Source organism: Secundilactobacillus sp. MJ173, assembly GCF_059704265.1.
Genome location: NZ_BAAKGN010000066.1, coordinates 1 through 51,570 on the forward strand (window position 1 = coordinate 1; position 51,570 = coordinate 51,570).

The window sequence follows — 51,570 nt, forward strand, 5'->3', positions numbered from 1 at the left end:
TGGGATGACGTTTCTTTATGTTTAATTGGGAACTACTGAGTTGTGTTAAACGTTTAGTCTTTTTGGGTTTTCAAGTAGCCGCTTTTTTCCAGCAGATCTTTTGATCGTTGCGTAGCCGGTTTAAAGCCACGATTGAACAAGTGACGGAAATACATCAGATTGTACAAGTAGCCCCAAACGAAACTCAATGCGAATTGAAGAACGCTGGTAACCGTACTAAAGGTCTGCATAGAAGAAAAGTGAATGGAATAAAGTCCTAAGACAATCCCAAGGTTCACACCGATCATACACAGGAAATTATACCAATCTCCTCGAAAGATGGGAACGAGGAAGGAAAAGAGAAAGGTCGTATACGAGAAACCGACTTTGCCGATACGGATATCGCCATTCCCTTCTTTTACAACGGTAGCATAGTTAGGCGGCACTGGAATACCGTTTGGGCCTTCGTTATTGTCGCCGTTATCGCCGTTTCCAAATGGATTTTGCATTTAAACCCTCTTTTCTACACTGAATCTTTTAAAAGTCAAACTTGGTCAAACAGTTTATTTCACTATGATAAGCCTAAATGCAATTTTTGGCTACCGTTAAGCCCGAGTAAATTTCACAACGGCTTCACAACGAGCGGTTTGCGGCATCATATCAACTGATTGAATGTAGTCTACGTGGTACTGATTGGTTAATTTTACTAAATCACGTGCCAGAGTAGAGGGGTTGCAGGAAATGTAGACAAATTTTTTCGGTTTGGCACTTAAAATGGCATTGATTAAACCATCATCTAAGCCAGTACGGGGTGGATCAACGATGAGTGCATCTGGTCGGAAGCCTTCATTGAGCCATTTGGGAATGACTGTTTCAGCCGTGCCGGTTTCGTAATGCACGTTATCAATGTTGTTGATTCGGGCGTTTTCGTTGGCGTCGTCAACGGCGTCAGCAATCACATCCATTCCGCGCACTTCTTTAGCGGCGTGGGCAATAGATAAACCAATGGTACCCACACCAGAATAGGCATCGATTACGGTTTCGTTATCGGACAAGGCTAGTGCTTTTAACGCTTCATCGTAAAGTCGCACGGTTTGGTAAGGATTCAACTGTAAGAAGGCCCGTGCGGATAAGTTGAACTGTAGGCCATTGAGGATCTCGCGAATTTGCGGTTTGCCAGCAAGTAACGTGGTTTTTTCACCCCAAATAAGCGAAGTTTTATCATTATTGATATTTTGCATGATGGAAACGACTTCGGGGAACTTGGTTAGCAGTTGATCGACCATCTCGGCTTCTTGTGGGAAAGGTGCTTTGGCAGTGACGAAGACCACTTGGACTTCATCAGTTCCCTTAGCGACCCGAACAACCACCGTCCGAACTAGGCCAGTGCCACGTTTTTCATCGTAGGTGCTGACGTCTAATTCTTCCATTAAAGCCACGACGCCACGGATGACACGCATGGTCGCTGGCATTTGAACAGAACAGGTCTTTAGATCAACTAGGTCATGACTACGTTCCCGGTAAAGACCAGCAATCACATGGCCGTCTTCGTCCCGACGAACTTGGAACTGAGCCTTGTTGCGGTATTCATAGGGGTTATCCATGCCAATGGTGGGCTTTAACTCAAAATTTCGGTAACCCTTAGGCTGAAATTTTTCCAGTGACTGTAGTACCACATCACGTTTAAAGTCTAATTGCGCTGGGTAAGCTAGATGCTCCAGCTCAAAGCCACCGACTTCTGCGGCATAGTCGTCACGTGGTTTCACTCGATCTGGACTAGGAGTCTTCAGCCGGTGAATCTTAGCCGTTAGAAATGAGGGTTTGATGCCAGTGACTTCAGCTACGATAACTTCGTTTGGTAAGGCGCCTTTAACGAAGACCAGCTTGCGTTTGAAGTAGCCGATGCCTTCGCCGTTGATACCTAAGCGTTTGATGGTCAGTGGAAAACGCTGACCAAGGGTGACCTGGACGCCAGTTTGCTGGTGCGGTCGCGGTTGATGGTTATTTGAATGATGGTAACGATGTTGCGGTTGATTTGTATTCAATGGTTTATTCCTATCTATATTGTGTTGTGAGTCTCACGTCTTCCGTATTGTAGCGTAAAAGAGCGGTTCAGCACAAGCTGAACCGCTCTTTTCATGTTCAAAAATGAAGATTATTCTTCATAATAATGGTATTTGATCGTGTAAGACTTCAAGTCGCCTGGGTGCAAAGTGATGTCGCCAAAACCGTCATGGTTAGGGGCATCTGGCAACGTTTGAGCTTCAGTAGCCAAGGCATTGTATGGTTGACCGCCTTCGGGAAGGTTAGCGGTGTAAACCACCAGTGCGTTACGGTCTGAGTAGATGGCGACGTGACGATTGCTTGATTTATCGCTTAAAACAGCGATTGGATCAGTATCACTTGGAGTTACTTCATAAACGTCATCGATTTCGTCCTTATCGTACTGTGACTTGATGTCTGCCAGCGCGCTAGGAATATCACGAGGTGTAGAGAAGTCGTAGCCGGTACCAGTGAGTTTAGCGAACTTACCAGTTGGCACCTTATCTGAGGCTAATTCCAAACGACGAGTACTGTTGACCTTAAATAATTGATCATCCAAAGTCTTTTGACCCTCAGTCAAGTTCCAGTAGATGTGGCAAGTTGGGTTAAACAGTGTTGCTGCCGTTGAAGCTGCACTGAAGTTGATTGAGACGTCGTTATCATCGTTGAAGGTGTAAGTGATGCGAACGTCTAAATCGCCAGGGAAATTGTCTTCTGAGCTAGCGATGTTGCGTGAGAAAGTGACGCTTGCGTCGTGTTCACGAACAGACTGTTCAGCCTTCCAAACGAAGCTGTCAAAGCCATGAGGGCCACCATGTAAGGTGTTGCCGTTTTCATTGGCATCAAAGTGGTATTCTTTACCATCGATTGGTGCTTGGGCCTTGGTGATTCGGCCGGCTACCCGTCCGATAGCCATCCCTAGACAGGATGCAGCGGGGTCTTCATAATCAGAAAGTTTATCGAAATGAACAATCAGTGGATGATTGTTAACGTTGTAGTTCGTCCAAGTTGCGCCAAGTTCACTTACTTGGATGAAGTTACCAGCAGCATTGGTGATTGTGTAACGGTTAATGTTTTGGCCGTCGTGTTGACCAAAAATATCGGATGTAATTTGCATCAAAAAATCCTCCTTGTGTAAACGCTTTATCATCTATTATTATACGCTTTCTAGCCGGAAAATTTTAGTAAATATTTTTTGAAAATAAATGAAAGTGACGTCTTAACCATTTCCCAACAATTTCTTCACAGTTTCGAGATATTTGGTTGGTATTCTTAATATTGTAATATCAAGGATGCTATTTTCGAAAGGATTGATAGAAATGTTACTTGATAATTCAGAAATTGAGACCATTGCCGTTCAGCTAGTTGACGTCAATGAGTCTCAAATGACCGCAAAAACCGAAAATAATGATTTAATTCAAATTAAACCCAGTGGTGTGACAAAAGAAGATAAGTCCTTCTGGCAGAGCATGAAAGATATCGCCAAGGCAAAGATCTGGTTGCCAGTCACAAAAGGCACGCACCAGTTGCTACAATATGATTGGCTTAGTGCAACACCAAGTATTTAAATCTAAAATTTAGAGGTAAAATCCATTTCCAAGCAGATTATGCTTGAAAATGGATTTTTTATTTTTATTAAAGGCTTAAATTCTAAATAGTTTGAAAAGAATGTAAATTTAACCCAATATTTCATCACTTGTAGAGCAAGATAAAAATCTAAAATAATGATTATTAAGAGCGCAATCCCTTGCTAGAGTAGTGGACGTCATATGCTCAATTATTTACATGCTTCTAATTTTTTGTAAGTGTTAAATTTTATAATTAATGGCATAACTACCATGTGAAATGCTTTTAAGATAAGAAAAGCATTAGCATAATATTATTAAACTTCTATTGACTATTTTTATAAATGAGACTAGGTTGAAGACATGTGTCTATTTGGGGATACAAATGACGTATGTCTGATTCGGTTTGTTTGATTTAAAGGAGAGCTTAATTTATATGATTAATTTAAAAAAGTTTAGTACGGTACTTATGAGTACGGGGGCTTTGTTAGGTGTTTTGGCAGTGCCTGTTGTGGGGCATGCGGATACAACAAAAACTTCGACTGCAACTGTCAATGTAACACCCAGTCCAACTGGTGATGGAACGCTAAGCCTGGATCAAGTCCCTAATTTTACGTTTGGTGCTGGTATTACGACCGCAGGAAAAACTTTGAACGGGGGACTGCCAATCAAGATTTGATTGTTAACGATGAGACTGGAACTGCTTCTGGTTGGAATGTAACTGCAAGCCTTGGTTCTTTTAGTGTTGCAGGCAGTAATGATACAGCAACGAATGCTTTCCCTAATTCATATATGGCCGTGAAGACTCCAAGCGCATCTCCAGCAGGTACTAAAGTTGGTGATGCACTAGATAGTTCAGATGCAACTGCAACATTAAATGTTAATGGTATTGCTGATAACATTATAACTGCTAAAAGTGGTCAAGGTGTTGGTAAGTGGAATATGGCTTTCTCTGATATCACATTACACGTTTTGAGTGTTCCTATGGCCAAGGCTAGTTATAACGCCAACATTACTTGGACGGTAACGTCTGGTCCAACTTCAAGCACTACAGCTACTCCAAGTAAGTAATATGAAAAAAATCTTAAAAGTTTGCTTAATTATTTTGGTGTTCGTTACAGGAATATTCAGTATCAGTGATGTTAAGGCACAGGCTAAAAAATCAGTAAATGACTTTCAAGTAAAACCGGTTTTGACCGCAAATAATAATCCTCAAGCCAGTTATTTTGATTTAAAAGTAAAACCCGGTACTAATCAGATCTTGCGTTTACAAATTATTAACAGTAGCAGTAAACGTCAGCAATTTAACATCCTACCAAATAATGCAACAACTAATGAAAACGGGATTATTGATTATTCTGTGCATGCCAAAAAAGATGCTTCAGCTACAACGTCGTTTACGGACATGTTGGGGAATCAAACTGGAAAACAGATTTGGGTCGCGGGTAAAAGCCGTTCAGTAGTTTCCTTTAAATTGGCAGTACCGAAACAGTCTTTTGAAGGGACAGTTTTAGGTGGCTTTGTAGTTTATTCAGCAAGCGCTGCAAATCAGGCAAAAAAGAGTGGTCAAATTAATAATTTGGCTCATTATGCTGTTGCCACGCGGTTAATCGAATCAACACAAAAAGTAACTCCCGATTTACTGTATAGGGGGACTAAATACGTTGGAAATAACGGATTGCCAAGAATTCAAGTTAATTTACAAAATAATCAACCGACAATTATTGGAACAGTTTACCTTAAAGCGACTGTTACTGGTGAAGGTGATAAGACCGTTGCCAAAGTTAACCAAAAGATGTTGAACTTTGCGCCTAATTCCAGTTTTGGATACCAGATGCCAACTTTGGATGGTAAAGTACTCAAATCAGGACAATACCGGTTGAAAATGACTGTGAAAGCAGACAATGGGTCTTGGAAATTTGACCGATTATTTACGGTAACTGACAAAGATGGCAAAGCAGCTAAGATTGCCAAACCTGGCATTAACTGGAAACAGATGATCATGTGGATTATTGAAGGTCTAGCAGTTCTCATCGTGCTGGGCTACATCATTAATAAATTCCGTAAGTGGATGAAGAAAGATTAACCAGGTTGCGTAAGCCTAATCACTTGCGTCAAACTTCAAAAAAACGGTAAACTCAAAGTTGTTAAGACTTGAGTTTACCGTTTTTTAATCATAAAGGAGGACTTGGTATGGCTCTCACAGATACTTATACACTCAGCAACGGGACTAAGATTCCGGTTATTGGACTTGGCACTTGGCAGACGCCAGATGGCGATGTTGCTTACCAGTCAGTATTAGATGCCTTGAAAGCGGGCTACCGTCACATTGATACGGCTGCTGCTTATGGGAATGAAGAAAGCGTTGGTCGAGCAATCCACGATTCTGGTGTGAAACGCGAAGATTTATTCGTGACCACGAAATTATGGAATGCTGATCACGGCTATGAAAAAGCGAAGCAAGCCATTGGGACCTCTCTATCCAAATTAGGTTTGGAATACGTTGATCTTTACTTGATTCACTGGCCAAATCCAGTTGCTTTTCGTGATAACTGGGAAGAAGCTAATGCTGAGACTTGGAAAGCTATGGAAGAAGCTTATGAGGAAGGTTTAGTGAAGGCTATCGGGGTTTCAAACTTCCGGCCTAAACATTTGGATGCCTTGCTGAAGACCGCTAAGATTGCGCCAATGGTTAACCAGATTTTCTTGAATCCATCCGATCTGCAGCCAAGCGTTGTGGAATATAATAACGCACACGATATTTTATCAGAGGCATACAGTCCATTTGGAACTGGTAAGATTTTCCAGATTGATGGACTGAAAGAGATTGCTGAGAAATACAATAAGTCTGTACCACAATTAGTCCTACGCTGGCACTTACAGCACGGCTTCTTGCCACTGCCAAAGTCTGTGCACGCTGAATATATTAAGTCGAATGCTGACATCTTTGACTTTGAAATTAGTGAAGATGACATGAAGAAGATTGACGGGTTCCAGGGTGCTGCTGGGTCAGCGATGGATCCGGATGCGGTGTCGTTTTAGAATTTATGTTTGGAAGAGTTCAACCTTTTGGGGCTGGGCTCTTTTCTTTTATGTAGAGTAGTTGGGTTACAGCAAGCAGAGACTTACGTCTAAGTCACTTCCGGCATAAATCCAAGCCCAGGATTTTTGCCGAAAGCGTCTTAGTTTTCAGTCTCTAGTCGCTTGCTTCCACACCCTGATTTAGTCGGGTTACAGCAAGCAGAGAGCTGCATGTAAGTGACAGCCACCTAAAATCCAAGTTCGGGATTTTTGGCGCCCGTCCCTTACACTCCGCTCTCTAAGCGCTTGCTTCCACACCCTTTTTCTTTTACAATTAAGCCAAACAACACGAGGGGTGTCCCACTTTTTTCTGGGGCTGAGATGTGCTCGCACTATCCCTTTGAACCTGTAAGTTCAGACTTGCGAAGGAACGTGTTCAATTCGGACCAGTTTTACTGGTGAAGAGTCGAGCTAACGTTTTGATTAGCTCGACTTTTTTTAGTATCTGACTGTTGTTTGTACTAAAATTTTGGGAGGATTTTTCATGAAAATCGATTTGCTGAATCAGATTCGCGAGACCAATCCCGTTGTCCTTAACATTTCAAACTTTGTCACCGTTCAAGATGTGGCTAATGGCATTAACGCCATTGGTGCGTCACCCATTATGTCCGAAGAAATTGCTGAAACCGATGAAATGGTGGGTATCAGTAATGCCGTTGCTTTGAACCTTGGAGCTTTTTCTAAGCCGCAAGTAGACCATATTTTAGCTATGGGCAAAGCTGCTAACGCACAGCACAAACCGTTAGTTATTGATCCAGTGGCGGTTGGTGCCATTAGTTACCGTAAGAAAGTTGCCCTTGATTTGATGAGCCAGTTCCAAGTGGACGTTATTCGTGGGAACGCTGGTGAAATCGCCGCTTTGGCAGATGTTGCCTGGGACGCGAAGGGCATCGATGCTGGTTCCGGCAATCAAGACGTGGTGGAAATCGCTAAAGCTGCTGCTAAGAAACAGAATTGTGTCGTTATTCTTAGTGGTGCCACGGATGTCATTACCGATGGTGAACACGTTGCCCGAGTATTTAACGGCACGCCGCTGTTCCAGTTACACGTTGGTTCTGGCGATATGCTCAGCAGTATTGTGGGTGCCTTTTGTGCGGTCAGTGATGGTGACTACTTTGAAGCTGCTCAAACAGCTTGCTTGGTCTTTGCTTCAATCGGCCAGATCGTTGCTGATCAGCTGAAAGAGGAACGGCCAGGTACTTTCTCTGCTCGCTTAATGGACGAATTGCATTTAGCATCCGTTGCTGATATTGAAAAGATTGCCCAATTTGACTGAAAGGTGTGACATTTAAGATGGCTGAGGAAGTTAATTCATTTCCACAAACACTCACGATTGCTGGGACTGATTCCGGTGGTGGTGCTGGCGTTATGGCCGATATCAAGACCATGCAGGAACGTCACGTATTTAGTGCTGCAGTGATTGTAGCTGTAACCGCACAGAATACCATTGGTGTGCAAGATTTTGCTGCATTATCTAAGAAATTAATCGATGAACAGTTTGCGTCAGTGGCGGGTGATTTGAAAATTAAAGCCTGCAAGACGGGGATGCTGGCGGATGCAGAACACGTGGAAATCGTCGTTGAGAATCTGAAGAAATATGACTTGGGACCGCTGATCGTGGATCCCGTTATGATTGCTAAGGGCGGTGCGCCGTTACTGGCTGATGATGCGATTGACACCGTTAAGCGTGATTTATTGCCGCTAGCGACCGTTGTCACACCTAATTTACCAGAGGCGGAACGGCTAACTGATATGACTATCAAGACACCCGAAGACATGCAGGCGGCTGCTAAGCAGATCCGTGCAACTGGTGTTAAGAACGTTATGATCAAGGGTGGTCACGGCGATACCGATAAAGTGACCGATTATGTTTTGCTGGAAAATGGTAAAGAATTCTGGCTCAGCGCGCCTCGAGTTGACACCGTTCGAACTCATGGTACTGGCGATACGCTGTCTAGTGCTATGACTGCGGAGATTGCCAAGGGCAAAGACATTGAATCGGCTATTCGGGTGGCGAAGGACTTCGTTGAAGCTGCTATTCGCAATACTATCCAAGTTGGTCATGGTCATGGGCCACTGAACCATTGGGCTTACGGAGAGGAGCATTCGGGCAAATGAAATTCAAACCAGAAATGTTGAAAGCTTACTTTGTCTGCGGTTCTCAAGATGTGCCTGAAGGTCAGTTCGAAACCATCATTGAGCAGGCCATTAAAGCGGGTATCACAGCTTTTCAATTTCGTGATAAGGGCAATGCTTCAACCTTGTCACCGATTGATCGCGCAGCAATGGCCATGAAATTACGTGGCCGTTGCGCCGAAGCGGGGATTCCGTTTATCGTGGATGATAACGTCGAGTTGGCAAAACAAGTTAACGCTGACGGGATTCACGTGGGGCAATCTGATGAAAAGATTCAGCAGGTTGTTACAGAAGTTGGCGACCAGATGATTGTCGGTTTATCTTGCTCGAATGCTGAAGAGGTTGAAGCCGCTAATGTCATTGAGGGTATCGATTACTATGGTAGTGGCCCGATTCATCCAACTGGGTCGAAGGCGGATGCTGACCCCGTGATTGGTTTCGATGGGTTAAAGCAATTAGTCAGTCTGACTGATCGGCCAATCGTTGCCATTGGTGGGATTACCGTTGATGATTTGAGCGATGTGATCAACACAGGTGCAGCGGGTTCAGCTGTGATTTCCATGATCGCACAAAGTGAGGATATTGACGGTGTTGTGAAAGCAATGCTGGAAGCTTAATACTGATATTTAAGCGCTTATGAACCGGTTTTAGAATTAAAAAGCGCTCGTCTCCACTGACGAACGCCGTACATATAGGAATAACGGCAATAAGTGTATCGGTTGAAAGCAACTTTCATTTTTATACTTATAGACCTATAATCGAGTCGTGTTTTCGTAACTATTACTTGAGGAGGTCATTTTTGATGACTAGGAATGTTTGGAAAAAGACTGTAACAGTCGTATTAGGGGCAACATTAGTTGGTGGCGTGTTTACGCAGATTCCTAACGTGTTGACAACGACACAGGCACAAGCATCAACAAAAATTTTATACGTACAATATCAAAGTGATATCAGTGGTGTGAAGGGTGCGTTGGGGAAGGCGTCGACGGATGTCCAAAGTGATGTCACCGATGATTTTCCAGATCCTAACGACAAGCAAGCGTATGAAGAGAACGGAAGTTTTGATGATTATTTGTACAATCTTGGACTTGCTGCATATGAAGACACTGATACCAAAGAACAAGCAGTTGAAAATCTAAGTGCGCTTGAAGCAACGTATAATGTGTTCAAAAGTCGGCTTACTTCTGGTGAACAGAGTCAGTTAGATTCAATGGGCAACAAAATTAATGGAGAAATCGCCATTTCCAATGTTGACGATGGTTATAGTGATATCGACAATGATTTAAGCGGCTATGCTGATGCATTAGACAGCGCCGTTCTGAACTACGGTAACAACTTTGATGGTGTTGCCTCAAAGCCAAAAACTTATATTAGAAAGACAACCACCAAAAAAGCACCTGCCAAAAAGAGCTACATCTCCAAACTATCCGTTAAAAAAGTCTCAAAGAAGTACGTCAAAGTCACTGGTTCAGTTAAACTTTACAAGTCGGCTAAGTACGTTCGCGTCAACACCTACAAAGGAAACAAATATGCTAAGTTGAGCAGTAAGCGCAACTTTAACAAGTCAGTGTACGCGCCAAAAGCTAAAACGGTTAAGGTCACTGTCGGCAATTACAGCCATGGTCATTTTAGTTCAGTGACTAGTACCAAAACAGTGCATGTTAAGTAATTTAAAATGAATATGAGTTAGCTCAATCAAATTTGGATGAGCACATTAAGAAGGGGGACTTGAAAAGTCGTCCTTTTTGGGTTGCACAATTTCAATTGGCAATACACTTTGGTTGAACTGATGATTGACAACATAGTGCGTTGGTCTTAAGCTATCTCCAATAAAATGAGTGAGGGGTGTCGACATGGCAAAACCAATTATTGGTATTCCGGCTGAACGTCGGTTAGTGGGTGATTCGTACCGCAACACTGTTAATCAAAATGAGGTGGCCGCAATTGTGAAAGCTGGCGGCGTGCCTGTAATGATTCCAACTCGGGAACCAGATTTGGCAGCTGAATATAGTGAACTGATTGATGGACTATTGTTGCCAGGCGGCCCGGATGTGGCACCACGTTTCTTTGGTGAAGAGCCGATACCGCAGATGGATGAAGCTGACGATCTTTTGGATGCGACTGAAATAACACTGACTAATTTGGCAGTTGCTGCCGAGAAGCCAATTTTAGGTATCTGCCGTGGCGCGCAGGTTGTTAACATCGCACTGGGTGGTGACATCTATCAGGATATTGCCACGCAAATTGACCATCAGACCTATCAGCACCAGCAAAAGGCGCCGTCTGATCAGGGGTCGCACTATGTTGATATCGCGGAAGGGTCGATGTTGCAGACCATTTTCCACGGCCAGCCGCGTGTGCTAGTAAATAGTTTCCACCACCAATCGGTTCGGAAGTTAGCACCACAGCTTAAGGTCACTGCCACAGCTGGTGATGGTGTGATTGAAGCCGTGGAAAGCAAGGATAACGATTTAATTTTAGCGGTTCAATGGCATCCGGAACTGTTGTATAAGGTAAATGCGGATGAATTCACAATTATTGAAGCTTTTGTTAATCGGTCAAAAACAGTATCAGAGTAGTGAAGCAGCTTGGGATTGATTCCAGGCTGTTTTTAATTTTCCGCACATTAAAAATATCTAATCGTTATATCGTTTCACAAAATTGCACTTTATGCCGTTTTGGTAGATAATGAAAGCGGTAACAAAAATACAGGAGGCCTTGATTATGAGTAAAGTCTATTTATCAGCTCAATTACCAGAAGTGGCAACTCAACAACTGAAAAGCGCTGGGTTGGATGTCAGTGTTTACGAAGGCGATGGTTTGATCTCTCACGACGAACTACTGAAAAACGTCAGTGATATCGATTTCTTGATCACACCATTGTCGACAAAAGTAGATAAAGAAATCATTGATGCCGCACCAAAGCTGAAGTTAATCGCTAACTTTGGGGCAGGTTTCAATAACATTGATACTGCTTATGCTAAGGAGAAGGGTATTCCAGTGACGAACACACCAGCGGTTTCCACAAACGCCGTTGCCGAAGTCACTATTGGCCTGATGTTAGCACTGAGCCACCGAGTTGTTGAAGGTGATCAAAAGATGCGTAATGAAGGCTTCCCTGGCTGGGCACCACTGTACTTCTTGGGCCATGAAATTGCTGGCAAAACACTGGGTATCTTCGGACTTGGTAACATTGGGAGCGATGTTGCACGGAAGGCTAACGCACTGGGCATGAACGTTCAGTACTACAAGCCAAACCGTCTTTCAGATCCAGAAGAGCGTTCCATGAAGGTAACGTACAAGCCTTTGGATGAATTGATCAAAACCAGTGACTTTATCACCATTAACGCACCTCAAACACCTGATACCCTGCACAAATTTGATGCAGCTGCTTTCAAAGCAATGAAGAGGACAGCTTACATCGTTAACGTTGGTCGTGGGCCAATCGTTGACGAAGCAGCTTTGCTAGATGCTTTGAAGTCCGGTGAAATCGCTGGTGCTGCTTTGGATGTTTACGAAAAAGAGCCAAACGTTGACGATGGCTTCAAGTCATTGAAGAACGTTATCCTGACACCTCACGTTGGGAACGCTACTGTAGAAGCACGTGATGCCATGGCTAACATTGTTGCTGGCAACGTTGTGCTGGTCGACGGTGGTAAAGACGCTAAATTCGTTGTAAATAAATAAATTTCCCCAATACTCCTCGCTTGAACGCGCTTGCTAAGAAAAAAGCCTTGTATTTTAATAAAATTAAAGTACAATGAGAATATAATAATACTTCACAGAGAGCTGGGGAAGGCTGAAAACCAGCAGTGTTAATATGGCAGAAACACTTGGTTGCGCAACCAATATCAGCGATTAGAGGCAGTTCAATAGGAACTGTGAACTTGGGTGGAACAGCGTTACGACGCCCCTTGGTACTCAGATAGTGAGTGCTAAGGGGCGTCGTTTTTGCGTTCAGAAGAGGAGTTTGTTATGAAAAATAAGGATCAAAAGTTATCACGCTCGTTGCAGAGCAGGCATATTCAAATGATTGCCATTGGTGGTGCCATCGGAACCGGACTGTTTCTGGGATCAGGCAGTGCCATTCATACATCAGGTCCGTCAATTATTCTGGCGTATTTGATTGTCGGCCTCTTCTGTTTCTTTATGATGCGAGCCATCGGTGAACTGTTATTGTCCGACACAAGCAAACATTCCTTCTTGGACTTTGTTAGTCAGTATTTAGGTGATCGAATGGAATTCGTGACTGGCTGGCTGTACTGGTTCTGCTGGATCAGTCTGGCCATGGCGGATTTGACCGCTACCGGGATCTACATTAAGTTCTGGTTTCCATCGGTACCGCAATGGATAGCACCATTTGTGATTCTTATCTTCCTGTACTTCACCAACCGAATCAACGTGAAGGCTTTTGGGGAAATGGAATCGTGGTTCTCCATGATCAAAGTGGCTGCTATTATTGTGTTGGTCGTTGTGGGGTTCGCACTAGCCATCCTGCACACCAAAGTGGACGGTCAGACGGCTTCATTCAGTAACTTAGTCAGTCACGGAGGATTCTTCCCAACGGGTGGTTACGGTTTTTTGATGGCATTCCAAATGGTTGTCTTCGCTTTTGTTGGGATTGAAATGGTAGGGCTGACCGCTGGTGAAACCAATGATCCAGTGGCGAACTTGCCGAAAGCCATTAACAGTCTGCCCATCAGAATTGGGTTGTTCTATGTAGGGTCTATGATTGCTATTATGAGTGTTTATCCTTGGAACAGAATTACAACGACCGCTAGCCCCTTCGTGCAAGTGTTCTCTGGTATCGGTATTGCCGGTGCAGCCGGTATTTTGAACTTCGTGGTGCTGACCGCAGCTTTATCAGCTACCAACAGTTGTTTATTTAGTACCAGCCGTACGCTGCACGCCCTTAGTTGGGGTGGTAACGCGCCAAAAGAGCTGGCAAAGCTCAACAAGAGCGGCGTGCCAACAAATTCGCTGAACTTTTCAGCATTGGTATTGTTAATTATTGTCGTTCTAAACTATTTGATGCCTGCCAGCGTATTTACCATGATCTCTGGAGTTTCCACCATTAACTTTGTGCTGGTTTGGGTGATCTTGATCTGGTGTCACATCCGCTATCGGCGCGTTCACCCAGAAGGTGCACAAACCTTCCGGATGCCAGGTTATCCGTTCACAGATTGGATGAGTCTCGTGTTCTTTGTCGGCGTCCTGATCTTCTTATTGATAAACGGTTCGACGCGAATTTCCATGATCATTTCCATGGCAGTTTTCTTAGTGATGTTAGGTGTCTACGAGCTGATTTACCGGCCAAAACGCCAGGCTCACGCTTCCAAGTAGTTGCAAAAATCCTTCAGAAATGACACTATGTTAAAGTGATTCAGTCAGGACTTAATGGCATAAGTGATAATGAAGGAGAATTGATTTTGATTAAACATATTTTTTCCGATATGGACGGTACATTGCTTAACCGGCACGGCAAAGTTTCTGCTGGTAATGAAGCGGCCATTCAACAGGCGGGTATTCCGTTTACGTTAGTTTCGGCCCGCTCACCCAGACAGATGATGGCCGCCATTAAAACGTTGCAACTAACTGCACCACAGATTGGTTTTAACGGTGGCCTGATTTACCGGGTGAAGGATGGCGAACTACAGGTCATTGAAGACGCACCAGTGGATTTTCAGGTGGCTAAACGAGTCGTGGATTTAGTCGAAGCTAAGTTTCCGGGTACTGGTATCAGTCTGTTTGGTTTAACGGACTGGCAAGTGACCCACATGGATGACGGTGTGGCTTTCTTCCAAGAAGATATGCCGCAAAAGCCAACGGTGCTTGATCCTGAAACCTTTTGGGAGCAGCCGAAACCAATTTATAAAATGACTTTTTGTGTCTTGAAGCATGACGTCATGGATGGCATTGTGAACATCTTGCAGGAAGCTGATTTGCCAGGAGTGGCGATGCAGAAATCCAGCGACATTTATTTAGACATTACGGCAATCACTGCCAAAAAGTCGCGTGGGGTAAACTACATTGCTAAACGTGAAAAGCTAGATTTAAGCGAAACAGCGGCCTTTGGTGATGGTCCCAACGATATTCCGATGTTGAAATTAGTAGGTATGCCAATCGTCATGGCGAACGGACTACCGGATGTGAAGCAAGTTGCCCGGTTCTTAACCACTGATAATGATCATGATGGTGTGGGGCAAGGAATTGAGAAATTTATCTTGGAAAATTAAAATGATTGTATGCAAAAACACGGTCGATTGCCAGTTGGTAGTGACCGTGTTTTTTGATGGCTTGAATTAATCTTCTGGAACTCGTTTAGTAATTAGTACAATTCGATCCGTTGCGGGACCTGATCGCAAAGACCTACGATAACGTCTTTGTTAGCGTGATTGCAGGAACGCCATCTTCTTCGTAGGGTTCTGACGATACTTGATAGCCTTGACGCTCATAGAAGCCCTTAGCTGTCATTTCGCTGTGAATGACTGATTTGGTATAACCACGGGCTGAACCATATTCTTCCAATGCTTTGATAATCTGAGCACCAAGCTGTTGCCCACGGTAGTCCTTTAGAGTAGCAATTCGGGCTAGACGCATGGTGGTGTCATCAATAGTTTGAAAACGCCCGGTAGCTACTGGCTGACCTTCATCAGTGTAGGCGACGACGTAAACGCGGTCTGATTCATCGTTGTCATCAAATTCGTCTTCCATGGCGATGGTGCGTTCCAAAACGAACACGTTCATGCGAACGTAAAGTGCGGCGGCGTGGTTCCAAGGTTCTGATCCGGTGTGAAATTTCATAATTTTTTACTCCTTGTGGGTATTAGTGTCTCCTAGTATACCCTTATTTAAGCTATGGTTTAAGCGTCATTTCGTTCCGTGAAACCGGCAACTCGTAGTGGGGTCGCTCCGGAACTATTTTTTCGGAAAATCGCCGAAAAAAGGATTTCCTTCGTCTCCCGTAGTGCTAAGTGAGCATAAAACGCTCACTAACCACTACTTTCACCACGATTTGCCGGTTTCACGCCACTGCATTTTATTTTCTGCTTTATCGGCGACAGCACGGTGATGTTGCTAACGCAAATTCTGCAGTCAAACTGGAGTCACAACACTGAAATATAGCACGTAGAAAGTAGCGAAGCTGGGCGGGCAGGTCGTGGTGTCGATGTCACTTGACTACCGTTCTTTGGTAGTTTAGTGACATGGGAGATGGTGGAGATCCGCCCCCAGCGAAGCGCAGGTGCTAGCTTCACCACGACCCACTTCGACCTGTCCGCCCGGCGTAGCAAAATGGTGCCTGCAAAGTATTTTAAACAAATAAAAACCCGCAGCTCTAAAGTCTGCGGGTAATTTACGTAACGACAGGGGATGTACGTTACGTCGTTGTTGTCCTTTGCTATTTGGGAGAATAGGTAGAAGGATTTAGAAATGTTTCAGGTCGCAGGGGATGTAACCTGAAACGAGGGGAATGTAACTGTCGCAAGGGAATGTGACAGCTACTGCTTTCAAAAGAAAGTGTTTTTTAGGGAAAATGGAACGATCAGGGGAGATCGTTTCAGTGGTACAAGGATTAATATACTGTGATGAGCTTAAACGTAACTTAAAAATGGATTTTAGTTAAACAATTTTCCCTCGGCTTAGAAATTTCTTACGATTTGCGTATTTAATACCATAACGACCTGTAATTCGTTAAACTTAGTATTGGGTTGGCGATTGAAACGGGTAGCACACTTGCCCCGACCCCTTAAACTATGATTAAATACCAGTAAACCACTATTAGTATGGAGGCAAAGATGAGCAGTATTTTATCCGTGCAGAATTTAAATAAAAGTTTTGGCAATAAGCACGTACTGCACGATGTTTCGTTTGACTTGAAACCGGGACACATCGTGGGGCTTGTTGGTCCAAACGGTGCCGGGAAATCGACCCTGATGAAAACCATGCTGGGCCTGTTTAATTATGACTCTGGCAGTATCAAGATTGCAGGAGAGACGGTAACACCGCAGAAACATGAATCGCTTTCTAAGGTTGGTGCACTGATCGAATATCCTGGAATTTATCCTTTCTTAACAGGTTGGGATCACCTTCAGTTATTTGCGGATGGTGATCATCAATTGATTCACATTCAAAAAATTATTTCTCAATTGAATATGGATAGTTTTATTAAACGGAAGGCTAAAGGGTATTCGTTAGGCATGAAGCAGAAATTAGGCATTGCGCTGGCGTTGGTTAATTTCCCCGAATTAGTCATTCTTGACGAACCCATGAATGGTTTGGATCCAGAAGCGACCAAGGAATTACGTGATTTGATTATTTCTGAATCTCAACATGGCACAACCTTTCTGATTTCATCGCATATTTTGAGTGAACTGCAGCGGTTGGCCCAAGATCTGTTAATTATTGATGAAGGGCGAATCGTGCAACAGACGACCATGCATGAACTATTAGCTTCGCAGGGCAAACAGACCATTATGTTGATGACCAGCGATGATAAGAAAGCCCGTCAGTTGCTGAAGAAGGCTAGGTTTAAAACCACGCCTGATCCACGAGTGGAAGTGGTGGCTACGGATGATAACACGATGCCGGAAGTGCTGCGGCTGCTTGTTGAAGGTGGCGTAGATATTCTAGATGTGACTCGCCTTGAAGGAAACCTCGAAAGTTCCTTGCTGGAAGTTTTGAAACAGAGTCGAATCCAGAAAAGATTAGCCGAAGAAGAGGCAGAATAGGGGGTGCGAGAACAGTGTGGACTTTAGTCAGACAGGAAAGTTTTAAATTAACCAGAAGAGTTAGTACTTGGATCAGTACGGGATTCTTAGTTGGTATTGAGATTGTATTTGCCTTTTTATCCCGGATATACCCGCAGACCTTTGTTCCGGCCAATATGTTTGAGTCGCTTTATTTTTCGCGGCCAATCATTAACTTTTATATGATTGCAGCAACGGCGACAATCATCACTATGGAGTTTCAATACGGAACGATGAAACAAGTGCTTTATCGGCGTTACTCCAGAGGACAGGTTCTGGTTAGTAAATGGCTAGCAGTTTTTCTTTATACCCTTTACTGGTACGTGATGAGTACCGGGGTTGCGCTACTGATGAAAGCATTACTTTTCCGGCATACGCTGAGTATTCATCAGGGTGCTGGTGATGGGATGTCCATCTTTACCCGGGGGCTGGCAATTTCTGCAGCTAGTTTTGTGAGTTTATGGCTATTATTGAGTGTTGTCTTCTTGTTAGCAAACTTATTTAGAAACTCTGCAGCAGCTGTGTCAATCGGGATTATTGGTTACTTTGCTTCTAACATTGTGACCCAACTGTTGACGATTTTGATTCAAAAGTGGGATTGGGCCAAGTGGAATCCGGTGACCATGACCTTGTATCCAAGCATGCTGTCACACCCTGGTTATTACCAGCCACTGTTGAGAATGCAGGGTTGGCAAATGTTACTAGGAAATGTCATTTATATCGCGATTTTCTTGGGTATTGGCTATTACGTGTTTAATAAGCGAAATGTTTAGAGACGTTAAAGTGTAGTGTGTTCACGTGTGGTGAATGGGGGTCCTGAATTTGAATGAAAACGAATTAGATTCTAATTTAAGCGCCGAAGAGATCGAAGATATTCATAGTTTCATCAATCAATTTCGACCGCTGTTACTGCAACTGAAGAACCGCTAATATTGTTTTAAGCATAATAAAACCTCACAACCAGCAGAGTTATTGTTTGCTGGTTGTGAGGTTTTTTGTATTTCAATAGCGAAAACGTGCTCCAGCAGGCAGAGAGCTGCATGTAAGTCACTTCTGGCACAAATCCAAGTTCGGGATTTATACTCTCTGGTTTTGCGCTTTGTTTTTCAATAGTCGAAACGTGTTTCAGCAGGCAGGGACTTGCATCTAAGTCACAGCCAACAGAAATCCAAACCCGGGATTTCCGTCGCCTGCACCTTAGATTTCAGTCCCTAAACGCCTGCTTCCACACTCTACAATCTTGACTTCTCCATATCACTTTCCATCCGATAGACCAACTTTTCGAACAGTCGCCTCAACGGCATGATGAGCGTGAAGAACAAGATGAAGAAGAACAAGAACAGCAGATCATGGCCAATTACACCCCAATTTGGCGTGGTCATAACCTCCCTAAAGAGTTGCATGGCATACGTGAACGGCATGAACGGCCCCAACGCCGCCAAATCTTTTGGCACGACCTCCAGGGGATACATGCCGCCAGTTCCGAACAGCTGAATCAGCATCATTAGGACGATCACCACCTTGCCGGCATTCCCCAGCATAAAGACCAGGTTGAACATGATAATGGCGAAGGTAAAGCTGGCAACGTAGAACGCCAGTAGGAACAAGAACCAGTGTACTGGTCTGACTCCCAGGATGATTTCACCCATCCAAGCGAAGGTGGCTTGCGCGAAGCCCATTCCTAGATACAGCGGTAATTTGCCAAGGTAAGATTGTAAATGATTTGGTCGCTGCAGACCATTCTTGCTCTCTGGCAAGATATACTCCCATGCTAGGATAGTGGACATTAGGAGCATGCCCACCCATAGTGCCAAGACGGTGTAGAACGGAGTAACCTGCCAGCCGAAGTTCTTCATCGGATAAACTTCTTTGGTTTGCAGCTTAATCGGTGACGAGAGGATTGATGAGAGACTTGGATCCGTGCCTAACAGCTTGATTAAGGTGTCCAGGTTCTTTCCATTTAAAAAGCTCATCTGTTTATCCAGCGTCTGCAAGGTGCCCTTGATTTTATCTAAACGGGAGTTGATGTCACTGGTTTGAGAAGCAGTGATGGACCCGGCATCAGCCATTGCTCGAAGTTCGGGGATCACTGAACGCATGGACTGAACAACTTGGCTGTTGCCGTTTAAATTATCATTAAGCGAGTTGTTCAAACTGTTTAACGCAGGACTAGTAGTGGCATTGAAGTTCGTATAAGCGGTATCCAACGCAGTGTTTAACGTATTGGAGGCCGCCTGCAGTTCTTTGATCAGCGACTGTTGTTTCGAAGTGGAATGCGTGTTTCGAAGCTGACTAACCAGGGATTTTTGATGGTCAACACTTTGCTTCGCTTTCGCAACGGAGCTAATCAGCGCGTTAGTCCGGTTATTAGGCACGAAGTTATTGACGATGTCCAAGATACGCAAGGTGTCGCTCAAACTATCATTAATCCCATTTAATAGAGAAGTAGCAGAACTCGTTGTGCTCTTTAACGTGGTTGAAGAAAGATGACCAGATGGTAGGCCGTTAAAGTTGTTCTGCAGCCGGGTACCTTGAGTTTGTAGACTATTGATACCACTGCCTAAATTGGATTGCAGAGACTGGTTTAACTGCTGAGTGGCGTTGTTGATAGCTTTAGTGTTATTAACTACGGACTGCAGGTCGTCAATTTGCGAGGAAATCTTTGGTAAGTCCGACTTCATGGTTTGCAGTGCAGCCCGGGTCTTCTGGTTGGTCTGGTTGACATCGTTAAGTGTCTTTTCCGTCTTATTGATCGTGCTAATAGCATCGGTCAAAGATGAGCTGATCTGCAGGATCTCCGGCTTTTTAGTGGCAAGGGTTGCGCCGGCTTTATTGGCAGTTTGAAGGGCTTCCTTACTGGCCGTTTTGATGAAGCTCTGACGGATGTTATCGGTCAAACTGTTTTCCGCTTGTCCAATAATCTTGGTGGCTGCGGGATTTAACTTTTCGTTTGATTTATAAATGATGGCTGGTTTTTGCGGGTTAGACGTGACAAAGGTGGTTAATTTAGATGAAAAGTCGTCAGGAATTTCGATCATAGCGTAGTATTTACCATTTTCCAGACCGTTATTAGCCGACCAGTCGTTGGTGAATACCCAGTGAATATCGTGGTTTTTGTGCAGTTGCTTGATCACTTGGTTACCAACATTGAACGGTTTACTCTTCAGCGAAGCGCCCTCATCGTTGTTCACCACCGCAATTTTCAACCGGCTGGTGTTCTCCGGCGAGTACGGGTTCCACGACACCTGAATGTTGAGGACCGCGTACAGCATTGGAATAAGGGCAAATGCCAGTAAGGTCACCCAAATCGACCGAGTATGAAAGATGTTATAAAAGTCTTTTTTAATCAGGTTGAAAACGTTACGCATATTGTCCTCCGGTAGTTAGTGTGATAAATACAAGTTCTTAGTCGTACGCCTCGCTGAAATCCGGCAAAGCGCATAAGGAGACCCTGATAAAATCCTTTAATAGGACCACATCAGAGTCTCTTTTTGGTTCACTATCCTTTGATTTGAGGCAGCAAGCCGTTAATGAATGTTGTTAAAGCTGTGTTTGCATTATGCAAAATTTGCGTGGTGTTGTATAAGTTGTTGATGCCGTTAGAAACATCACTTTGAATCAGTGTGATGATCTGACCGAGTTTAGCAATATCCGAGCTGTTGTTAAGGCTGTTCTGTAAGTTGGTTAATTGATTGATCAAAGTTGGCAGCGTGGTATTGTTGTTGACCGCGTTCAGCAGTGAAACAATCTGGTCGTGGGTCTTAGTGGATGTAGAATCAATCAAATCGACTAGTTCGTTTAGCTGACTCAACTGTTTTTGAGTATCGACAACGCGAACTAGGTGACCACGCCAAATCCAGCCCTTAACCTTACCGTTACCGTTTTTAACGTAGTAGTAAACGGCTTTATTGCCATTGGCTTTCCGCACAGTGTCAGATTTATAGGTATAGAACAGAGTGAAAGGATAGTTGTCGGCGTTGTGAGCCTTTTTCGTCAGACTGGTGCTGGTATAAAGGTAGCCGCTAACAGCGTGATAGGGTTTCTTTGAAATAGATCGTGATGAGATCACCTTGGCACCTTTGCTCTTGGCAGCTGCCGGTGTGCTAACACCGAAAGCAGTAAACAAACCAGCAAATAATGCGATGATCAAAAAAGGTTTCTTCATTTTAAGTGGACTCCTTATATAAATATAATTAATACCGGTTTATAACCGTTTAAACGACTTATCTGACAGTTGTCAGCAAACGTTTAATTTGAAAATAGTATAACATCAAATCGGCTAAAATCCTGTAAACGAAATGAAACAACTACTTGAAAAGTCAAAAAGGTAAAAAACGAATCCGTTCACCTGTCGCTTATTCTCCTATATTTTAGTACAATTTAAGGTAGAATGTATTGTTTCTTAAAACTGTAGGGGTGTTCAGTATCATTCTACCAGTGCTTGAAATCAGCCAGTTTGTCCCCTAAAATTAGTAACAGTATGCCAAGTTCCATTTGGCCGAAGCGTAGTCAACAGAAGGATGGTTTAAATGGAAAACATCAAAGCAATCTATCAGCGTGATTTGAAGGCCATGATCTCATCGCCACTTGTAATGGTTACAATATTGGCGCTGTGCATCATGCCCAGTCTTTACACACTGATCAACGTCCGGGCCGTCTGGAACCCGTATGACGTTTCTGAAATTAAAAATATTCCGGTGGCCGTTGTTAACCACGATACTGGTGCTAATATGGCGGGACAGAAGCTGAACGTTGGCGACACCGTGGTGCAGACACTGAAAAATGATCATCAGCTGAACTGGCAGTTTGCCTCGGCCAAAAAAGCTGATACCAAGCTCAAAGAGGGCAGCTACTACGCGGAAATTATCATTCCAAGTAATTTCTCGAAGTCGTTGTCCAGTATCGCAGGGGATGACCCACACCGGGCAAAGCTGATTTATAAGGCGAATAGCCGAGATGCGCCCATGGGTGGCAAGATTACTGAAACGGCCGCTAAAACGCTGGTCAATCAAGTTCAGACTAATTTTCTGCAAACTGTCAACACGACCCTATTTTCTAAACTAAACGTGCTGGGAGACAAGGCTAAGAGTCAGCAGGGACAGATTTTGGAACTGAAGGATTGGATCATCGCGTTAAGCGACTCCATGGATCTTGCCACTGGCGCGCTGGGAGAAGTGAACCATACGTCCACTAATATGGAAGCAATTTTGACGGGGTTGAAACCCGTGATGACCGCTTCACAAAACGTGGATGTGCTCCAGCAGAGTAACTCAGCGACGATGTCATCTCTGCACAGCGTCCAAGGGTCTGTCGATAAGGCCTTCAACAGCCTGGACACTAACCTCAATAGTGCATCGGCAAGTGCTAACCGTTTGAATAGTATTGTGAAACAGTTAAATCGGTCAGCCAGTTCCACCAACAAAAGTGCCGTCAATGATATGCTGAACCGTGCCATTTCTCAGGTCAATCTGTTAAAGGGACAGGTGACACCGTTGCAGTCATTCCTTAAGAGCATTAATGGGCAATCTCATTTGTCGGCCATTAGCGGATTGGACGATAGCCTGGGCAATGTAGTGTCCTTGCTGAACACTGAAAAGTCTCAGCTGCAGTCACTGAAGTCCACGTTGGCTAGTCAAGGGCGGCTGACTTCGGGTGAAATCGCTAGTGCAGCCGACAATACTCACCGGATCACAGTGGGGATGAACTCAGCGCTTGGTCAGTATAACCGCTCCGTCAAAACACATTTAGACAGCATTAGCGGTAGCCTCATCTCAGCGGTCTCGAAGTCGCAGTCGATTCTTAGCGAACTGAAACAGGCTAAGGGGATCAATGAAGATTACCTGAATAATGCGATTGAGGGTAACCAGCTGATTGCACAAAGCAGCTCTAATCTGGAAAGCAAATTGACCACGTATCAAGATGATATTCAAAACATCGCTAACCAGTTAAAACTGACCAGCAATGATGATATTGTCAGCATCATCACGGTCTTACAGAATAACCCCAAGACCATGGGCAATACGTTAGTGTCCTTATTCAACGTTAAGGATCAAAGTATTTACCGCGTGGGAACCTTTGGGGCAGCCTTCTTACCGACTTACATTACCTTGTCGATCTGGATTGGTTGTACCATGCTGGTGATGATTCTGCACACTACGATTCCCCGTGAAAAGCGGCGGTTCCATAACATGACCGTTCACGAAGAGTTCTGTGGCAAGATGCTGACCTTTGGGACGTTATCAATGATTCAGACCATGATCATCATTTTCAGTTCGATTATTTTACTCCGCGTTCAAGTAGAAAGCGTCTTTATCATGCTGCTTTTCGGGGTGCTTTCGTCGCTACTGTTCACAGGGATCGTCTACGGGCTAGCCGCGACGTTTGGCAATCTCGGGAAGGCCATCGTCATCTTCTTGGTGGCGGTTCAACTGGCTGGTTCTGGGGCGTTGTACCCCGTCCAGCTTGATCCAGCGTTCTATCGCTTTGCTTACCGCTTCGCACCGTTTGCTTACAGTGTTGGCGGTTTCCGTGAAGCGGTTGGGGGACCAAACATGCAGACGGTCTTCATTGACGCCATCGTGTTGATTCTGATGTTTATCGGGGTCTTCATGCTAGGATTTTTCCTGAAAATTAAAGCGCAAAACTTTACGCGTCGTATCCTGTCAGACTTTAGTCGGACAGGGATTGGCCAATAGAATATTGATTGTGAGTCTTAGGATAGCTTTCCTAAGGCTCTTTTTGATGTGTGCGATATTTATGTCGCCTTCGGCTGCTGGTGGATTCATTGCTGCAGGGACCGGTGAAAGCCTGAGAAGCGGTCTTTCACCTCGCACCCAAGCCACGCCCAAACCGCGCGTCTCGGATGTCGTCCGATGCTGTAAGGGCATCCGCCCTAACAGCACCGTCACAGCAGATGAATCCACCAGCGTCCTTCGGCTACGATGAGAATCTCGCGTCATACTCCCAAAAAGGAACTTAATTTCGAATCAAAACTCAATTCAAGGCGAAACATCTAGCAAATTACTGCATACGCATTTTAATGCAAAAAAGTTATTGAAATGCATATTATCATATAGTAGTATTTAAGCTTGAGATGAAACAAATCCCATTAAATAGGCTTTTTAGTGAGAGAATCGTTAGAGAAAATTAATATTGGTAATGAATAATGCATATTTAATACGCATTTTCGCCACTAAAATGAGAGCGCTTTTATCTAGCTCTAATTAAATTATCGGGGCTTTACTTGATATTATCAGGCTTTATTAGAAATATAACATATAAGTTTGGTAAGTTCTGGTAAAACTCATTAATTTTTTATCTCACTATTTTCGTCACTTACGTTCAGGGGATTTGGAAATTTATCTCGTTGTTTCTGGGTAATTTGTTGGCATTTGAGTGAGGGGCAGGTGGTGGTAAATGAAGCAATGGCGGTTACTGATGCTAAGTTGCTTGATGTTGTTAATAACAGGTTTTGGGCTAACGGTCGGTCAACCGCGGACTGGTTTTGCGGCGGTATCGGTGAGAGTCCAGCTACCTGAAGATGTTCGGGCAACTGATCAACGGGTAACGTTGAAGGTTTATCAGCTTGGTAGTCAGGTTCGGCGTACATCTGATTGGCACGCATTACAGCAACAACTAGCTGGAAAGCCGCCCATGGCGATGAATCAATATGTCAGGCAGAATCATCTGAAGGCATTGACATCCGTTAGCGGACAGGCGGAGGTTAAGTTTAGGGGACGGGCTGGACAAGCTTATTTGCTGGTACAGAGCACCAAGCTGCAGCCGTTTATATCGCAGAGCTGGGTTCAACCGCTAGCACTAAAAGTGACGGATCAGATGGGCATATTGGAGGCAAAAGGGACCACTGTTACTGAGAAACCCTATTTTTACAAGTATGGGACCAAAAATAATGGGGCGACACCTCCCTTAGCTGGCGCGCGATTTGTCTTGACCCAGCAGGTTGCCGGGCAGTCGCTGTACCTAACTCAACATGGTGGTTGGAGCAGTGTTAGGAATGATCCGACTATCCAGCAGTTTACGTCGGATAAAGAGGGGCTGGTCCGCTATGATGGATCGGTACTGTCGCCTGGGGATTATGAATTCCGTGAGATAGCGGCGCCAAAGGGGTACGAAATTAGTCAGGCAGCAGAACACGTTAGCGTGCATATCCCGACTAGTGGAAAGATTCTGGTGCAGGGGACTGTCCTTGAGCCGTTAGTAGCTGGTCACGTACCGGAAACGGTTGCCACACAAAAGTCGCTTCGAGTCTACAATCCACAACAGTTGACCACTGGCAGCTCTGAAACGGGTGGTCAAGGCGTCACTGATGGGACTAATAACGGGAAAGCTATTATTTCGAAGCACGATAAACGAGCGCGGTCATCGAAACGGCACCAACCGTTTTGGCTGCCGCAAACGAATGAAGAACGAACAATGTTTGCTGTTGTGGGCGGGTTGATTATTCTGGCCGCAACAGGGTTGCTACGTCACTACAGGCACACATACACTTCCAAGAAGGAGCGTTAGAGTAAGATGAATAAATTAAAACATATTTTTGTGGCACTATTATTGGTATTACCATTGGCGTTTACTGGGTTAAGTACGCCCAGCGCTAAGGCCGCTAGCAATGAAACGGCATATATTCGACTACACAAGTTGGTTTTTGGTTCAGATAAGACACTACCAGATTTACCAGGTAGCGGTGATTTATTAGGTAAAGAATTATCTGGTGATCAACTTCAGGGTGGGAAACCATTAAACGGGGTTGAGTTTACCGTTTATGACGTCACCAACAGTTATCAGCACCTATCGGGTCCTTCAACTGAACGTCAAAAGTTGATTCAGGATAATGCTGTTAAGGCTGCAGCTGCTGGGTATCAACTCGGTGATTCTCAAATCACTAACGTTAAGGGAATAGCTGACTTTGCGTTACCAGTGAAAAGTACCCATGCAACTGGTAAGAATGCGGTGTACTTGATTCGCGAAACCAAATCGATTTCCGAAGAGACCAATACTAACCAGTCAGTTGTGAAGACCGCTGACCCAATCGTTTTGGTGATGCCATTGAATCAAGCAAGCACCAAAGACAACCCGTTGCACATCTATCCTAAAAACCAGACTAAAAAGATGTTGACTAAGGATTTAAATGATCTCGATAGTCTCGACAAGATTACTGATAAAAAGGATTCTAGCGTGACGGATGCTGTTTTAGGGTATGGGGATAAAGTAAGTTACACGGTAAGTATCGTCGTACCAGCAGATATTACGTCCTTGGATAAATTCGCGGTTACTGATACTCCGGATGACGGTTTGAAAATTGATACCGGTAGTATTTTGATTCATGGCGAGCAGTCTGATGAAACTGTGCCAGGTTGGAAGTTTACGCCAGCTCCTGCTGGTTCGTCGAAGTTTACGATTCATTTTGATCCATCCAAACTCGCTGACTATGCGGGTAAAACAATCTTGATCACTTATAACGCAACGGTTAATAAAATCCTGACACCAGAGACAGCCATTAACAACCATATTGCCCTAAATAACCAGCCTCAAGTCAATGGGACTACTCCAATCACAACGGGTGGTGCTAAGTTCGAAAAGACGGATGCTGATACTGGTAATGGGTTAAAGGGTGCAGAGTTCTTAGTCACTAGCAAAGATGGCAAAAAATACCTGACGGATACGGGTGAGGGCTACGAATGGAAAGAGCTGCCAGCTAATTTCGATGCTGAAAGCTATGATCCTGCAGCGCTAGAGAAGACCGCAGTTGTGCTTACTTCAGGTGAAAACGGTGATTTCGAAGTTACAGGACTAGGCTTCGGCGACTATTCATTGACCGAAGTAAAAGCGCCAAAGGGCCATGCGCTATTAACTGAGCCACAAACATTTAAGGTGGACAAGGATTCTTACGATGACAGTCACGTTATCAAGATCGCCAATGCTGCGGAGGGTGTTTTACCGCACACCGGTGGCATGGGAATCTACGTGATCATGCTCGTTGGTGCAGTTATCATTGCTGCAGGGATCTTCTTCCTTAAACGTAGCAAACGTCACGAAGAAATTTAAACAGTCACTTTAGTTAAAAGGGGGGAGAATAGCTGTGCCTAAATCAAAGCCGCGGAAATCACGGTTTACTGTGACACACCTCATTGGCAGTTTACTGCTGATGGTGGGTGTGGCCGTTGCACTGTACCCCTTTTACATTGGGTCACTGAACGATTTGCTGGATCAGCAGCGGGTGGCAAAAGTTCAACGTGAAAATGAGGGTAATGCTGAGCAGCGCCTAGCTGATTTGAAGCGTGACAATGCTGGTGAAACTAGTGGTACCAACAGCGATCCGTTCGCTGGTTTAAGTCAGAAAACGACCCTTAATTTAAAACATGATATGTTAGGTACAGTAACGGTTCCTAAACTGGCACTGACTGTACCGGTGTTTAAAACGTTGAATGATGCCTCTTTAGAAGTCGGGTCTGCTGTAGTGCCGGGGTCATCTATGCCAACGGGTGGGCGAGGCACCCATACGGTGGTTGCCGGACACCGTGGGTTAGTGGATAGACGGCTATTCTCTGATTTGAACCGTGTCAAAGAAGGCGACCTTTTCGTTTTTAAAATCTACGGAAAGCATCTAGCCTATCGCGTGTTTCAGATACAAGTGGTTGAACCAACTGAAACGAGTACCCTAAAAATTAAGCCTGGTCAAGATATCGCGACGCTGTTGACTTGTACGCCATACATGATTAACTCACACCGGTTGCTGATTACGGGTAAACGGGTTGCCTATACGTCAGCGGTGGCTAAGGATGTTAGTCATGCTAAACGGGCTGAGCGATGGCAGCAACTGGCCATTTTGATTGGCTGTATGTTTGCCATTCTTGCTGTGCTTTGGCTGATTGTGCGTCAAATTTACCGTTCAATGCTGAAACGGCGAATCTTTCGGCTTCAATTTCAGTGTGTCGATGTGGCTGGTCAGCCGGTTGCGGGGCAAATTTTTGGCTTGCGTAAGCGTAATGGCAAGATGCTGTATCGTGATGGTCAGCCATTGACGGTGACTTCTGATGGCAACGGTAACTGTTTGATTGAAAACTTGCCGGGCGCGCTTTATCGCTTAGTTGGAAATGATCAAGCAGCGAGTTATTTTCGAGTTGGTGTTAAGCGACTTAAACAATCTGAAATGGCGTTTTATCCATCTAAACGGCAAGTCCAGTTCGTTAACCAGCAAGAGGGTCAATGGCAAATTTTAGTTGATCGTTAAATTAGTATTTGAAGGATTTCGAGGGATAGTTCTCTTGAAATCCTTTTTTGTTTGGAAATGATTGCCGCTTTCGGTCGCCAGCCAGTTCATTGCTGTGGGGACCGGTGAAAGCCTGAGAAGCGGTCTTTCACCTCGCATCCAAGCCACGCCAAAGCCCCGCGTGCCTCGGATGTCGTCCCGTGCTGTAAACAGCACCTTCACAGCAGATGAACTGGCTGGCAACCTGCAGCTAAGCTTGAGAAAGTGAATCTAAAAAGACTTCAGCCCATCTAAAGGTCGAAGTCTTGATCTGCATCCTTAATATTCTGTTCATTTAAGCCTGTCAATTCATTCTGTATTGTTTTTGGAAGCGTCAAAGTCTCACCTTCTCTATGATCTAGTAAGCTACTTAAACTGTACTGAATGTAAGAGGCAAAAGCAATTTATAATGATGTTGAGAGAAAACAGTGAGACACAACAAAAAGAGCCTAAAGTAAGATGATTATCTTACTCTAGACTCCAAGTTAATTAGTATGTTTAAACTTCTTGCTTAACGTTAGGCAATGTTTCAAACTTTTCACGGATGAAGCCGGCTGATTCAGCTAACTTTTGTTCTTCCTCATCAGTGATTGGCAGGCGTAATGCTTCTACGACACCGTTTTTGCCGATGATGGCAGGGTGACCAACGTAGGTATTGTACTTGTCACTGTAGCATGAGCAAGGGCAAGCCAAGTTAGCATCATCCAAAACGGCACGGCTTAATTTAACGGCGCAGGTTGCAATGGCATAGCTGGTATAACCTTTGCCTGAGTGAACAGCCCAGCCACCGCCACGTGCTTGGGTTTCAAGGTCTTCAAGGTCAAGGCCCTTTTCTTCGGCTAATTCTTCAATTGGCAAGCCGTTAACTGAAACGGTAGACCAAGCGACGAATTGAGATTCTCCATGTTCGCCTAAAGTGTAGCCAGTAACATTTTTGGCATCAACGTTGAAGTTTTCGCCAACGACTTTTTGCATCCGAGCGGTATCCAAGAAGGTCCCGGTACCAAGAACCCGGTTAGCTGGTAAGCCGGTAGCCTGTTGCAGGTAGTAGGTGATACAGTCACAAGGATTCATCACGTCGATTAAAACACCGTTAAAGCCGGATGCTTTGATCTTAGGTGCGATATCTTGCACAATTTCACGGGTGTATTCGAACTCAGCCCAACGGTTGCCACTAGCATGATCCAAGGCATGAATATTACCAGAAGTAACGAATAAAATATCAGTATCAGCTAATTCTGAATAATCGTTGATTTTGATTGTGGTGTGAGAATCGAGACGAGCTTGCGAATCCTGTAAGTCTAATTGCTCAGCACGTGCCTTTTTTTCATTTTTATCGATTAAGATTAATTCATCAGCAATTCCCTGACACACCAGCGTATAAGCGACTGTTGCTCCAACGTGTCCGACCCCGATAATTGCGTATTTTCTCATATGTATTGCCTTCTTCTCATAAGTTTTTAATATATGTTGATGGCACTAAGATACCAGTTCATTGTTGCGTTGTCAACAGTACATTCATGAATAATGGATATTGAAATGCAACTAGGCTTGTTATGTCGGGGTTTAAACGCTAGAAAAATTTGCTCAATAATTATTAAAGACTGTTTGGAAACTGTTTAATTGAAATGAGAGTGTTGCTACCTGTTTCGTTTGACGATTTATGGAAAATGTTTCAATTCATTTGGTGTACAAAAAAACAGTATACCGTATGATATACTGTTACAGCAGGAGTTTCATGGGTGGTGGTATCAATCGCGGAAGTGAGTGATGCCTATGATTTACGAAATTTACAAAGGAATTAGACTGTGTCAGTATTTGACACCTTATCACTGATGATTGCTTTCGCAACATTGGTGGTACTAATCGACCGTAGAGACCGTAAGTAAAAAGCCACCCCTATATAAACTTTGGCGAGTTTAAGGTGACTTTTACTGTTAACCATAACTTACCACCGCTCTTGAAGCGGTCTGCAGGAGGTCGGTGTTCAAGCACTGGCCTCTTTTTATGATTCTATTATATCATATTCTAATTACCAGATTAAAATAAACAGTCTGTAAGAAAAAAGCCGCATGATCAACAGATCATACGACTTTTTATATTTAGGGCGGTATGTGGGACTCGAACCCACGCGTGCCGGAACCACAATCCGGTGTGTTAACCAAACTTCACCAATACCGCCATCACAACAATAACCATCATACCATAGAATCGGTGAAGTTGAAAAGTAAAATTTAATTATTTTGCGGATGTATCATCATTTTCGTCGGCATCATCGCCCTGAATCATGCGCAATGCTTTTTGATATTCGTTAACTGATTGTGAAAATGGTTCCCAGAATTGTGGTGTAACCGTGTCCGCTTTACGCAGTTCGACACCAAGCGCAGTCGGTACTAGGTCAACCTCATCGCCCTCATTGAGTTCAAGTTGCTTCACAAATTCATCGGGTACCTTCAGATACAGTTCACCATTTTTATTGCGTTGAATTTTTTCTGATTGAGCGTCCATGATGCCGGCCCCTTTCTGTCTTGTCGATTTTAGCTACATTATACGGCAAAACAGTGGTGGTGGGTATAGTTGGCAGCAATTGTTTTAGGGAAACTTATCGAGATGAGTGAAAAGATTAACATGTGGGTAGTGTAGCGCCTGCAGGGATAGAGATGCATGAGTCGGCTAGCTCACATTCTCATAGCAGTCTGCTTGCTTTCACATATTGTTGTGTTACACTACGATTATCCTGAAAGTGATCGAGTACGATATCGTGTTGTGAAACTTCCTTGAATTTGCAAAGGGGGCAATGGTCGTGGCTAAACGCTACGTTATTACCAAGCCAGACGAGCACATTGTACACCGGACGGATAGCCTACAAACGGTTACCCAAATTACTAAGCGCCCAAAGTGGGTCGTGGAACAGTATGTAAATAGTGACAAGTTGCTTGATGGCTGGAAGATAGTCGATCAGAATCGAGTGGCAAGTTAACAGAAAACGACCGCCAGTATTATGCTGGTGGCCGTTTTTTGGTTTCAACTGTAATCAAGCAAACGTCTTTTTATCACCTAAAATAACCCGTATTTGAGGATTAATGATGTTTGCCACATCATTGATGCTTTGCTTATTGCCCTTATCTAGCCATTCGAGGCCTAGAGCCATAATGCCACCAGTCAAAAAGATGAGTTTTTCATCAGGAACCCGACGACCTAGCTTGTTTTCGTAGAAGGGTGCGCCTTCAGAAACGGAAGCATTAAACCAGATTTCTGATTTACCATTAATGAAAAGCTGCCTTAAGAATGATTCATTTTCACGGATTACTCTATAGATATATAGGCTAGCCTGTTGCCAGTTCACTGGTGATTGATTAATGATTTTATTCTGAAAAAAGCCATGAAAGATGTTGTTGGCGTGTTCAATCAGAATTTCATCAATGTAGTGGTAATTACGGTAAAAAGCCGATCGCGAGACACCTGCCTTGCGTACTAATTCACTAACGGAAATATCGTTTAGGCGTTTATTATTCAGTAAGTGTAATAGGGCTTCTAATAGGTGATGTTTTGTTTGAGCTTTAATTTCGGCATTAGCCATCACAGGTTCTCCTTTTATGTGACGTCTCATATATTGAATGAGCTTATTATAGCAAGTAGTATAAAAGTAAGTAAAGCGCTTACGTTTGTTGTGATTTTATCTTAGTTAGCCCGAGATAAATTTTTTTGAACTCACATGTGTAAAAAAGCACAAGTACTTTACTGAAAACTACGTTGTATTTTTAGGAGGATTTTAGAAATGTCAGATAATAATGACAAATTAACCACACCACTTGTCTTTAAGCATGGTGCTACTATCAAAACACGAACTGCAATGTCGCCGATGGTGATTAATGAGGCTGAAGAAAACGGCGATATCGGTGAAGATGCTTTAAACTTCTACTCGATGCGTTCCAAAGTTGCAGGGCTGATCATTACCGGTGCTTCATACGTCAGTGAAGGTGGAAAAGCGTACGATCTACAAATTGGTGCTGACCGTGATGAAAATCTACCTGGACTAAAGAAGTTAGCTAACGCCTTGAAAAAAGATGGCAACAAGGCCATTCTCCAGCTGCATCATGGTGGTCGGGAGGCAGTTACGGCACAAAAATTGAATGGGCATTCATATGCACCAAGTAAAATGAACTTTCCGTGGTTAGATTACACGCCAGAGGAGCTAACCGATGCACAAATTCGGCAAATTATCGCTGACTTTGGCGCGGCAACAACCCGGGCAATTGAAGCAGGCTTTGATGGCGTCGAGATTCATGGTGCCAATCATTATCTGTTACAACAGTTCTTCTCAGCATATTCAAATCACCGCACCGATCACTGGGGTGGTAGTCTAGAGAAACGGATGAACTTCCCGTTGGCTGTTACCAAAGCGGTAGTTGATGCTGCTAAAGATGCAGTTAAAGATGGCTTTATTATCGGTTATCGAGTTTCACCAGAAGAGATTCATGGCGAAAATACTGGGTATACGATCAAAGACTCATTGCAGCTCATCGATAAAATCGCTGACTATGATATTGATTATATTCACACCTCTCTTGTGAGATCTTACGATGAAAAACCTCAGGGTGGCAGTGAGAGTATTGGTCAATTAGTTAAAAAGACTGTTGGTGATCGCGTAAAGACCATCGTTGTTGCAAATGTTTTTGGCAAAGACACCGCGGAAAAAGCACTAGACTATGGTGATATTGTGGCTATCGGACGTCAGGCGCTGATTGAACCGGAATTTGCTGGCAAAATTCTGGCTGGTAAGTCGGATGAAATCCACACGACAATCACCAAGGATCGTGTTGATAAATTAGGTCTGAAGAATCATCTCATCAAGTGGTTTACTACACCAGGTAGCCCACTCCCTCCGCTTCCAGGTCAAGAAAATCTTTAATACAATGCTAATGTAAAAGGTATCGAGATTGTGATGACAAATCTGCGATAATCCCTTTATGGTTGTCAGATGAAATACAATAATTCATCTGATGACTATGGAGGGATTTTTTGTATGTCCAGATCTAAGTACACAGCACAGGAGAAGCTGGACCTGCTTGAACAGTTCAAAAACGCGGGTCTCTCTGCCACAAAATTTTCGAAACAGCACAAGCTTGAACGACATTCTTTAACGCGGTGGCAGGAGCAATATAATCGAGATGGTCTTGAGGGTCTCAATGAGGCAACTAAGAATAAGAAATACCCTGCGGCGCTTAAGCAAGCGGCAGTGCTTGCCTATCAAAACGGTGAAGGTACCCTCGTTGAATTAAGTTTCCGATTTGGGCTACGCTCAGAAACCCAGCTAAAAAACTGGATTATCAAGTATAATGAGGACAAAACTTTGACGGCGTCTCCGTCAAGAAAGCAGGTCCCCACTATGAGTCGAAAGACAACGTTTGAAGAGCGAATCAAAGTAGTTGAGTATGTGATTCAAGACAGACACTCTTATGCCGAGGCAGCGGAACATTTTCAGGTTTCCTATCAACAGGCCCGTTCTTGGGTACTCAAGGCCAAAAATGGTGGTTACGAAGCTTTAGTAGATAATCGTGGGCATCATAAGCGTGAATCAGAGCTTACCGAGAACGATCGTCTCCGTTTAGAAATCAGACGGCTTAAGGCCGAGTTAGCTGATAAAGAGCTCATCGAAGCATTCGCAAAAAAATTGCAGGAACTTCAGCGCAGGGGGTGAACAAACAGCATCGTCTGGCCTACTTCGCAATCAAAGAGGTCAGTCAAGGTAAACGTGGTGCAGTTGCCACACTCTTAAAGTTGATCGGTGTAAGCCGACAGGCGTACTACAAGGGATTGAACCGTACCGAAACAACTTGGGAGCAACACGATGTGTTGCTTAAGAAACGCACGCAGTACTGGTACGACTTTCATCACCAAGGCATTGGAGCTGATAACCTACTCATTGCCCTGCAGCATGACGATGAAGTCAAGTTTCCGGTCACCATCAAGATGGTCCGTCGTGTACAGCGAGAACTGGACATTTACTGTAAAATTCGTGTCAAGAAACGAAAGCGTCGTAAGGAAAGTGAGCAACATATTTTGGACAATATCCTCAATCAAAATTTCGACGTTGAAGCCCCCAACCAAGTTTGGCTGTCGGACTCAACCGAATTAACCTACGGTGTAAATGGTGAGAGCAAAATACGATTTAGTGGTGTACTTGATCTCTATGGACGTCGTCTGTTGGCATACAATTTGAGTGCCACAGAAACCTCAGCAGCAGAAGTTCAAGTTTTCCAACAAGCGTTTGAAATCGCTGGAGATGTGCACCCAATGGTTCACACCGACCGCGGGTCAGCATTCACTTCCGGTTACTTCAACAACTTTCTCAGTCGTCACAATATCATCAGAAGTATGTCTCGACCAGGAACGCCTTACGATAACGCACCAATGGAGCGTTGGTGGAATGAATTTAAATTGCGTTGGATGGAACGCCAGCCAATGCCGAAAACGTATCAGGATCTAGTAAGGATGGTTGAGAAGGGAATCGAATACTTCAACCATCACAATCGCTCAGCACAAAGAAACGGCCTCACCCCAGATGAATACTGGAGTGAAGCCGCTTAGAGATACGCAAAACTTTATATTATTTCATTTGTCAACTTGACAGGGCCAAGTGCAATCTCGATACCTTTTTTGGTGTATAATAAATTTATCAATTACACGAATGATATTTTTAAATAGTAGATTATAGTTCGTAAAAGATAAAAATCAACCAAGCGAGGTGCATGATCATTTCTTATTCAAAGGTTATCGAAGGGGCAAGCTTTTCACCCTTATCGCAGACGGAAGTTACTTACCAAGCACAGCAATTAATTTGTCTAGATGACAGTGGCTACATCGCCCGCATGATTGAACCTAGTGATTCAGACTATGCCACTGTCAAACAAGTTGCGCGGGCAAATGATACCTTAACCACGTTGCGTCCGAATCAATACGTCTTACCCGGCTTCATTGATCTGCACGTTCACGCACCGCAGTGGCCCAATGCTGGACTGGCGTTAGACCGGCCACTAAACGAATGGTTGGATACGTACACCTTCCCATTAGAGGCTAAGTATCAAGACCTCAACTTCGCCAAAACGGTCTATAATGATCTGGTTCAAGAACTACTGGCGAATGGGACCACTACCGTACTTTACTTTGGCACGATTCATAATGCTGCAAACTTGGAACTTGCTAAAGCCTGCATCCAGCATGGTCAGCGGGGATTCATCGGCAAGGTAGCTATGGATAATCCGGAGCAGACACCCGATTATTATCAGGATGCTTCGGCTCAAGTTGCGGTTGACCAAACCGAACAATTCATCCAGCAGCTGGGTGAGTTGAATCAAACCACGAATTTGAAACAGACTCCCGTCATCACACCGCGCTTCGTGCCTAGCTGTACCCCTGATAGTCTCAGAGGGTTGGGTGAACTAGCTCGTAAATACGATTTGCCCGTGCAGTCCCATTGCAGTGAAAGTGACTGGGAGAGTGGCTATGCCTTGGAACACTACCATATGCGTGATGCCGAGGTTTTGGATCACTATGGTTTGCTGACGGATAAAGCGGTGATGGCGCATGGCACCAAACTCACTGACCATGACTATCAACTATTTGAAAAACAGGGCGTCGCGGTGGCACACTGTCCAATCTCAAACGTGTATTTCGGCAATGCGGTTTTGCCCGTTAAGCGCGTGTTGGCACATCATGTTAAAACTGGACTTGGAACGGATATTTCCGGTGGCTATTCACCAAGTCTCTATCAAAATATGAGGCAAGCGGTGATGTCATCACGGATGTTACAAGATGGCGTGGATAATCAGCTACCTGCCGATAAGCGTGGTGTTGCGGATAGCGCAATTAGTGTGAAAACTGCCTTTTATTTGGCTACACGAGGTGGTGCTGAGAGTTTGCATATGCAGACTGGGAAGATTGCCGAAGGGTATTTGGCGGATATGCAGGTAGTTTCGCTTCAGAATGATTTTCAGACAGAGACTTCTGATAATGTCTTTGAAAAGTTGATGTATCAGACTAGTAAGGCGGATATTGATCAGGTTTATGTGCAGGGGGAACGGGTTAAGTAGCTGTGAACTTCTGGTATGTGAAAAAGACATCTCACTTGAGGTGCCTTTTATTTTACAGAAAATATTGTGAAACTAAATCATTAATCCTCATTTAGCCATTTTTCCATTTCGTCATTATTTGTTGGTGCCTTGGGATCGTGGCTCAAAGCATAACTGCGAATATCTGACGCTGCTTGTCGTAACTGTTTATCTTGGGCTGCTATTAATTGCTGATACACATCTTTGGACATTAATACCTAACCTTTATTTGTGCCGTTATCCTTGTTTTTGGTAGTGATGATCTCAATAGGTTTCTTGGTCTTGTCTAAGGTTTCAAAGATAGTGTGTTGATGTTTGTAAAAGTTCGACAGTGTATATGTGTCCATTTTTGACTACCTCTTTATCTTGAATTTATGCCATTAGCATGACTTAATGTGGGAGGAATTTCAATTGATTTGATTGGTAAGGTAAGCGGCAATGGGGATCAATGTTATATGCAAATCAAAAATCACCATATAACTGTTAGATTAATCTAACGGTCATATGGTGACTTTTGGTGTTTGTTGTTTTCATTGCTGAAACGTGTTCAAACAAGCAGAGACTTGCATGTAAGCCACTTATGACAGAATCCGTGTCAAAGTACGACACACATTCCGCCATAAGTAGCTTACACTCCAGTCTCTAAACGCTTGTTTTCACACTCTATTTTCTATACTCATCCAAATCCAACACAATAAAACTAACCGTTTGTCCTGGCTTGGTTTTCAGTTCACCTGGGGTGCTTGGTACCGGTAATTCATCGTTTAGTTTTACCAGCTTTTTGCCAACCGCTTCCGCCGCCTTTTGCGCCGCTTCTTCGTTTGTTGTACCCATTACTTTTACACCGGGTACATCTGGCACCGTGATCTGGACACGGTTAATCATTACTGTTGGATCAAAGATTGCTGGATATACAAGCCGTTGAGCCATGAAATAGCCTCCTGAATTTAAGTCACAATTTAAATCATCCTCTCCATTCTACCGAAGATTAGCGTTAATTTCAAAATTTTTAAAAATCGAGGTTGACACTTTGGCCCGCTGATTTGTTTGTATAAGTGTAGGGCGTTGGCCAACACTTACAAAACTAACTTACTGGAGAGATTGATATGAATACTACTTGGAATAAAACTAACCTGGTCTTGATCATGCTTGACGCAACTGACAACAAGGTCCGCTACACCTACAACAACATGATTGAAAAGCCTTCTGACGACCAAATTTCAAAGTTTGCTGCAGTCGTTGAAAAGTTAACCGGCTCAACATTCGTTAACGCCTTCGTCACAACCACTGATAACAAGACGCAAGTTGCCTAAGCCACTCATCTAAAGGAGATTAGAACATGAATAACGAAGAAAAAACAGTATTGCAGTTACGCTTCAAAGGTTCAGACGAAAAGGTGCACACCTTTAGTTTTCCAAAGGCGGTTTCTGGTTTAACGACTGAAACGATTGCCGAAGCGATGAACACGATTACGACGCTTGGCCTCTTTAGCCGGAAGGGTGTTGCCCTTTACGATTCAGCAGTCAGCGGCGCATACGTGAAGACCACTACGCAAGAACTCTACAAAGTCTAACTAGTACCGCCCCTAATTTATTCTCTACTCAATGAACGGTCGGGGGGGCGATATTGATGAAGCAACACGTAATCATCGCAGCGCTAGTCTTTTACGCAGCGCTGCACCTGAAGAACACGGAATTGATTATGATTGCACTGAGTATCTGGTCGATTCGCTAATGAGTGTGACACAACTCGGAAGATTCTAGCATATGAGTTGTGAAACAGATTAAGGCTGCCCAACGTTCGTCGCTATTTGACGAGTGTTGGGCAGCCTTTGTATGCTGACATATTTTGCCCCAAATAAGTACTAGACAAATTAATTTCACAAAATTAGGAGACTTTGATAGCTTTAATATGATTTTCAGTCTACAATAAAGAAGGTTTTAACGATGAGTCGTTAGACCATCATTAAATTAATATGATCTAAACTATTTTACCCATAAAAGATAGTTCGGACTGAGTTACAATCCCCAACAATATATACATCAAGCACTGGGCGCAGAATCAAAAAGCAGACGCCTATGCAGTCGGCGATAGGCAGTACCAACGTTATGGGTATATTTTCCTTCAGGGGATATAGGTAGCATGTCTTGCCAACGGTTAAAACCGTTTTCGCTGTGTGGGATAGATCGTGTAGCCATCAAAACGATGACACACTTTTGGATTGTGCGAACTTCAGGCCACTTTGGTGGTGCTGAGGTTGTTACCCAACTAAGAGACCTTTTCTCTTATCCATTTAAGGGGAGGGCCTTTTTTAATGGGCAGACACATGATAAATTTCAATCAGATATTAAAACTAAACCCAAGTCCATTGCATAGTTATCCCTGTAACGATTAAACGAAAACGGGGTAACACGATGGACTTTTTTAATACCGCAGATTCACTTGCACCAATGTATCTCACTTATTCTGGCTTAATTCGCCATGATGAACGAGAAGAGCTGCCTTATCAGATGTACATGCCGGTGGTTGATCATACAGTAGGTGGCAAATCCATCTATGATGTTCTGACTCGAGGACGGGAAATGATTGGGACACTGCTGATGGAACGGGTGGTGGATCACGAAGATTTACCTGAGCCAGAAGAAACATTACCTGAGGGTGACGCAGATGAAATGCCAACCTTCATTAACGTAGAATTGGATCGCTTTAAGCACCTGATTGCACCAAAGAAAACGTTGATTCGGCCAGTGAGTGCGTTGAAACATCCTAAGCAGTTATTATCACAAGTGTATGATTTCCAGCCCGTCTTCATCACGGAAGATGGCATCGGCCGATATGTCATCGTCAGCATGAAGGATTATGATATGTTTCAGAATACGATTGGCATGGTGCTGGATAAGCAGGATATTGTGGATGTGCTGGAGGAAGATTAGAGTGTGAGGATAAGCGGTTAGAGAGCGGAGTGTAAGGGGACGACGGCAAAAATCCCGAACTTGGATTTATGTCGTCGTCCCCTTACATGCAGCTCTCTGCTTATCCGAGCACGTTTCAGAAGATTAGAGTGTGAAGGAGAGCGATTAGAGACTGGAGTCTAAGACGCTTCTGACGGAAGGCACGTCGTACTTTGACGTGGGTTCCGTCAGAAGTGACTTAGATGCAAGTCTCTGCTCTCCTGAACACGTTTCCGCAAAGTTGCAAAGAACAACCAAAAATAAAGGAGCACCCAACAGTCAATCAAACAACTGTTGGACGCTCCTTCTTTTGATTTACATTGAAAAAATACTATTCTCTCACCAACAGCGCTTCCGGATACTTCTTCCCCACAAACGCCTTAATGGTCTCAATCATCTTCTGCGTAGAAGGGGCCTTCGCCTGCACCGCCGACGTTGCCAGTCCAATCGACCGGTAGAAAGGATGTTCAAACGGATAAACGGCCACATCACCGATAATCTTCTGCAGTGCCAATTCCGGTAGAATGCCCAATCCCAGTCCAGCTTCTACCATGGCGACAATCGATTGGTCATCAATGGAGAAGTGAATCAAGTTTGGTTGAATGCCATAGTAGTCCAGCGCCGCTTTAGTATCACGGTCATAGTCACCAGACTGCAGGATGAAGTCGCGGTCTTCCAAATCTTCGTTGGTGACCGACTTCTTGTTTTTCGGAACGAAGCCCTTTGGTGCCACACAGTAGATTTCATCTTTGACCAGATCGTCAACGATTAAGTTTTCGCTCACGGGCATCACTGCAAATCCTAAATCCAGCGTGCCGTTTTTAACATTCTGCACGATTTCGTTGAACCCCGATTGGCTCACCGCTATGTCGATGTTAGGGTATTGTTTCTTAAACGACTGAATAATGGGTGGCAGCCAGTTGATGCAGACGGATGAGAAGGCACCGATGCGAATGGAACCAGAATTCAACCCGTTAATATCAGCGGCTTCTTGTTCTAGTCGCGCCTGACTGTTCAGAATCTCTTGGATAATGGGTAAAATCGTTCGCCCATTGGCAGTCAGTTCTGCACCAGAACGGGAACGGATGAAGATGGGAAAGCCCAGTTCGTTTTCCAGTTGAGTAATCGAATGGCTGATCGCGCTGGGTGTCACGTTCAGCTTTAAAGCAGCTTTTTGAAAGGTACCTTCCTGAATCACGGTACTAAAGACTTGGTAAGCAAAAGGAATCATGACACGTGCCTCCACTAAATAAGATAATCGATCGAGTAAGGTTCGCTCATATTTGCGTGAACTGTCTTCACCTAAATATGAGTAACTTGAGGAATATAAACACTAACAAAGAATATACCATATGGGCAGATTAGTAAAATGCGCTTTACCCAACATTTAATATAGTAGAAATAGCAAAATAGTTATTAAATCTCATGGGGTTGAATGCTATTATATAGGGGTACTTATGCGTCACGTTGCTAGAAGGGAAGCTAACAAGCTGGTTGATTTGGAAAGGGGAAGTCTCATGAAAGTTAATGTCTTAAAAAAGCTCACAGTCATAGGGTTAAGCTGCGGGATCTTTGCTGGGGGAGTCTTAGTGCCAACACAGGCGAGTGCTAAGACCAAGGTGCGTTCGTATGAAAACATTAAGAATGCAACCTATACGGTGACTAAGTCCAGTGCACCGGTTTATTCCAGCGCCTCGCTCACCCATAAAAAGGGCACGCTGAAGTCGTTTGGTACCAAGGTTACCGGCTATTATGCCGCTCATGTAACTAAAAACGGTAAGTCATCAATCTACTATAAGTTTAAGGTTGGTCATAAGACGGGCTGGGTATGGCACGGTTACCTGAAGAAAGCCTCCTCATCACAGGATCTATCTAAGCTTTATACGCCGAGTGAACTTGCGACGGTTAATCAGTTTAAAGCGAAGGCTAAAAGCATCGGGAACAGCACTAAGAATATGTATAGTGTCAAACCGGTGACCAAAAAACACTTTGCTGCCGGTAAGCTCAGTAGCAGCTACATTAACGCCACTGTCAGCACCATTAACCTCGCTCGTAGTCTCTACGGTCTGCCATCAGTGTCCGCTAATTCATCATGGAACACTGCAGCCCAGATGGGTGCCGCTACGTTAGCCGCTGCTGATCAAGGACTGTCACACGGACTAGTTGGCCTTAGCAAGCCAAGCTTTGTTTCTAACTCAGACTGGCAAGCAGGAAAAGATGCAACGAATCAAAGCAATCTAGCCGAGGGCTATACCGGCGCCTACGATACAGTTACCGGCTACTTGAATGACAGTGGTAACGACGACCCTGGTCACCGTGAGTGGATTTTGGGTGGAATTAACCAAGTCGGTGTTGGTCAAGTGGGAGACTATAATGATCTGCAGGTGTTTAGCATGACCGATTACTCTGATACCACACCAAGTCAGGCAGTTGCCTTTCCAAACAAAACTGTCTTCCCGTGGGAATGGGTTGCAGGCACTCGCTGGTCACTGTCACTGCCACAATCGTTGAACAGCAAGTCAGCTAAGATTACCGTCGTTGATAATACGGCTAAGAAGAATGTGCCAGTTTCAGATGTGCTGGTCACGGATGGTGGATATGGTTACTTCAACGCCTCTATTTCATATCAACCAAAAGATTCTATGATTCAAGCAAATCATTCCTATAAGGTTAATATTACCGCTGATGGTCTGGGTTCTGGTTATACTTATACAACCAAGCTCTTTAAAGTTGGAGATATTAAGTAGGACGTTTACTAGTCATCGTATGATTTCTTAGATTAATACTGAATTCAACTTATTTTAAAAATAAAAAATAATTATTTTAAACATGATAATAGCGCTTTCCTGCATAAACTTTTATGCGAAAAGCGCTGTTTTAATTTGTAATGTTAATGTTACAGATTATGACACGATAATATGGTAGGTATCGTCAAAGTTAAGCATGTATAGGCTTTCATGGTGATTTTCTATTTTTCAAATATGTGAAATTATTACAAGCAAGCTACAAATCGGGCATTATTCTTGAAGACCTTTGGGGGATGCGTTAGACTCTCTTATAGAGTCAAGAACTCGATATGCAGTGTTCAATGGTTGTGACGGTAATTATTTTACTTAACATTCTGCTGGATATTGTGTATACTGTTTATGCTTGATGAGTTACATAAATATATGTTTGGAGGAATTTCACATGCAATCTAGTTTAAAGAAGTCTCTTTATTTAGGTTTAGCTGCTGCTTCATTTGTTGCCGCTGCTGGCGCAACAACTGCTAACGCTTCAGCTAAAGCTGCTACAGTGAAGTCAGATGTTACTATGACCACTGCTGCAACATCACGTAACGTTACATTAACAGGTACTAACGCTGTTTACACTAAGCCAGGTACTGTTAAGGGTGCTAAGGTAGTTGCTACAACTACTACTGCTAAGAAGCTTGCCGCATCAAAGAACGGTTCAGCTAACTTCCGTGCATACCGTGTAGCTGTTACTGATCGTGGATCAGTTTACTACAAGGTTGTTTCATTCGACGGTTCATACCGTGGATATGTTTACGGTGGTAAGGATACAGACAAGTTTGCTGGTGGTGTAGCTTCATACGACACTACTAAAGAAGCAACTGCTCCTAAAGCAACCGATACTTTTGACTTAACAGCTACTACTAGCACATCTGCTAACACTTTATTCTATGCACAACCTGCATATGCACAATACAAGGTTGGCCGTGCTACTGTTAATGGTAAAGTTTTAGCTGCTACTGATGCATACAAGGGTGCTAAGTTCACTGTTGATGCTGCTGCTACTACTTCACGCGAAGGCGAAACTTGGTACAAGATTGCTTCTACTACTTTAGCAAACGGTGCCGCTTCTAGTGACCTTAATGGCGCATGGGTAAAGGCTTCCGACGTTAAGAATGAGAATGCTCTTGTTCCTTCAACTCAAGTTGCCGTTACTGTTAAAGATGTTGCTACTGGCAATGAAGTAACCTCATTTAACTACACTACTGGTGCCGCAGCTAATGCAGACGCAACCTCTACATTACAAGACGACAATGGTGCTTACACTACTGCATTCCAGACTAAGTTAACTAGCGCGCTTTCAGGTACTGGTTACAAGGTCGGATCAGCTGATGCTGTTAACAAGTTAACTTCAGTTAAGAATGGTGGCAGTGTGACTGTTTACGCAACTAAGAACGGTCAAGCTTCATCAAAGGTTAACGCATTTGGTACTTACCCAGATTCAGTACAAACTACTAAGTTAGCTGTAGCAACTACTGCTACAAGTGCTGAAGATGCAAAGGGTAAAGTTCTTGCTGTTCCAGCAACTACACTCTTAACTGGTACTGAAGGTACTTCATTTACTTCAGCTCAAGCATTGGCTTACTTGAACGGTAACTCAAGCTTGAAGCAATTGAAGTCGCCTACTTGGACTGATGGTGGTAACACTTACCAATACGTATTGACTCCAACTTCAGCCGCTGCTGGTACTTATGGTTCAAACTTTGAAGCACAATATACAGCTACTCGTGTTCAAGTTGCTAACCCATCAACAAGTACCCCTGATAACAACTTAGTTAACCCATTTGCTTAATGAGAAGCTGAGTTAGAACTGAATTAGAAGTTAATATTTGTTAATTCTAGTTTATTTGGAAGGCCAATTCTTAATTGAATTGGTCTTCTTTTTTATATTTAAAATGATATTACGCACAGGTATGTGGAGATAAATCCACATAAATTACCGGTTTGTTTTAAAACTCTCTAATTCTCAACAATAAGATGGTAGAATATATGTAATTAGTCTATCTAGACTTACCAGGAGGTCACAATATGGGTTTACGAAATCTATTTCGGGGAAAGTCAGAGCAAGAACCAGATACAACAAACGAGAATCAAATTGTTCAAAACAGTCAATCTGATTCCGGAAATAATAGTGCAATGTCTTATGATGAATCGGTAACTAAAAACGAAAACAATGTAGGCAATAATCCAATCGCATCCTCTGCATTAACCGCTAAGAAGAATTTGGCAGATGCTGTCCAACAGTACAATAGTCGGCGCGAAGACTTGCAGGATTTATTGTTTGATAAGCAAAAAGAAATCCAGATGGATTTTGATTCTTTGAAGGGACAAGTTTCTGAGGCTCAAAATTCAGTTGATGATACTGGTAAGCAAATAACGCAAATCCAAGACGAAATGGAACAGGCGACTCAGGAGGTTTCAGCTCCGTTAGTTGAAAAGCAGTCAGAGCTAAATCAACAAATTGAGGAGAATAAAAGTAAGGTAGGCAACTTGGTCGCACAATTCCATGAATTGAATCAAGAATTAAGTGATCTAAATAAACGACAACAACAGCTCATTCAAGCGGAAAAAGAGATTTCAGCAAAGTTTGAAAGTGAGAAGGATCCAGCTGTAATCGTCACGTTAGCTGACCAATTTCGAGATGATATTGAGAGTAATAAAGAGGAACGCGATAGAAATGCTTCGACTATTCAAGCGGTTGATAAAAAAAGCCAGGATTTGAAAAATCAACTACAGGTAGTGCGTGGTCAATTGACTGCAGATCAAAAGCAGTTGCAAGATGTTAATGATCAGTTAGAACAAGTCCAATATAAGATAGCAACCGATGATGAAGGCCTTTCCAAGCAGCTTGATGAATTGACACAGGAATTGACCCAGAATCAGAACGAGCTATCTCAATTGCAAAGCAACTTGGATAGTAAAAGTGCAGAACTTGTTGCAGCTAATCAGGATATCGTTAACTGGTTGGGTGTTTCGGTGCCGATTAAACAACTAGAGCTGTATGAAGACTCTGAGATTGTTCTGGATGTAGACGGGCTGACCAGTGAGCAAGCTGCACAACTAGCAACAGCTGTAAGGGTGTTGACCAGTCATGGTATTAGCCACTTTAGTCTATTCACCAGTCAATTCACCTTGAATTTAACGAGTCAAATCGCTAAATGGACAAGTGATCTGAATGTTAAGAGCGGTTTTGTTTCCGTGTACAACCCGCTTTATAGTTTGCAGCGTCAAGGTGAACCAGGCGCCAAGTACCAGTTGCCGGATAATACAGTTAGTGATGAGTGGAACGATGCCCACACGGAGCGAACACTGGTATTAGACAACGGCTGGACGCTCAAAGTTCACTATTTTGAGGGCAGTGACGCTGTTGCCAATGTTGACTCGTATCAGGGTGATCATTTGGCTGAAAGCAGCACGTTGACTACGGAAGGCCAACTAACGGCTAACCGTTTCTTTAACGATGATGGGACTAAGAACCGTGATGAGTATTATAGTCAAAGTGGCCTAGGTATTTTAAACGTTCGATATGAACAGGATGAATTAAGCAAAGTTGAACTGTTAAATGCTGTTGGTATGCAGGTGCAAACCTTTGATAATATCGCTGGTTTTACTGAGTGGTGGATGAAGAACAGCTTCCATCAGCATGGCCTGCTGATGGGTGCCATCGAAAACCAGCAGTATCGTCACTTGCTGGGAGAAACGCAGGGTGAACCGATTACTTTGGTCACTGATTCAAGTTTGAAACATGACGAATTTAAGACTTGGGCGCTGGCACTGCCGAAGCAACAATATTTAGCTGATAATTATGCCACTGAGATGAAGCTGATTCAGCGTTTGAATCAACCGTTGACGATTAGTTTGTTGGATCAACGGAATTTGCCGGTATCACTAGGAATCCCGGCTGGTGATGAATAGAAGTTACTGAGTGCGTAAATATTATTATAGTTATCATGGAAGAAGCCATTCATTATTATTGAGTGGCTTTTTAATTGTGAACAGATTATGATCGAATTGGCAACTCTTTATGAAGTCATGGTATATTTCTGGTGTTCGTTTAAGGCTACTTGTTATATTTAACTTACAGAAGATTGTAGTTGCTCACCACAGACCCCCGCAGGAGGATTTATGATGAAGAAAAGAATCAAGTTGTTTAGTAGCGCGTTGGTGGTAGGTATGTTGCTTGGTACTGGCGTTGGTTCTTTATCGGCAGTTACAGAGCAAGGGTCAGGCACGATGACTGTGGCTAAAGCCAGTAAACAAAGTACTAGAGCCGAACAAGTTACGATTGATGAAAACGATGTGGAGATTGACCAAGAAACTGGATTGATCACGGATTTCACTAATGCTGACAAAGCCGAACTATTATTGGCCGGAGGAGAATTGGTGATTCCTGAAACAATTGGCGAAGGAGAAAATAAGGTAACGGTGACGGGTATTGCGGATAATCCTGGCGATGGTGTATTTGATAAAGAGCACCTGCAATCTCTTGCTAGAATTTTCGATGAAACAATGCCAGGCATTAGTAATTTGACCTTTGCAAAACCTGATAATATTAAATTTATCGGCCAGTGGGCCTTTTATGATAACCAAATAGCTGCGTTAGATTTACCAGCAGTTACTGAGATTGGAGTCGAGGCCTTTGAAGGTAACCAAATAACTACGCTGAATTTACCAGCGGTTACTAGAATTAGAACCCAGGCTTTTAATAGGAACCAAATAACCACATTAAGTTTACCAGCAGCTACTAGAATTGATGAAGGAGCCTTTAAAAGTAACCGAATAACGACATTAAGCTTACCAGCGGCTATTGAGATTGGTGAAGAAGCCTTTCATAGCAACGCATTATTCAGTATCAAGTTGTATCGAAATGCAAATGTTAAGCCATCAGCATTTGAAAAGCAAAATGTCTCACATGAAGTAATGTCTAGTGAGGAGGGAGAAATTAAATTTGCTGATTTGAAGCCGACCTTATTAAAAGGAACTGACGAACAAATTAAGGCGTTATCAGAGGTTACTATTATGGATGAAGATGTTACCTTAAAAGTTGATAATGAGAATAAAAAAATTACCGGTGCCAGTCATCCAGACCCATATTCAGTTAATTTAGATACGGATTTAGAGAATGAGGGTTCATTACCGGGTAATTACTATATTAACTCATATAAGCTTACCGTTAATCCGTTTGAAGAAAGCACTGATGGCGGTACTCCTGGTGGTAGTGAGACTGAGAATGGAAGTAACGGCAACGAAACGGATACTAACCCAGATAACGGAAACAGTGGTGAATCCGGGAATAATAACAACGGCAATGAAACTAAACCGCAGCCTGCTCCCCAGCCAGAAGAAAAACGGCCTCACACCGTTTACACGAAACGTGCGATGAGATTGCACCGGAACGTTTCTCTGACTAGTCCAATTAAGTCATACAAGAAACAAAGTCGGGCTAAAGCAGCGAGCTTCCGGGTACGTGGGATTGCCTACGATAAAAACGGTAAGAAACGGTACAAGGTTGATGGTGGCTACATCACTGCAGGTGCCACTTATGTAGCAGATAGTCACTTCCGTTCTAACAAAGTGCGCCAAGTACGGGTGCTGAGCAACCGTATCAACAGCTACAAGGACGTGAAGCTTTCTTCGAATAAGAAAGTCCGTTCTTATAAGAAGGGGACTAAGCTGAAAGTGAAGCGCATCGTGAACTACGGACGGGCAACTCGATTCGAACTGACTAATGGACGCTATATTACTGGGAATAAGCAGATGTTGATTATGGATCAGAAGTGATCTTTGATTAGACAGATATATACAAGCCCCTCGACCGATAGACCAGGTTGAGGGCTTGTTTTTGTTTCTAGGATGATATTCATCCCAATTAGACCGTTATTGAACGCTATATTTCTGCATGAATCTTGCATATTGATTAAGAATTCTCAATTTCTTCTCATCTTGGATTCTAAGTGTTAAAATTAATTCAGTTAATCAAGGGGATTAACTGAAGGGTATTGTTTAACATAAAGGAGTGTATTCGATAATGAAATCAAGCTTGAAGAAAACACTGTACGTTGGTTTAGCTGCTGTGTCAGTTCTTGCCGCATCTGGTTTTGCTGCACAAACTGCTAGTGCCAAGTCATATGCTTATGTGACGAGTCCTGCATACTTCACGTCTGCACCAGAATCACGCAACGTGGTGCCTACGGGTGGTAACGCTTTATATACTAAGCCAGGTACTGTAAAAGGCGCCCGTGTGATTGCTTCTAAGACCACTATGGCTAACTTAGCAAACTCCAAGAAGTCATCTGATTTCTTCCGTGCTTACTCAATCGTTAAGACTAACCGTGGTTCTGTCTACTACAAGGTTGTTTCATTTGACGGCCGTTACCGTGGCTGGGTTTACGGTGGCAAAGATGACACCCAATTTGGCGGTGGTATCAAATCTGCAACCACTACTAAGTCAGCTACATTACCAAGTGTAACTACTGGCTACACCATTGCTGATGCTTCTAAGAACACCATCTGGACTGCTCCTAAGAACACCCAGTACAAGGCTGCTAAGATCACTGGTTTCGATTCAACTGATACCTTTACGGTAACTGGTGCTGAAACTAAGGCTCGTGAAGGTTCACTTTACTACCAAGTAAAGGATGACCAGAAGCCTTCAGTGACTGGCTGGATCTACTACTCAGGCCTTAAAGCACCACAAGGCAATTCAGTTAAGGTCAGCTACGTTGATAAGACTACTGGTAAAGAAGTTGGTACTGGTGCAGTAGCCTTTGGTAAGGACACAAGTTACACCAACGCTACGACTACAGACAACTTGAAGAGCATCCTTAGTGGCGTACCTTCAGGCTACGTACCTTATAGCAATGACAATGGTGGTTCAGCTTCATTCAATAACCGTGACGCAGCGGCTGTAGCTAAGAATGGTGACACGATTACCTTTAACGTTAAGCCTGCAGCTACTAATGCTACCAAGGCTATCAAAGTTGTTCTTGTTGACAAAGATGGTAAGGCCCTCGATCTGAGAACCAACGATCAAAATGCTTTGGATGCTTCAGGTGCCAAGGCTGTCTTCCAAGTTTCAGCTGGTACTACGATTACTGCTAGTGACGTCCAAAACATCATTAACGATGCGCACCTTGACACTGTGCTAGACAATACTACTAATCGCACTTACCAGTTTGTAAGTGGTGCGGATACTGCAACAACTACTAATGACGCTGGTAGTACTGTTACCGTACGTGCTACTTATCAACTGCTTAAATAATCATTAACTAAATTGAATTTTAAAACGTCGCCGTTTGAGCGGCGTTTTTTTATAGAATTGACGGTTAGATGAAGGGTAATTTTTAAAATGAATTTAAAAAAAATAGTATTTGCTAGTTTAGCTGCTGTGTCAGTGCTTGCCGCTTCTGGTTTTGTCGCAACCACCGCTAGTGCTAAGTCCTATGCTTATGTCACAAAGCCTGCCTACTTCACCAGTGCACCAGAATCACGTAACGTGGTGCCGACTGGGACGCATGCGCTGTACTCTAAGCCAGGTACCATCAAAGGCGCCCGTGTGATTGCTTCGAAGACGACCATGGGCAAGTTAACCATCACGCCTAGATCAACCGACTACTTCCGTGCCTACGCCATCGTTTCAACTAACCGTGGTTCTGTCTACTACAAGGTTGTTTCCTTTGACGGCCGTTACCGTGGCTGGGTCTATGGTGGTACTGATACGACTCAATTTGGTGGTGGGCTCGAACCTGTCCAAACTACGCGGACACGGAGTTTACCAAGTCAAACAACGGGTTTCACCATTGTTAACCCGTCCAAGAATACCCTTTGGACGGCGCCTAAGAATACCCAGTACAAGGCTGCCAAGATTACTGGCTTTGAGCCAACTGATACGTTCACGATTATTGGTGCAGAAACCAAGGTACGTGAAGGCTCCCTCTATTATCAAGTTAAAGATGACCAGAACCCTTCAGTGACTGGCTGGATCTACAACGCGGCTGTGCGGGCGCCACAGGGGAATCTCGTTAATATCAAGTATGTTGATGAGAGCGACGGAGACCTAGTCGGCAAGGGGACGGTTCCGTTTGATAACAGCAATCCTACTACTGATTTGTCGACACCCGCTAATATGAAGCGCATCATCGACGGTTTGCCTTCAGGTTATGTTCCTAATGACAATAGCGATGGTGGTGCTGCATCACTGTTCACTAAAGTCGTTAAGAATGGGTCGACTGTTATTTTCTACGTGAAGGCTGCTAATGATGCCACCAAATAAGTGTATTTTGCGTATTAATCATTAAAAAATACTTGAAACGTCGTCCGGAGAGGCGGCTTTTTTTGTAGTTTCGAATGGAACACTTAACGGAATATGTTTTAAAATGACACTGATTTTTTTAAAAAAGCAAAAAAAGTTTATTATTTTTTTATATTTCAGATGTAATTGAAACTGTTTACATTGCGTTGTAACATTTTCACAAGTCATGTATAACCCGTAATAAATAAGGGTTTTGAGCTTAAATGACAAATATTACATTCCTGTGAAAACGAGCTTTCATGAAAACATTTTCTTTTTGAAAACTGTTGTATTCCTCAAAATAGGGTGTATAGTTACTTTTTGTTGCGTTGGTTATTGGGGGTCAATAATCAACATGGGAACAACGATTTAATTTCCAAAGTATTAAAGCTACATGGTTTAGCAATTTTATTATGACGCAAACACGACTCTCTCTCGTGTGTCATATATTTGGAGAATTTCTTAGAAAAAGCTGATTGTCGAGACACTCTAGAATTTAAGGAGACTTTCAGTTTATATGAATAATCGTTTAATGGGTACATTGTTGACTTTTGTTGCCGTCGTTGCAGGTTTGAGTTTTGCTACACCTAGTCATGCCAGTGCCAAGAT

47 protein-coding genes, 1 tRNA gene and 1 riboswitch are annotated in these 51,570 nt (G+C 43.6%); of the genes, 34 read left to right on the forward strand and 14 right to left on the reverse strand.

Annotated features, from left to right (window positions below):
* Nucleotides 1-53: 53 nt before the first annotated feature.
* From AC6H04_RS10465 to AC6H04_RS10475, 3 genes are all read right to left on the reverse strand, one after another.
* Nucleotides 54-488 carry a hypothetical protein gene (locus AC6H04_RS10465; protein ID WP_497571613.1) on the reverse strand — a complete coding sequence of 145 codons (435 nt, stop codon included), beginning with the start codon at nt 486-488 and terminating at the stop codon, nt 54-56.
* Between the two features lie 96 nt (nt 489-584).
* A complete protein-coding gene (gene rlmD, locus AC6H04_RS10470; protein ID WP_497571614.1) occupies nt 585-2,024 on the reverse strand; it encodes a 23S rRNA (uracil(1939)-C(5))-methyltransferase RlmD in 1,440 nt (479 codons plus the stop codon).
* 110 nt (nt 2,025-2,134) lie between these two features.
* A complete protein-coding gene (locus AC6H04_RS10475) occupies nt 2,135-3,139 on the reverse strand; it encodes an aldose epimerase family protein (RefSeq protein ID WP_497571615.1) in 1,005 nt (334 codons plus the stop codon).
* Between the two features lie 202 nt (nt 3,140-3,341).
* Here AC6H04_RS10475 and AC6H04_RS10480 point away from each other — a divergent pair, with 202 nt between their 5' ends.
* The 13 genes from AC6H04_RS10480 (at nt 3,342) to AC6H04_RS10540 (ending at nt 15,040) form a co-directional block, all read left to right on the forward strand.
* A complete protein-coding gene (locus AC6H04_RS10480) occupies nt 3,342-3,590 on the forward strand; it encodes a hypothetical protein (RefSeq protein WP_098824526.1) in 249 nt (82 codons plus the stop codon).
* 433 nt (nt 3,591-4,023) lie between these two features.
* The gene (locus tag AC6H04_RS10485) at nt 4,024-4,266 is read left to right on the forward strand and encodes a hypothetical protein (RefSeq protein WP_497571617.1); all 243 of its coding nucleotides are present in this window, start codon (nt 4,024-4,026) and stop codon (nt 4,264-4,266) included.
* Nucleotides 4,263-4,658, forward strand: a complete 396-nt coding sequence (locus tag AC6H04_RS10490; protein WP_497571618.1) for a WxL domain-containing protein — start codon at nt 4,263-4,265, stop codon at nt 4,656-4,658. Before AC6H04_RS10485 ends, AC6H04_RS10490 begins: the two co-directional genes overlap by 4 nt.
* Nucleotide 4,659: 1 nt before the next feature.
* The gene (locus tag AC6H04_RS10495; protein WP_497571619.1) at nt 4,660-5,673 is read left to right on the forward strand and encodes a WxLIP family cell surface protein; all 1,014 of its coding nucleotides are present in this window, start codon (nt 4,660-4,662) and stop codon (nt 5,671-5,673) included.
* Nucleotides 5,674-5,780: 107 nt separating this feature from the next.
* Entirely contained in the window at nt 5,781-6,629 is an 849-nt protein-coding gene (locus tag AC6H04_RS10500) for an aldo/keto reductase (RefSeq protein WP_497571620.1), read from the forward strand.
* 320 nt (nt 6,630-6,949) lie between these two features.
* A riboswitch (TPP riboswitch) is annotated at nt 6,950-7,056 on the forward strand.
* Between the two features lie 96 nt (nt 7,057-7,152).
* The gene (gene thiM, locus AC6H04_RS10505; protein WP_497571621.1) at nt 7,153-7,944 is read left to right on the forward strand and encodes a hydroxyethylthiazole kinase; all 792 of its coding nucleotides are present in this window, start codon (nt 7,153-7,155) and stop codon (nt 7,942-7,944) included.
* A 17-nt stretch (nt 7,945-7,961) separates the two neighbouring features.
* On the forward strand, nt 7,962-8,786 hold the full coding sequence (gene thiD / locus AC6H04_RS10510; RefSeq protein ID WP_497571622.1) for a bifunctional hydroxymethylpyrimidine kinase/phosphomethylpyrimidine kinase: 825 nt from the start codon (nt 7,962-7,964) through the stop codon (nt 8,784-8,786).
* Entirely contained in the window at nt 8,783-9,421 is a 639-nt protein-coding gene (gene thiE / locus AC6H04_RS10515; protein WP_497571623.1) for a thiamine phosphate synthase, read from the forward strand. Before thiD ends, thiE begins: the two co-directional genes overlap by 4 nt.
* A gap of 185 nt (nt 9,422-9,606) precedes the next feature.
* Entirely contained in the window at nt 9,607-10,473 is an 867-nt protein-coding gene (locus tag AC6H04_RS10520) for a hypothetical protein (RefSeq protein WP_497571624.1), read from the forward strand.
* 184 nt (nt 10,474-10,657) lie between these two features.
* On the forward strand, nt 10,658-11,383 hold the full coding sequence (locus AC6H04_RS10525) for a gamma-glutamyl-gamma-aminobutyrate hydrolase family protein (RefSeq protein WP_497571625.1): 726 nt from the start codon (nt 10,658-10,660) through the stop codon (nt 11,381-11,383).
* A gap of 145 nt (nt 11,384-11,528) precedes the next feature.
* Nucleotides 11,529-12,491 carry a 2-hydroxyacid dehydrogenase family protein gene (locus tag AC6H04_RS10530; protein ID WP_497571626.1) on the forward strand — a complete coding sequence of 321 codons (963 nt, stop codon included), beginning with the start codon at nt 11,529-11,531 and terminating at the stop codon, nt 12,489-12,491.
* A 288-nt stretch (nt 12,492-12,779) separates the two neighbouring features.
* A complete protein-coding gene (locus AC6H04_RS10535; RefSeq protein WP_497571627.1) occupies nt 12,780-14,147 on the forward strand; it encodes an amino acid permease in 1,368 nt (455 codons plus the stop codon).
* A gap of 86 nt (nt 14,148-14,233) precedes the next feature.
* Nucleotides 14,234-15,040 (forward strand): HAD family hydrolase, encoded by an 807-nt coding sequence (locus AC6H04_RS10540; protein WP_497571628.1) that lies wholly within the window; start codon nt 14,234-14,236, stop codon nt 15,038-15,040.
* 133 nt (nt 15,041-15,173) lie between these two features.
* Here the strand turns inward: AC6H04_RS10540 and AC6H04_RS10545 are convergent, their stop codons facing one another.
* The gene (locus tag AC6H04_RS10545) at nt 15,174-15,608 is read right to left on the reverse strand and encodes a GNAT family N-acetyltransferase (RefSeq protein ID WP_497571629.1); all 435 of its coding nucleotides are present in this window, start codon (nt 15,606-15,608) and stop codon (nt 15,174-15,176) included.
* A gap of 992 nt (nt 15,609-16,600) precedes the next feature.
* Here AC6H04_RS10545 and AC6H04_RS10550 point away from each other — a divergent pair.
* Both AC6H04_RS10550 and AC6H04_RS10555 read left to right on the forward strand, forming a co-directional pair.
* Nucleotides 16,601-17,533: an ABC transporter ATP-binding protein gene (locus AC6H04_RS10550; protein ID WP_098824499.1), complete on the forward strand. Its 933-nt coding sequence runs from the start codon at nt 16,601-16,603 to the stop codon at nt 17,531-17,533.
* Nucleotides 17,534-17,547: 14 nt separating this feature from the next.
* A complete protein-coding gene (locus AC6H04_RS10555; protein WP_497571630.1) occupies nt 17,548-18,324 on the forward strand; it encodes a DUF2705 family protein in 777 nt (258 codons plus the stop codon).
* 459 nt (nt 18,325-18,783) lie between these two features.
* On the opposite strand, the gene AC6H04_RS10560 is transcribed toward AC6H04_RS10555, so the two are convergent.
* Nucleotides 18,784-20,919 carry a YhgE/Pip family protein gene (locus tag AC6H04_RS10560; protein WP_497571631.1) on the reverse strand — a complete coding sequence of 712 codons (2,136 nt, stop codon included), beginning with the start codon at nt 20,917-20,919 and terminating at the stop codon, nt 18,784-18,786.
* 131 nt (nt 20,920-21,050) lie between these two features.
* Nucleotides 21,051-21,716 carry a D-alanyl-D-alanine carboxypeptidase gene (locus tag AC6H04_RS10565; RefSeq protein ID WP_497571632.1) on the reverse strand — a complete coding sequence of 222 codons (666 nt, stop codon included), beginning with the start codon at nt 21,714-21,716 and terminating at the stop codon, nt 21,051-21,053.
* Nucleotides 21,717-22,080: 364 nt separating this feature from the next.
* On the opposite strand from AC6H04_RS10565, the gene AC6H04_RS10570 reads away from it, so the two are divergent.
* The 4 genes from AC6H04_RS10570 to AC6H04_RS10585 all read left to right on the forward strand — a co-directional run bounded on the left by AC6H04_RS10570 (nt 22,081) and on the right by AC6H04_RS10585 (nt 28,799).
* On the forward strand, nt 22,081-24,246 hold the full coding sequence (locus tag AC6H04_RS10570) for a YhgE/Pip domain-containing protein (RefSeq protein WP_497571633.1): 2,166 nt from the start codon (nt 22,081-22,083) through the stop codon (nt 24,244-24,246).
* 721 nt (nt 24,247-24,967) lie between these two features.
* Nucleotides 24,968-26,077: a SpaA isopeptide-forming pilin-related protein gene (locus tag AC6H04_RS10575; RefSeq protein WP_497571634.1), complete on the forward strand. Its 1,110-nt coding sequence runs from the start codon at nt 24,968-24,970 to the stop codon at nt 26,075-26,077.
* 6 nt (nt 26,078-26,083) lie between these two features.
* On the forward strand, nt 26,084-27,613 hold the full coding sequence (locus AC6H04_RS10580) for a SpaH/EbpB family LPXTG-anchored major pilin (protein ID WP_497571635.1): 1,530 nt from the start codon (nt 26,084-26,086) through the stop codon (nt 27,611-27,613).
* 34 nt (nt 27,614-27,647) lie between these two features.
* Entirely contained in the window at nt 27,648-28,799 is a 1,152-nt protein-coding gene (locus AC6H04_RS10585) for a class C sortase (protein ID WP_497571636.1), read from the forward strand.
* Between the two features lie 516 nt (nt 28,800-29,315).
* Here the strand turns inward: AC6H04_RS10585 and AC6H04_RS10590 are convergent.
* On the reverse strand, nt 29,316-30,251 hold the full coding sequence (locus tag AC6H04_RS10590; protein ID WP_497571637.1) for an L-lactate dehydrogenase: 936 nt from the start codon (nt 30,249-30,251) through the stop codon (nt 29,316-29,318).
* 374 nt (nt 30,252-30,625) lie between these two features.
* On the opposite strand from AC6H04_RS10590, the gene AC6H04_RS10595 reads away from it, so the two are divergent.
* Nucleotides 30,626-30,706: a putative holin-like toxin gene (locus AC6H04_RS10595; RefSeq protein WP_497571657.1), complete on the forward strand. Its 81-nt coding sequence runs from the start codon at nt 30,626-30,628 to the stop codon at nt 30,704-30,706.
* A gap of 217 nt (nt 30,707-30,923) precedes the next feature.
* Here the strand turns inward: AC6H04_RS10595 and AC6H04_RS10600 are convergent.
* A tRNA-His gene (locus AC6H04_RS10600) sits at nt 30,924-30,998 on the reverse strand.
* A 57-nt stretch (nt 30,999-31,055) separates the two neighbouring features.
* A complete protein-coding gene (locus AC6H04_RS10605) occupies nt 31,056-31,325 on the reverse strand; it encodes a hypothetical protein (RefSeq protein ID WP_497571638.1) in 270 nt (89 codons plus the stop codon).
* Nucleotides 31,326-31,620: 295 nt separating this feature from the next.
* Here AC6H04_RS10605 and AC6H04_RS10610 point away from each other — a divergent pair, with 295 nt between their 5' ends.
* Nucleotides 31,621-31,797: a hypothetical protein gene (locus AC6H04_RS10610; protein ID WP_168924590.1), complete on the forward strand. Its 177-nt coding sequence runs from the start codon at nt 31,621-31,623 to the stop codon at nt 31,795-31,797.
* 54 nt (nt 31,798-31,851) lie between these two features.
* Here the strand turns inward: AC6H04_RS10610 and AC6H04_RS10615 are convergent, their stop codons facing one another.
* Nucleotides 31,852-32,397, reverse strand: a complete 546-nt coding sequence (locus AC6H04_RS10615; RefSeq protein WP_497571639.1) for a hypothetical protein — start codon at nt 32,395-32,397, stop codon at nt 31,852-31,854.
* 198 nt (nt 32,398-32,595) lie between these two features.
* Here AC6H04_RS10615 and AC6H04_RS10620 point away from each other — a divergent pair, with 198 nt between their 5' ends.
* The 4 genes from AC6H04_RS10620 (at nt 32,596) to guaD (ending at nt 36,910) form a co-directional block, all read left to right on the forward strand.
* Nucleotides 32,596-33,729 carry an NADH-dependent flavin oxidoreductase gene (locus AC6H04_RS10620; protein ID WP_497571640.1) on the forward strand — a complete coding sequence of 378 codons (1,134 nt, stop codon included), beginning with the start codon at nt 32,596-32,598 and terminating at the stop codon, nt 33,727-33,729.
* A 114-nt stretch (nt 33,730-33,843) separates the two neighbouring features.
* On the forward strand, nt 33,844-34,518 hold the full coding sequence (locus AC6H04_RS10625; protein ID WP_497571641.1) for a transposase: 675 nt from the start codon (nt 33,844-33,846) through the stop codon (nt 34,516-34,518).
* Nucleotides 34,515-35,408 carry an IS3 family transposase gene (locus AC6H04_RS10630; RefSeq protein ID WP_497571642.1) on the forward strand — a complete coding sequence of 298 codons (894 nt, stop codon included), beginning with the start codon at nt 34,515-34,517 and terminating at the stop codon, nt 35,406-35,408. Before AC6H04_RS10625 ends, AC6H04_RS10630 begins: the two co-directional genes overlap by 4 nt.
* 161 nt (nt 35,409-35,569) lie before the next feature.
* A complete protein-coding gene (gene guaD, locus AC6H04_RS10635; protein WP_497571643.1) occupies nt 35,570-36,910 on the forward strand; it encodes a guanine deaminase in 1,341 nt (446 codons plus the stop codon).
* Between the two features lie 80 nt (nt 36,911-36,990).
* On the opposite strand, the gene AC6H04_RS10640 is transcribed toward guaD, so the two are convergent.
* From AC6H04_RS10640 to AC6H04_RS10650, 3 genes are all read right to left on the reverse strand, one after another.
* Complete coding sequence (locus AC6H04_RS10640; RefSeq protein WP_497571644.1) at nt 36,991-37,140, reverse strand: hypothetical protein; 150 nt, start codon at nt 37,138-37,140, stop codon at nt 36,991-36,993.
* A 6-nt stretch (nt 37,141-37,146) separates the two neighbouring features.
* Nucleotides 37,147-37,275 (reverse strand): hypothetical protein, encoded by a 129-nt coding sequence (locus AC6H04_RS10645; protein WP_497571645.1) that lies wholly within the window; start codon nt 37,273-37,275, stop codon nt 37,147-37,149.
* A gap of 316 nt (nt 37,276-37,591) precedes the next feature.
* The gene (locus AC6H04_RS10650) at nt 37,592-37,858 is read right to left on the reverse strand and encodes a hypothetical protein (RefSeq protein ID WP_497571646.1); all 267 of its coding nucleotides are present in this window, start codon (nt 37,856-37,858) and stop codon (nt 37,592-37,594) included.
* Nucleotides 37,859-38,034: 176 nt separating this feature from the next.
* Between AC6H04_RS10650 and AC6H04_RS10655 the strand changes: the two genes are divergently transcribed.
* The 3 genes from AC6H04_RS10655 (at nt 38,035) to AC6H04_RS10665 (ending at nt 39,861) form a co-directional block, all read left to right on the forward strand.
* Nucleotides 38,035-38,241 (forward strand): DUF1659 domain-containing protein, encoded by a 207-nt coding sequence (locus AC6H04_RS10655; protein WP_497571647.1) that lies wholly within the window; start codon nt 38,035-38,037, stop codon nt 38,239-38,241.
* Nucleotides 38,242-38,267: 26 nt separating this feature from the next.
* A complete protein-coding gene (locus AC6H04_RS10660) occupies nt 38,268-38,501 on the forward strand; it encodes a DUF2922 domain-containing protein (protein WP_497571648.1) in 234 nt (77 codons plus the stop codon).
* An 841-nt stretch (nt 38,502-39,342) separates the two neighbouring features.
* Nucleotides 39,343-39,861 (forward strand): type II toxin-antitoxin system Phd/YefM family antitoxin, encoded by a 519-nt coding sequence (locus AC6H04_RS10665; protein ID WP_497571649.1) that lies wholly within the window; start codon nt 39,343-39,345, stop codon nt 39,859-39,861.
* Nucleotides 39,862-40,210: 349 nt separating this feature from the next.
* Here AC6H04_RS10665 and AC6H04_RS10670 read toward each other — a convergent pair whose 3' ends face one another.
* The gene (locus AC6H04_RS10670; RefSeq protein WP_497571650.1) at nt 40,211-41,110 is read right to left on the reverse strand and encodes a LysR family transcriptional regulator; all 900 of its coding nucleotides are present in this window, start codon (nt 41,108-41,110) and stop codon (nt 40,211-40,213) included.
* A gap of 286 nt (nt 41,111-41,396) precedes the next feature.
* Here AC6H04_RS10670 and AC6H04_RS10675 point away from each other — a divergent pair, with 286 nt between their 5' ends.
* The 6 genes from AC6H04_RS10675 (at nt 41,397) to AC6H04_RS10700 (ending at nt 50,943) form a co-directional block, all read left to right on the forward strand.
* Nucleotides 41,397-42,626 carry a CAP domain-containing protein gene (locus tag AC6H04_RS10675; RefSeq protein WP_497571651.1) on the forward strand — a complete coding sequence of 410 codons (1,230 nt, stop codon included), beginning with the start codon at nt 41,397-41,399 and terminating at the stop codon, nt 42,624-42,626.
* A gap of 442 nt (nt 42,627-43,068) precedes the next feature.
* Entirely contained in the window at nt 43,069-44,463 is a 1,395-nt protein-coding gene (locus AC6H04_RS10680; RefSeq protein WP_497571652.1) for a hypothetical protein, read from the forward strand.
* 236 nt (nt 44,464-44,699) lie between these two features.
* Nucleotides 44,700-46,586: a hypothetical protein gene (locus tag AC6H04_RS10685; RefSeq protein ID WP_497571653.1), complete on the forward strand. Its 1,887-nt coding sequence runs from the start codon at nt 44,700-44,702 to the stop codon at nt 46,584-46,586.
* A 213-nt stretch (nt 46,587-46,799) separates the two neighbouring features.
* Nucleotides 46,800-48,452, forward strand: a complete 1,653-nt coding sequence (locus AC6H04_RS10690) for a DUF5776 domain-containing protein (protein ID WP_497571654.1) — start codon at nt 46,800-46,802, stop codon at nt 48,450-48,452.
* A 247-nt stretch (nt 48,453-48,699) separates the two neighbouring features.
* A complete protein-coding gene (locus AC6H04_RS10695) occupies nt 48,700-49,932 on the forward strand; it encodes an S-layer protein (protein WP_497571655.1) in 1,233 nt (410 codons plus the stop codon).
* An 87-nt stretch (nt 49,933-50,019) separates the two neighbouring features.
* The gene (locus AC6H04_RS10700; RefSeq protein ID WP_497571656.1) at nt 50,020-50,943 is read left to right on the forward strand and encodes a hypothetical protein; all 924 of its coding nucleotides are present in this window, start codon (nt 50,020-50,022) and stop codon (nt 50,941-50,943) included.
* The last annotated feature ends 627 nt before the right edge of the window (nt 50,944-51,570 follow it).

Excerpts from the sequence above, each read along its gene's own strand:
- AC6H04_RS10560 (WP_497571631.1), bottom strand. The coding sequence starts at position 20,919 with ATGCGTAACGTTTTCAACCTGATTAAAAAAGACTTTTATAACATCTTT.
- AC6H04_RS10525 (WP_497571625.1), top strand. The coding sequence starts at position 10,658 with ATGGCAAAACCAATTATTGGTATTCCGGCTGAACGTCGGTTAGTGGGT.
- AC6H04_RS10535 (WP_497571627.1), top strand. The coding sequence starts at position 12,780 with ATGAAAAATAAGGATCAAAAGTTATCACGCTCGTTGCAGAGCAGGCAT.
- AC6H04_RS10590 (WP_497571637.1), bottom strand. The coding sequence starts at position 30,251 with ATGAGAAAATACGCAATTATCGGGGTCGGACACGTTGGAGCAACAGTC.
- AC6H04_RS10640 (WP_497571644.1), bottom strand. The coding sequence starts at position 37,140 with ATGTCCAAAGATGTGTATCAGCAATTAATAGCAGCCCAAGATAAACAG.
- AC6H04_RS10605 (WP_497571638.1), bottom strand. The coding sequence starts at position 31,325 with ATGGACGCTCAATCAGAAAAAATTCAACGCAATAAAAATGGTGAACTG.
- AC6H04_RS10670 (WP_497571650.1), bottom strand. The coding sequence starts at position 41,110 with ATGATTCCTTTTGCTTACCAAGTCTTTAGTACCGTGATTCAGGAAGGT.
- AC6H04_RS10700 (WP_497571656.1), top strand. The coding sequence starts at position 50,020 with ATGAATTTAAAAAAAATAGTATTTGCTAGTTTAGCTGCTGTGTCAGTG.
- AC6H04_RS10650 (WP_497571646.1), bottom strand. The coding sequence starts at position 37,858 with ATGGCTCAACGGCTTGTATATCCAGCAATCTTTGATCCAACAGTAATG.
- AC6H04_RS10520 (WP_497571624.1), top strand. The coding sequence starts at position 9,607 with ATGACTAGGAATGTTTGGAAAAAGACTGTAACAGTCGTATTAGGGGCA.
- AC6H04_RS10675 (WP_497571651.1), top strand. The coding sequence starts at position 41,397 with ATGAAAGTTAATGTCTTAAAAAAGCTCACAGTCATAGGGTTAAGCTGC.
- AC6H04_RS10625 (WP_497571641.1), top strand. The coding sequence starts at position 33,844 with ATGTCCAGATCTAAGTACACAGCACAGGAGAAGCTGGACCTGCTTGAA.
- thiM (WP_497571621.1), top strand. The coding sequence starts at position 7,153 with ATGAAAATCGATTTGCTGAATCAGATTCGCGAGACCAATCCCGTTGTC.
- AC6H04_RS10655 (WP_497571647.1), top strand. The coding sequence starts at position 38,035 with ATGAATACTACTTGGAATAAAACTAACCTGGTCTTGATCATGCTTGAC.
- thiD (WP_497571622.1), top strand. The coding sequence starts at position 7,962 with ATGGCTGAGGAAGTTAATTCATTTCCACAAACACTCACGATTGCTGGG.
- AC6H04_RS10645 (WP_497571645.1), bottom strand. The coding sequence starts at position 37,275 with ATGGACACATATACACTGTCGAACTTTTACAAACATCAACACACTATC.
- guaD (WP_497571643.1), top strand. The coding sequence starts at position 35,570 with ATGATCATTTCTTATTCAAAGGTTATCGAAGGGGCAAGCTTTTCACCC.
- AC6H04_RS10550 (WP_098824499.1), top strand. The coding sequence starts at position 16,601 with ATGAGCAGTATTTTATCCGTGCAGAATTTAAATAAAAGTTTTGGCAAT.
- AC6H04_RS10545 (WP_497571629.1), bottom strand. The coding sequence starts at position 15,608 with ATGAAATTTCACACCGGATCAGAACCTTGGAACCACGCCGCCGCACTT.
- AC6H04_RS10465 (WP_497571613.1), bottom strand. The coding sequence starts at position 488 with ATGCAAAATCCATTTGGAAACGGCGATAACGGCGACAATAACGAAGGC.
- AC6H04_RS10660 (WP_497571648.1), top strand. The coding sequence starts at position 38,268 with ATGAATAACGAAGAAAAAACAGTATTGCAGTTACGCTTCAAAGGTTCA.
- AC6H04_RS10685 (WP_497571653.1), top strand. The coding sequence starts at position 44,700 with ATGGGTTTACGAAATCTATTTCGGGGAAAGTCAGAGCAAGAACCAGAT.
- AC6H04_RS10575 (WP_497571634.1), top strand. The coding sequence starts at position 24,968 with ATGAAGCAATGGCGGTTACTGATGCTAAGTTGCTTGATGTTGTTAATA.
- AC6H04_RS10695 (WP_497571655.1), top strand. The coding sequence starts at position 48,700 with ATGAAATCAAGCTTGAAGAAAACACTGTACGTTGGTTTAGCTGCTGTG.
- AC6H04_RS10570 (WP_497571633.1), top strand. The coding sequence starts at position 22,081 with ATGGAAAACATCAAAGCAATCTATCAGCGTGATTTGAAGGCCATGATC.
- AC6H04_RS10475 (WP_497571615.1), bottom strand. The coding sequence starts at position 3,139 with ATGCAAATTACATCCGATATTTTTGGTCAACACGACGGCCAAAACATT.
- AC6H04_RS10480 (WP_098824526.1), top strand. The coding sequence starts at position 3,342 with ATGTTACTTGATAATTCAGAAATTGAGACCATTGCCGTTCAGCTAGTT.
- AC6H04_RS10665 (WP_497571649.1), top strand. The coding sequence starts at position 39,343 with ATGGACTTTTTTAATACCGCAGATTCACTTGCACCAATGTATCTCACT.
- AC6H04_RS10500 (WP_497571620.1), top strand. The coding sequence starts at position 5,781 with ATGGCTCTCACAGATACTTATACACTCAGCAACGGGACTAAGATTCCG.
- thiE (WP_497571623.1), top strand. The coding sequence starts at position 8,783 with ATGAAATTCAAACCAGAAATGTTGAAAGCTTACTTTGTCTGCGGTTCT.
- AC6H04_RS10580 (WP_497571635.1), top strand. The coding sequence starts at position 26,084 with ATGAATAAATTAAAACATATTTTTGTGGCACTATTATTGGTATTACCA.
- AC6H04_RS10690 (WP_497571654.1), top strand. The coding sequence starts at position 46,800 with ATGAAGAAAAGAATCAAGTTGTTTAGTAGCGCGTTGGTGGTAGGTATG.
- AC6H04_RS10495 (WP_497571619.1), top strand. The coding sequence starts at position 4,660 with ATGAAAAAAATCTTAAAAGTTTGCTTAATTATTTTGGTGTTCGTTACA.
- AC6H04_RS10680 (WP_497571652.1), top strand. The coding sequence starts at position 43,069 with ATGCAATCTAGTTTAAAGAAGTCTCTTTATTTAGGTTTAGCTGCTGCT.
- AC6H04_RS10485 (WP_497571617.1), top strand. The coding sequence starts at position 4,024 with ATGATTAATTTAAAAAAGTTTAGTACGGTACTTATGAGTACGGGGGCT.
- AC6H04_RS10565 (WP_497571632.1), bottom strand. The coding sequence starts at position 21,716 with ATGAAGAAACCTTTTTTGATCATCGCATTATTTGCTGGTTTGTTTACT.
- AC6H04_RS10530 (WP_497571626.1), top strand. The coding sequence starts at position 11,529 with ATGAGTAAAGTCTATTTATCAGCTCAATTACCAGAAGTGGCAACTCAA.
- AC6H04_RS10615 (WP_497571639.1), bottom strand. The coding sequence starts at position 32,397 with ATGGCTAATGCCGAAATTAAAGCTCAAACAAAACATCACCTATTAGAA.
- AC6H04_RS10620 (WP_497571640.1), top strand. The coding sequence starts at position 32,596 with ATGTCAGATAATAATGACAAATTAACCACACCACTTGTCTTTAAGCAT.